Annotated in this window: 49 protein-coding genes (2 of these 49 only partly in view); 33 read left to right on the top strand and 16 right to left on the bottom strand. The window is 64.9% G+C overall.

From position 1 onward, the window contains the following. Positions 1 to 202: the end of a nuclease-related domain-containing protein gene (locus tag T31B1_RS05985; RefSeq protein ID WP_353248529.1), read on the top strand. Its footprint begins 719 nt before the window's first position; only the last 202 of its 921 coding nucleotides appear in the window; its start codon lies beyond the left edge, outside the window; its stop codon occupies positions 200 to 202. A gap of 228 nt (positions 203 to 430) precedes the next feature. Here T31B1_RS05985 and T31B1_RS05980 read toward each other — a convergent pair whose 3' ends face one another. From T31B1_RS05980 to T31B1_RS05965, 4 genes are all read right to left on the bottom strand, one after another. Continuing rightward, positions 431 to 1,969, bottom strand: a complete 1,539-nt coding sequence (locus T31B1_RS05980) for a tetratricopeptide repeat protein (RefSeq protein ID WP_353248528.1) — start codon at positions 1,967 to 1,969, stop codon at positions 431 to 433. 59 nt (positions 1,970 to 2,028) lie between these two features. Then, positions 2,029 to 3,066, bottom strand: a complete 1,038-nt coding sequence (locus T31B1_RS05975) for a protein kinase domain-containing protein (RefSeq protein WP_353248527.1) — start codon at positions 3,064 to 3,066, stop codon at positions 2,029 to 2,031. A gap of 38 nt (positions 3,067 to 3,104) precedes the next feature. After that, positions 3,105 to 4,307 (bottom strand): ribonucleotide-diphosphate reductase subunit beta, encoded by a 1,203-nt coding sequence (locus T31B1_RS05970; RefSeq protein WP_353248526.1) that lies wholly within the window; start codon positions 4,305 to 4,307, stop codon positions 3,105 to 3,107. A gap of 191 nt (positions 4,308 to 4,498) precedes the next feature. Then, positions 4,499 to 7,558: a ribonucleoside-diphosphate reductase subunit alpha gene (locus T31B1_RS05965; RefSeq protein ID WP_353248525.1), complete on the bottom strand. Its 3,060-nt coding sequence runs from the start codon at positions 7,556 to 7,558 to the stop codon at positions 4,499 to 4,501. A gap of 503 nt (positions 7,559 to 8,061) precedes the next feature. Between T31B1_RS05965 and sixA the strand changes: the two genes are divergently transcribed. Both sixA and T31B1_RS05955 read left to right on the top strand, forming a co-directional pair. Next, positions 8,062 to 8,571, top strand: coding sequence for a phosphohistidine phosphatase SixA (gene sixA / locus T31B1_RS05960; RefSeq protein ID WP_353248524.1), 510 nt, complete (start codon positions 8,062 to 8,064; stop codon positions 8,569 to 8,571). A 19-nt stretch (positions 8,572 to 8,590) separates the two neighbouring features. Continuing rightward, positions 8,591 to 9,709 (top strand): FAD/NAD(P)-binding protein, encoded by a 1,119-nt coding sequence (locus T31B1_RS05955; protein WP_353248523.1) that lies wholly within the window; start codon positions 8,591 to 8,593, stop codon positions 9,707 to 9,709. 384 nt (positions 9,710 to 10,093) lie between these two features. Here the strand turns inward: T31B1_RS05955 and T31B1_RS05950 are convergent, their stop codons facing one another. The 3 genes from T31B1_RS05950 to T31B1_RS05940 form a co-directional block, all read right to left on the bottom strand. Further along, positions 10,094 to 11,248, bottom strand: a complete 1,155-nt coding sequence (locus T31B1_RS05950; protein WP_353248522.1) for an NAD(P)/FAD-dependent oxidoreductase — start codon at positions 11,246 to 11,248, stop codon at positions 10,094 to 10,096. Positions 11,249 to 11,311: 63 nt separating this feature from the next. Beyond that, positions 11,312 to 11,479, bottom strand: coding sequence for a rubredoxin (locus T31B1_RS05945; protein WP_037335711.1), 168 nt, complete (start codon positions 11,477 to 11,479; stop codon positions 11,312 to 11,314). A 144-nt stretch (positions 11,480 to 11,623) separates the two neighbouring features. Next, on the bottom strand, positions 11,624 to 12,796 hold the full coding sequence (locus T31B1_RS05940) for an alkane 1-monooxygenase (RefSeq protein ID WP_353248521.1): 1,173 nt from the start codon (positions 12,794 to 12,796) through the stop codon (positions 11,624 to 11,626). Positions 12,797 to 12,937: 141 nt separating this feature from the next. On the opposite strand from T31B1_RS05940, the gene T31B1_RS05935 reads away from it, so the two are divergent. From T31B1_RS05935 to T31B1_RS05925, 3 genes are all read left to right on the top strand, one after another. Then, positions 12,938 to 13,591: a TetR/AcrR family transcriptional regulator gene (locus T31B1_RS05935; protein WP_353248520.1), complete on the top strand. Its 654-nt coding sequence runs from the start codon at positions 12,938 to 12,940 to the stop codon at positions 13,589 to 13,591. 47 nt (positions 13,592 to 13,638) lie between these two features. Then, complete coding sequence (locus T31B1_RS05930; RefSeq protein ID WP_353248519.1) at positions 13,639 to 15,087, top strand: aldehyde dehydrogenase family protein; 1,449 nt, start codon at positions 13,639 to 13,641, stop codon at positions 15,085 to 15,087. Positions 15,088 to 15,276: 189 nt separating this feature from the next. After that, entirely contained in the window at positions 15,277 to 15,969 is a 693-nt protein-coding gene (locus tag T31B1_RS05925; protein ID WP_353248518.1) for a hypothetical protein, read from the top strand. 214 nt (positions 15,970 to 16,183) lie between these two features. Here the strand turns inward: T31B1_RS05925 and T31B1_RS05920 are convergent, their stop codons facing one another. After that, positions 16,184 to 17,068: a phosphoribosylaminoimidazolesuccinocarboxamide synthase gene (locus T31B1_RS05920; protein ID WP_353248517.1), complete on the bottom strand. Its 885-nt coding sequence runs from the start codon at positions 17,066 to 17,068 to the stop codon at positions 16,184 to 16,186. Between the two features lie 81 nt (positions 17,069 to 17,149). Next, the gene (locus T31B1_RS05915) at positions 17,150 to 17,605 is read right to left on the bottom strand and encodes a CopD family protein (RefSeq protein WP_353248516.1); all 456 of its coding nucleotides are present in this window, start codon (positions 17,603 to 17,605) and stop codon (positions 17,150 to 17,152) included. A 70-nt stretch (positions 17,606 to 17,675) separates the two neighbouring features. Here T31B1_RS05915 and rpe point away from each other — a divergent pair, with 70 nt between their 5' ends. The 22 genes from rpe to ggt all read left to right on the top strand — a co-directional run bounded on the left by rpe (position 17,676) and on the right by ggt (position 43,216). Continuing rightward, entirely contained in the window at positions 17,676 to 18,362 is a 687-nt protein-coding gene (gene rpe / locus T31B1_RS05910) for a ribulose-phosphate 3-epimerase (protein ID WP_353248515.1), read from the top strand. Positions 18,363 to 18,728: 366 nt separating this feature from the next. Then, entirely contained in the window at positions 18,729 to 20,255 is a 1,527-nt protein-coding gene (gene trpE, locus T31B1_RS05905) for an anthranilate synthase component I (protein ID WP_353248514.1), read from the top strand. Between the two features lie 2 nt (positions 20,256 to 20,257). Next, the gene (locus T31B1_RS05900) at positions 20,258 to 20,863 is read left to right on the top strand and encodes an anthranilate synthase component II (protein WP_353248513.1); all 606 of its coding nucleotides are present in this window, start codon (positions 20,258 to 20,260) and stop codon (positions 20,861 to 20,863) included. Then, positions 20,860 to 21,906: an anthranilate phosphoribosyltransferase gene (gene trpD, locus T31B1_RS05895; RefSeq protein WP_353248512.1), complete on the top strand. Its 1,047-nt coding sequence runs from the start codon at positions 20,860 to 20,862 to the stop codon at positions 21,904 to 21,906. Before T31B1_RS05900 ends, trpD begins: the two co-directional genes overlap by 4 nt. Before the next feature lie 3 nt (positions 21,907 to 21,909). Next, entirely contained in the window at positions 21,910 to 22,716 is an 807-nt protein-coding gene (gene trpC / locus T31B1_RS05890; protein WP_353248511.1) for an indole-3-glycerol phosphate synthase TrpC, read from the top strand. Positions 22,717 to 23,044: 328 nt separating this feature from the next. Beyond that, positions 23,045 to 25,282, top strand: a complete 2,238-nt coding sequence (locus tag T31B1_RS05885) for a thrombospondin type 3 repeat-containing protein (RefSeq protein ID WP_353248510.1) — start codon at positions 23,045 to 23,047, stop codon at positions 25,280 to 25,282. A 145-nt stretch (positions 25,283 to 25,427) separates the two neighbouring features. After that, positions 25,428 to 25,838: an OsmC family protein gene (locus tag T31B1_RS05880; protein ID WP_353248509.1), complete on the top strand. Its 411-nt coding sequence runs from the start codon at positions 25,428 to 25,430 to the stop codon at positions 25,836 to 25,838. Between the two features lie 81 nt (positions 25,839 to 25,919). After that, positions 25,920 to 26,687: an adenosylmethionine decarboxylase gene (gene speD, locus T31B1_RS05875; RefSeq protein WP_353248508.1), complete on the top strand. Its 768-nt coding sequence runs from the start codon at positions 25,920 to 25,922 to the stop codon at positions 26,685 to 26,687. 147 nt (positions 26,688 to 26,834) lie between these two features. Beyond that, positions 26,835 to 27,875: a DNA polymerase III subunit delta gene (holA, locus tag T31B1_RS05870; protein ID WP_353248507.1), complete on the top strand. Its 1,041-nt coding sequence runs from the start codon at positions 26,835 to 26,837 to the stop codon at positions 27,873 to 27,875. Positions 27,876 to 27,885: 10 nt separating this feature from the next. Further along, on the top strand, positions 27,886 to 29,187 hold the full coding sequence (locus tag T31B1_RS05865; protein ID WP_502950916.1) for a glutamate-5-semialdehyde dehydrogenase: 1,302 nt from the start codon (positions 27,886 to 27,888) through the stop codon (positions 29,185 to 29,187). 25 nt (positions 29,188 to 29,212) lie between these two features. Further along, positions 29,213 to 29,887, top strand: coding sequence for a nicotinate-nucleotide adenylyltransferase (gene nadD / locus T31B1_RS05860; protein ID WP_353248506.1), 675 nt, complete (start codon positions 29,213 to 29,215; stop codon positions 29,885 to 29,887). Beyond that, the gene (gene rsfS, locus T31B1_RS05855) at positions 29,884 to 30,276 is read left to right on the top strand and encodes a ribosome silencing factor (RefSeq protein ID WP_353248505.1); all 393 of its coding nucleotides are present in this window, start codon (positions 29,884 to 29,886) and stop codon (positions 30,274 to 30,276) included. The genes nadD and rsfS overlap by 4 nt, the downstream gene beginning before the upstream one ends. Before the next feature lie 61 nt (positions 30,277 to 30,337). After that, entirely contained in the window at positions 30,338 to 30,805 is a 468-nt protein-coding gene (gene rlmH / locus T31B1_RS05850) for a 23S rRNA (pseudouridine(1915)-N(3))-methyltransferase RlmH (protein WP_353248504.1), read from the top strand. Positions 30,806 to 30,913: 108 nt separating this feature from the next. Next, positions 30,914 to 32,413, top strand: a complete 1,500-nt coding sequence (locus tag T31B1_RS05845; protein ID WP_353248503.1) for an Rne/Rng family ribonuclease — start codon at positions 30,914 to 30,916, stop codon at positions 32,411 to 32,413. 92 nt (positions 32,414 to 32,505) lie between these two features. Then, positions 32,506 to 36,336: a YhdP family phospholipid transporter gene (locus T31B1_RS05840; RefSeq protein ID WP_353248502.1), complete on the top strand. Its 3,831-nt coding sequence runs from the start codon at positions 32,506 to 32,508 to the stop codon at positions 36,334 to 36,336. A gap of 58 nt (positions 36,337 to 36,394) precedes the next feature. Beyond that, positions 36,395 to 37,240 carry a carbon-nitrogen hydrolase family protein gene (locus T31B1_RS05835; RefSeq protein ID WP_353248501.1) on the top strand — a complete coding sequence of 282 codons (846 nt, stop codon included), beginning with the start codon at positions 36,395 to 36,397 and terminating at the stop codon, positions 37,238 to 37,240. 36 nt (positions 37,241 to 37,276) lie between these two features. Beyond that, positions 37,277 to 38,251: a quinone oxidoreductase family protein gene (locus tag T31B1_RS05830; protein WP_353248500.1), complete on the top strand. Its 975-nt coding sequence runs from the start codon at positions 37,277 to 37,279 to the stop codon at positions 38,249 to 38,251. A gap of 27 nt (positions 38,252 to 38,278) precedes the next feature. Further along, positions 38,279 to 38,752, top strand: a complete 474-nt coding sequence (locus tag T31B1_RS05825; RefSeq protein ID WP_353248499.1) for a GNAT family N-acetyltransferase — start codon at positions 38,279 to 38,281, stop codon at positions 38,750 to 38,752. Beyond that, entirely contained in the window at positions 38,749 to 40,206 is a 1,458-nt protein-coding gene (tldD, locus tag T31B1_RS05820; RefSeq protein ID WP_353248498.1) for a metalloprotease TldD, read from the top strand. The genes T31B1_RS05825 and tldD overlap by 4 nt, the downstream gene beginning before the upstream one ends. A gap of 40 nt (positions 40,207 to 40,246) precedes the next feature. Then, positions 40,247 to 40,879, top strand: a complete 633-nt coding sequence (gene rsmD, locus T31B1_RS05815) for a 16S rRNA (guanine(966)-N(2))-methyltransferase RsmD (RefSeq protein ID WP_353248497.1) — start codon at positions 40,247 to 40,249, stop codon at positions 40,877 to 40,879. Then, complete coding sequence (gene coaD / locus T31B1_RS05810) at positions 40,876 to 41,370, top strand: pantetheine-phosphate adenylyltransferase (RefSeq protein ID WP_353248496.1); 495 nt, start codon at positions 40,876 to 40,878, stop codon at positions 41,368 to 41,370. The genes rsmD and coaD overlap by 4 nt, the downstream gene beginning before the upstream one ends. Before the next feature lie 100 nt (positions 41,371 to 41,470). Beyond that, positions 41,471 to 43,216: a gamma-glutamyltransferase gene (gene ggt, locus T31B1_RS05805; protein ID WP_353248495.1), complete on the top strand. Its 1,746-nt coding sequence runs from the start codon at positions 41,471 to 41,473 to the stop codon at positions 43,214 to 43,216. Positions 43,217 to 43,373: 157 nt separating this feature from the next. Here ggt and T31B1_RS05800 read toward each other — a convergent pair whose 3' ends face one another. The 4 genes from T31B1_RS05800 to T31B1_RS05785 form a co-directional block, all read right to left on the bottom strand. Next, the gene (locus tag T31B1_RS05800; RefSeq protein WP_353248494.1) at positions 43,374 to 43,883 is read right to left on the bottom strand and encodes a DUF2489 domain-containing protein; all 510 of its coding nucleotides are present in this window, start codon (positions 43,881 to 43,883) and stop codon (positions 43,374 to 43,376) included. Positions 43,884 to 43,898: 15 nt separating this feature from the next. Then, entirely contained in the window at positions 43,899 to 44,477 is a 579-nt protein-coding gene (locus tag T31B1_RS05795) for a hypothetical protein (RefSeq protein ID WP_353248493.1), read from the bottom strand. An 85-nt stretch (positions 44,478 to 44,562) separates the two neighbouring features. Further along, positions 44,563 to 46,515, bottom strand: coding sequence for a molecular chaperone HtpG (gene htpG, locus T31B1_RS05790; RefSeq protein ID WP_353248492.1), 1,953 nt, complete (start codon positions 46,513 to 46,515; stop codon positions 44,563 to 44,565). A gap of 369 nt (positions 46,516 to 46,884) precedes the next feature. After that, positions 46,885 to 47,901, bottom strand: a complete 1,017-nt coding sequence (locus T31B1_RS05785; RefSeq protein WP_353248491.1) for an alcohol dehydrogenase — start codon at positions 47,899 to 47,901, stop codon at positions 46,885 to 46,887. Positions 47,902 to 48,176: 275 nt separating this feature from the next. Here T31B1_RS05785 and T31B1_RS05780 point away from each other — a divergent pair, with 275 nt between their 5' ends. The 3 genes from T31B1_RS05780 (at position 48,177) to T31B1_RS05770 (ending at position 51,205) form a co-directional block, all read left to right on the top strand. After that, the gene (locus tag T31B1_RS05780) at positions 48,177 to 49,619 is read left to right on the top strand and encodes an NAD-dependent succinate-semialdehyde dehydrogenase (RefSeq protein ID WP_353248490.1); all 1,443 of its coding nucleotides are present in this window, start codon (positions 48,177 to 48,179) and stop codon (positions 49,617 to 49,619) included. 174 nt (positions 49,620 to 49,793) lie between these two features. Then, a complete protein-coding gene (locus T31B1_RS05775) occupies positions 49,794 to 50,486 on the top strand; it encodes a DUF429 domain-containing protein (protein ID WP_353248489.1) in 693 nt (230 codons plus the stop codon). A 20-nt stretch (positions 50,487 to 50,506) separates the two neighbouring features. After that, positions 50,507 to 51,205, top strand: a complete 699-nt coding sequence (locus T31B1_RS05770) for a hypothetical protein (protein ID WP_353248488.1) — start codon at positions 50,507 to 50,509, stop codon at positions 51,203 to 51,205. On the opposite strand, the gene T31B1_RS05765 is transcribed toward T31B1_RS05770, so the two are convergent. The 3 genes from T31B1_RS05765 to T31B1_RS05755 form a co-directional block, all read right to left on the bottom strand. Beyond that, the gene (locus T31B1_RS05765) at positions 51,187 to 52,398 is read right to left on the bottom strand and encodes a TraB/GumN family protein (protein WP_353248487.1); all 1,212 of its coding nucleotides are present in this window, start codon (positions 52,396 to 52,398) and stop codon (positions 51,187 to 51,189) included. The genes T31B1_RS05770 and T31B1_RS05765 overlap by 19 nt on opposite strands. 91 nt (positions 52,399 to 52,489) lie before the next feature. Then, positions 52,490 to 52,957: a hypothetical protein gene (locus T31B1_RS05760; RefSeq protein WP_353248486.1), complete on the bottom strand. Its 468-nt coding sequence runs from the start codon at positions 52,955 to 52,957 to the stop codon at positions 52,490 to 52,492. 220 nt (positions 52,958 to 53,177) lie between these two features. Then, positions 53,178 to 53,528, bottom strand: a complete 351-nt coding sequence (locus T31B1_RS05755; protein WP_353248485.1) for a DUF3147 family protein — start codon at positions 53,526 to 53,528, stop codon at positions 53,178 to 53,180. Between the two features lie 478 nt (positions 53,529 to 54,006). On the opposite strand from T31B1_RS05755, the gene T31B1_RS05750 reads away from it, so the two are divergent. Beyond that, a complete protein-coding gene (locus T31B1_RS05750) occupies positions 54,007 to 56,535 on the top strand; it encodes a PepSY domain-containing protein (RefSeq protein ID WP_353248484.1) in 2,529 nt (842 codons plus the stop codon). A gap of 84 nt (positions 56,536 to 56,619) precedes the next feature. Continuing rightward, positions 56,620 to 57,671 carry the 5' end (the start) of a TonB-dependent siderophore receptor gene (locus T31B1_RS05745; RefSeq protein ID WP_353248483.1) on the top strand. Its footprint extends 1,129 nt past the window's final position, so only the first 1,052 of its 2,181 coding nucleotides appear in the window; the start codon lies at positions 56,620 to 56,622; the stop codon falls past the right edge of the window.

The following is a 57,671-nucleotide window of genomic DNA, read 5'->3' as shown; positions in this document are numbered from 1 at the left end:
CATCGCGATCCCGGGCTGGAAAGTAGATCGGGTCAAAGGCTCAAATCAACAACCAGTCCGCGTATTTACGCCCCGCGAGGCGAAAAGCTTAGTACGTACGCCTACGGCACAGCCTCTCGACCACGCGGCTATAAAACGTATAACGCATCAAATCGAGCAGAAGTGCCGACAAGATCTCGTTGAGAAGACCGGTAAGAAGTAAGGCTTCTGGTACAGAGCTATACCGGCCGCGAGTAATGTGTGGCGATAGTAGCCTGGCTCTACGCTGGACTACATCCACTGATTGAGCTGAGCTGAGCGGGCCGCTTGTGAGCGAGTGTCGCGCATACCAACTCGCGAATTAAATATACTGTCCCCGGATCCTGCTATTGGCCACTGTCGCCGGATCCAAGCCGTACGGGCGGCGTCGACCCGGATCGGCAAGCGTGGTCTATTCAGGCGTCTCCGACGGCGGCAGTAGGATAGAGTTATGATCCCGGAGTTCAACAGTCACAGGGTCCGTAGGGTCCGTAGAGTCCGTAGAGTCCGTAGAAAACTCACCTAAATTGGCGTTCACTAGTCGATTATGCATAGCCAAAATTTCGGGCTCATCTGAGGCTCTAATCTGTTTATCAGCGCCTTCTAGTATCTTCTCGCCCAACCCGGAGCCACAATGCTTCTCCTCTTGAGCAAGATGAACTATAGCCAATGCGACGCCTCGTTTATCATTCCGCGCCCTCAACTGCCGAATTGCAAGCTCGTAATTTTCGCGCCCCGCTGCCAAATTACCTAGCCTGAAATTTATAAGCCCCGTAGTAGCCAGTAATGAGTTTCGATCTTGCGATTTCAGATCTTTAAAATTTATACTTTGGAAAACATCCAAAGCTTCATTTAGCCGACCCTGCTGACATAGGCAAACCGTCAAATTATTTTTTAACGTTATCGATCGCGGATTCGAGCTCAACCCTCGTCTAGAAAACTTTTCGCTAATTAAAGGATCGCCCAACGCGACCGCGGCGATATATGAACCAATCTCGGCCGGCCTGCTTGAGAAAACCTCGTCATTTTGCCAAAGCTCACATTGCTCGAGCGCTTTATCCCACTTGATCTCTTCAGCATATTCCAGCGTTTTAGCCTCGTAAGCGCCTGGTAAGTCTAACAGCCGAAGATCAAAGTCTAAATCCAGACCTTCGGACCGGCCCCATATCGCCTGGGCGACGCTGTTTTCTGTAGGATCAACGAGACTTTTAGCAAAATGTTTTCTGGATTTTTTTCTGGCACCTGACTCCAGCTCAACAGATGCGAGGGCGCTTTCCAGTTCCGATACATGGAAAGACGAATAATTTCCACTCGAAACTATTTTCTTTGCCAAACCAACCAGTTTAGAGGTTCTTTGCATTAGTTGGGACACTGCCAACTCAGGAGCAACCAACCACGGGTCTTTCTTAATCAGACGATGGTTAGCTAAAACATGTTTTGCTCTTCCAAAATCGCCTACGTGAACGAAAAATCGAACTGCCGATCGAGTTATAAACCTATCTTCTGGAGCCAACATCAAAGCCGTTAGGATCTCGCGCTCAGCCTGTTCAGACGCACCGACTGAAATGTGCGCCCGAGCAAGTTCAGCCCAAATAAAGGCATTCCTGGGATAGTTTCGAGTTGCCTTCCTGTAGTTTTTTATTTGTGCCCGCGCATCCCCGATGGTTTTGGATGCTAATGCTTGGCCATTTGTTAATAACGAACCGTCCAAAAAGGCCCGCAGCAAGTTCGAGACGGCTGTATTCGTTTCACGAAGGTCGATTAGCTGGTGAACCACTTCCTCTGGAACGTGAAAATCCCGAGAAAATAACCCGCTACCGACGACATCTATCGCGTGCGATTGGGTCGGCTCATTGCGCCACGCATCTAACTTCGAATTATGCTCAGCAACCGATAATACTACTTGCGGACCCGCGCTTCGAGCTGGAGTGAGCTCTTTCGATAGCTCCATTGCTTCCTTAGATCGCCATCTAGGAAGTAAACGGCGTTCACTGTCGCCTCGATTTATGCTCATTTATTGCGAAGAAACAATTCGGATTTTTTAGCGAGTCGGTCGAAAATACTTATGTAACGCTGAAGTGAAAACTGAACAGCGAGTGGGCGGCCTAAGCCCGGCTTCCCACGCTTTTCTGGCTCCACGTTGCAGAGCTCATCCAAAACTGATTGCAAGTCCCCTCTGATCGTTGGATGCGCATTAGATAAAGCGTCATTCAAAATTGCATCAACCAGATCGCTGATATGCGGCTTGATCGCTTCGTACCCGTATGGCCATTCATTAAATGAATAACCTACGGGTAGGCGACTCAGAATCTGTTGCGTTAGTCCAACGCCGGAGATCAGATGGACTACCAGACTACCTAAAAGATACATATCGCAGCCGATGCGACGCACGAACCATTCGGGATGCACGTACCCATACAAAAGTTCCGGCGGCGCGTATGTTAGATCACCAGCAACAGTTAAGCGTTCATGTTGAAATACCGGTGTCCCTAATCTAGATGACCTGCCGAAATCAGCAATTTTAGACCCGTCCGCAACATAATAAAGTACGTTACTTGGCTTTAAGTCCAGATGGGCAATTTTTTCTTTATGGACTTGCCAAAGACCGCTGGCAACATTATGGGCGACGCGTAAAGCCCAAGCTAGCTCGAAATTTTCATCAAATAAAACCCGATGGTGGAGATTTCCATCAGCTAATTCAAAGATAAGAAATTGGACGACCTCTCCAGTGTCGGGGAGAACCAAGCGACCATCGTCTATAGCAATTGCGACTCTTCTAAGTCGAGCATTACGACACGCGCTCAATATGTCTCTTTCGAAATTAAACGCGGCAGTTAATTCCTGCAATTTTCTCGCAGGGTCAGCTTCATTCGGGTCAACCAAGAAATCGATAGCCTTAAGAAACCCTTTCACGCCATCGTCTTTCTCCACGATATAACCCGTGGAAAAATTTCCGCCTGATTCACCTACCTTTTTCTCAAGTCTCTCAACTACCGTCCAGCATCCATTAACGCGTTCACCTACAAGGCGTTCGGCTGGGCGGCTCATGACATCTCCTAGAAAAACTCTCTAACCCGACCGTCTGATCAATCCCAGCTCAACGCCCCACCCGACTGATACTCAATCACCCGAGTCTCAAAGAAGTTCTTCTCCTTCTTCAGATCCATCATCTCGCTCATCCACGGGAACGGGTTTTCCGCGCCGGGGTAGAGTTCGGCCAGACCGATCTGTGAACAGCGGCGGTTGGCGATGAACTTCATGTATTCGTCGAACATGCTGGCGTTCAGGCCGAGCACGCCGCGGGGCATGGTGTCGTGGGCGTATTCGATTTCCAGGTGCATGGCTTCGTCGATCATGCGACGGGCTTCGGCCTGGAACTCTTCGGTCCAGAGGTTCGGGTTTTCGATCTTGATCTGGTTGATCACGTCGATGCCGAAGTTCAGGTGCATGGACTCGTCGCGCATGATGTATTGCATCTGCTCGGCGGTGCCGGTCATCTTGTTGCGGCGGCCGAAGCTCAGATACTGCACGAAGCCGGCATAGAACCAGATGCCTTCGAAGATCACGTAGAAGGCGATCAAGTCACGCAGGAAAATCTGGTCGTTCTCGTGGGTGCCGGTCTGGAAGTTGGGGTCGTTCAGGCTCTGGGTGTACTGCATGGCCCAGGCGGCCTTGTTGTGCACGCTGGGCAGCTCGCGGTACATGTTGAAGATCTCGCCCTCGTCGAGGTTGAGGCTCTCCACGATGTACTGGAAGGTGTGACCGTGCACGGCTTCCTCGAAGGCTTGGCGCAGCAGGTACTGGCGGCATTCGGGGTTGGTGAGGTGCTTGTACACGCCGAGCACGATGTTGTTGGCGACCAGCGATTCGCTGGAGGCGAAGAAGCCGAAGCCGCGCTTGAGGATGGTGCGCTCGTCTTCGGTCAGCGCCTCCGGGTCCTGCCACATGGCGATGTCGGCGGACATGTTCACTTCCTGCGGCATCCAGTGGTTGGCGCAGGCGTTGAGGTACTTCTCCCAGGCCCAGGTGTACTTGAACGGCACGAGCTGGTTGACGTCGGCACGGCAGTTGATGATGCGCTTGTCGTCCACCGAGACACGGTCGCCGCCGAGCTCGACCTGTTCCAGACCGGTGACCGCTTCGGCCGGTTCGCTGCTGTGGCTGGCCGGCGCTTCGGCCTTGTCGAGCGCGAACGGATCGGGCGTGTCGCCGGCCGGGTTCGGGTTCGACGTCGTGGCGTGGTCGCGGTTGGGAATGCCCTGGCGCGGGGTGTCTTCGAAGTCGAGCATGGTGTCGTTCCTTCCTTGGAATTCTTTATTTGCGGCGCCGGTGATGGATCACGCGGCGGCTTTTGATGATCTGGCGCGTCTTGGCCACGCGGTGCGGCCGGCTCGCCCCCGTTACGGGGCGGGCCGAGCCGTCGTGGGCTGCGCTATCGTTGAAATCGGACATGACGATTCGTGAATAGCCGGCCTGCCGTTTACTGGCAGGCCTCGCAGTCCGGATCATCGATGGCACAGGCCATGGGTGCGGTCGGCTGGCCGGCCGGCGCGGGCGAGGCCGCCGAGGCCGTGGGCCGGGCCGACGGCTTGGGCGCTTCGCTGGCCGCACTCGCACCGTTCGATGCCGCATTGACCGCCTGACCGCCGCCGTTGCTCGCACCACCCGTGACCGAGCCGCCGGCACCGGCACCGCCGCCGGAGCCCTTGCCGCCGTTGCCGACCGCGTTCAGGCGATGATCGGTGATCGTCGACTTCTCGGTATGCGTGGCACTGGTCGAACGCAGGTAGTAGGTGGTCTTCAGGCCTTTCTTCCAGGCGAACTTGTAGAGTTCGTCCAGCTTGCGGCCCGACGGTTCGGCCATGTACAGGTTCAGGCTCTGGGCCTGATCCAGCCATTTCTGGCGACGCGAACCGGCTTCCACCAGCCAGCGCGGGTCGATTTCGAAGGCGCATTTGTAGAGCACTTTCAGGTCGTCCGGAATGCGGTCGATGCCCTGCACGCTGCCGTCGTAGTACTTCAGATCGTTGGCCATGACCTCGTCCCACAGGCCGAGCGCCTTGAGGTCTTCCACGAGGTAGGGGTTGGCCACGGTGAACTCGCCCGACAGGTTCGATTTGACGTACAGGTTCTGATACGTCGGCTCGATGGACTGGCTCACGCCGGTGATGTTGGCGATGGTCGCGGTGGGGGCGATGGCCATGCAGTTGGAGTTGCGCATGCCCACGCTCATGACGCGTTCGCGCAGGGTTTCCCAATCCAGCGTGGCGGTCTCGTCCTGATCGAGATACTCGTCGCCGCGGTTTTCACGCAGGATCTTGATCGAGTCGATCGGCAGGATGCCCTGATCCCACAGACTGCCCTTGAAGGAGCTGTAGGCGCCGCGCTCTTCGGCCAGGTTGGTCGAGGCCTTGATGGCGAGATAGCTGATCTGCTCCATGGAGCGATCGGCAAACTCGACGGCCTCGTCCGATTCGTAGGGCAGCTTCAACTTGTACAGCGCATCCTGGAAGCCCATCAGGCCCATGCCGACCGGACGGTGACGCAGGTTGGAATCCCGCGCGGTCTTCACGCTGTAGTAGTTGTACTCGATGACGTTATCGAGCATGCGCATGGCGGTGTTGATGGTGGCTTCGAGCTTCGCCACGTTCAACTCGCCGTTTTCAATGTGCTGCGGCAGGTTCACCGAACCCAGGTTGCAGACCGCGATTTCCTTGCCCGGCGAGGTGTTGAGCGTGATCTCGGTGCACAGGTTGGACGAATGCACCACGCCCTTGTGCTGCTGCGGGCTGCGCAGGTTGCACGGGTCCTTGAAGGTGAACCACGGGTGGCCCGTTTCGAACAGCAGGCTGAGCATCTTGCGCCACAGGTTCACGGCCGACAGCGTCTTGACGTTCTTGATCTCGCCGCGGGCCGCCTTTTCCTCATAGCCGACATAGGCTTCTTCGAACGCCTTGCCGGTCAGATCGTGCAGGTCCGGCACGTCGTTGGGCGAGAACAGCGTCCACGGCTCGTCGTTGAGCACGCGCTTGACGAACAGATCCGGGATCCAGTTCGCGGTGTTCATGTCATGACACCGTCGACGGTCGTCGCCGGTGTTCTTGCGCAGGTCGAGGAATTCCTCGATGTCCTTGTGCCAGGTTTCCAGATAGGCACAGACCGCGCCCTTGCGCTTGCCGCCCTGGTTCACGGCCACGGCCGTATCGTTGACCACTTTCAGGAACGGGACCACGCCCTGGCTCTTGCCGTTGGTGCCCTTGATATGGGCACCCATGGCACGCACCGGCGTCCAGTCGTTGCCGAGGCCGCCGGCGAATTTCGACAGCAGCGCGTTGTCCTGGACCGCTTCGTAGATGCCGTGCAGGTCGTCGGCCACGGTGGTCAGGTAGCAGCTCGACAGCTGCGGGCGCAGCGTGCCGGAGTTGAACAGCGTCGGCGTGGACGACATGAAGTCGAAGCTCGACAGCAGCTTGTAGAACTCGATGGCCTTTTCTTCGCGCTCGATCTCGTTGATCGCCAGGCCCATCGCCACGCGCATGTAGAACGCCTGCGGCAGTTCGAAGCGCTTGGATTCGTGATGGATGAAGTAGCGGTCGTAGAGCGTCTGCAGGCCCAGATAGGTGAACTGCAGGTCGCGATCGGCGATCAGCGCCTGGCCGAGACGGTCCAGGTCGTATTCCATCAGGTCCGGGGCGAGCAGTTCATGGTGCACGCCGCGGGCGATGAAGTCCTTGAAATACGACGGATAGCGTTCGCGCATCTCGGCGTGGGTCGCGTATTCGACCTGGCCGTCGGCGAGGAAGGTCAGCGCTTCATGGCGCAGCTTGTCCATGAGCAGACGCGCGGCCACGGTGCCGTAGTTGGGCTCGGCTTCCAGGCGCTGACGCGCGGAGAGCACCAGCGCGGTGGACAGCTCGTCTTCGGAGATGCCGTCGAAGGCGTTCTTGAGCGTGTCCTTGAGGACCTGCTCGGCGGTCACACCGTCGACGCCGGCACAGGCTTCGTCGATGACGCGCGACAGCCGGTCGCGATCGAGCGCGCGCGTGGTGCCGTCCTTGAAGGCGACATTGATATCGGCCATGCCGGCGGTCTCGGCGCCGCCCTTTTCGGCCTGCTTGGCCGCGCGCTCGTGGGCCCGCTCTTCACGATAGAGTACGTAGGAACGCGCGACCTTGTGCTCGCCCGAGCGCATGAGCGCGAGCTCGACGTAGTCCTGGATATCCTCGATATGCACCGCGCCGCCGCCGGGCAGGCTGCGGGTGACGCCCTGGACGACCTGGCGGGTGATGTCCTTGACCGTCTCGCGGATACGGCTGGAGGCCGCGCCCTGCTGGCCTTCGACATCGATGAAGGCCTTGGTGACCGCCAGCTCGATCTTGGAGCCGTCGAACGGCGTGACCTTGCCGTTGCGGCGGATGACCTTGTAGCCGCCCGGCGCGGTGGCTTCGATGCTCGCGCCGTAGCCGCCCGACTGTTCGGACGACTGGCCGCGCACCGAATCGCTCGCCTGGGCGCGCTCGGATACCTGTGACTGTTGCATGTGCTCTCCGCGCTGAACGGCCCGTTGAAGCAACGAACGAACCGGAAATTGTGACCCCTGAACCCGCGACACGAGGGTGTGTCCCAGCGGGTTGCCCACAAACTCTACCCCACTAGATGCTGTGGTCAAGCGCCATTTTAACCCCCTATCGGGACTATATGTTGTGGTCGCGCGTGGACAAGCAGTGCACAACACTGTGGATAAACTCGGGCTTGAACCGCCCAAACCCGCATGGGGCAAAGGTTGGCCGGTCTGGTCAGTCTTTCACCGCCGCGGTGGACACTTGTCTATGAGGCCGGCGCAGCGCGCGTCGGCCTCGTGCGCGGCTCAAACCCAGATTGGTCTACCGCCTGCCGATTTAAACGTTGCTACACAGCCGTTTGGGCCAGGCCGAGCCGTGCGGCCGGATCACGATTGTTTTTTTCGTCATACGGCCGCGTTTTCATAGTCCCGAACCTCGCAGGGCGCTGGCCGGCGAGCCGTATCCAAGCGACAATCGGCTCATGGACATCATCGTTATACGTCACGGCATCGCGCTGGAAGCAGAAGACGCCGAGCGCCTGGGGCTGTCCGACGCCGAACGCCCGCTGACGCCCAAGGGCCAGCGACGCACGCGTGCCGCCGGTATCGGCCTGCGGGCCACCCTGGCCGGCGCCCGTATCGACGACCTGGTCGTCAGCCCGCTTCTGCGCGCTCGCCAGACCGCCGACATCCTCGCCGGCTATCTGGACGACCCCACCATCGAGGAAGCGGACGTCCTGGCTCCGCCTGTGGATATGCAGGCGCTGGATGAATTCCTGCACACCCACTTCGGCGACCGACGGCTGGTGCTCATCGGCCACGAACCGGACCTGGCCACGTGGGTCTCCTGGAGCCTGACCCGGCGCCGCGACCGGCTCATGGCGTTCAAAAAGGCCGGTGCGGCCATGCTGGAATTCCCCGGCCCGCCCGAGGGCGGTACCGGCACGCTGCGCTGGCTGCTCACCGCCGAGCAACTGCGCGCCCTCGGCTGACTCCCCGCCGGACGTTTCCATGCTGGACTGGCTGATCGTCGGCGGCGGCCTGCACGGCCGCTTCGTCGGCGCCGCATTGACCGACGCCGCGCCGGGCGCCGAGATTGCCGTGCTCGACGACCAGCCGCCCCTGGCGGCCTGGCGCCGCCGCGCCGATGCCTGTGGCATGGCGTTCCTGCGCTCATCCGGCGCGCATCATCTGGGCCAGCGCGCCGACAGCCTGCGCCGCTTCGCCGCCCACCGCGGCTTCGATGCCGGCCATCGTCTGGGCTACTACCGGCGGCCTTCCCGTGCGCTGTTCGAAGCCCATGCCGAACAGGCCACGACCGAGCCGCCCACGCTCGTCGGCCGCGCCGTTGCAGTCGAGCCCGCAGGCGGCAACTGGCGGATCGCCACCGCCGCAGGGACGACATTGACCGCCCGCCGCGTGGTACTCGCGCTGGGGCCCAACGCCCCCTACCGACCGCCCTGGGGCGGGCCGGCCGAACATGTCTTCGACGCCGGCTTCGATGCCGGTCGCGGCGCCAGCGATGCCCGCGTGGCCGTGATCGGCGGCGGGATCACCGGAGCCCAGCTCGCCCTGTCGCTGAGCGAAGCCGGCCGCACGGTGTGCTGGGTGACCCGTACCGCCCCCAGGGCCGCCGATTTCGACAGCGACCCCTGCTATGCCGGCGCCAAATGCCTGGCACCGTTCGCCCGCCAGTCCACCGCCGCCCGCAGCGACTCGCTCGCCCGCGCGCGACTGCCCGGCACCCTGCCGCCGGATATCATGGCCCGGATCGCCGCCGCACTGGCCGCCGGCACGATCGCCTGGCGACGCGGCGAGATCGCCACGCTCGACGACGCCGGCCTGCGGCTGGTCGACGGCCGCCGTATCGAGGCCGATCGCGTGATCCTGGCCACCGGGTTCGAACAGCACGCCCGCGCCGACAGTCTGCTGGGCGCGACGATCGCGCGCCTGGATCTGACCACCGACAAGGCCGGCCATGTCCGGCTGAAAGACACCCTGGAAAGTGCGCCCGGTCTGCATATGACCGGGCGCCCGGCGAGTCTTCAACTCGGGCCCATGGCCGGCAATATTCGCGGCGCGCGACTGGCCGGGCAGCGGTTGCTCCAAGTGATACTGCCCCGCGTTTGAGTGTGGCTGCCTGGCCGACCGGGCAGGATTGGCAACGGCCGCAAGGCGAAAACCGTGCCGGTGGCGCTACCGCGTGGAAGCAGAGCCTGAATCGACTCGTGGGTGCCTGAGGGTTTTCCGATCGCGCTCCAAAGCCTTCACTCGAGCAGGCGGGCGGACTTGAACCTGGGCTTTCGCACGGCTGTACGGGTGATGTTCTTCGCTTGTCCAGACGAAACGGCGTGGCATGGCGCACGAAACCAAAGCGCCCTCGAACTCGCGGGTGCCGAAAAACTTGCGGCTCGACCCGGCCGATTTCTGGACCGGCGAACGCGCCGACGCGCGCTCAGGCGTGGCCCACCCGGCCACCGGCCGGCCGGGCATGAGCCCTTGCCCGCAACCGCATCACGCCATTAACGGCGGGGCGTCCTTGAGATAGTCACGACGCTTGTTGGTCGCCTCGCCGACCAGACAGAAGCCGAGCAGCTCGCCGTCTTCGCCGACAAATCGTGCTTCCAGATTGGGCGCCTTGCCCTCGATCTGCCATTCGCCGTGGGTCGAAGACGGCGGATAGACGATCACCGGGCAGATATGCGTCTTCACCATGATCGGCAGGGTCGGATACTTGACCTGTCCGGGCGTGTCGCCCTCGCTGCCGGCCAGGGTCTTGCCGAGCGTGCGGGCGCACTGCATGAGCGGGCCCACATACGGCCGCCAGTGGCCATCGACTTCGGCACAATCGCCCAACGCGAAGATATGTGGGTCGGAGGTACGCAGGCTGCGATCGACCTGGATACCGCGATCGGTCGCCAGACCGGCCTTTTCGGCGATATCGGTGCCCGCACGCAGGCCCACGGCCGAAAGCACGACATCGGCCCGGATGGTGTCGTCGTTGTCGAGCACGACCTCCAGCTGTTTGCCGGACTCGTGCACGCCGGTGGCGGCATGGCCGAGATACCACTCGACGCCGGCCCGGTGCATCTCCCGCGCCAGCGCCTTGCCGCAGTCTTCGGGCACCAGTTGCGACAACGGCCACTCGGCCGGATCGGCGACCGAGACCTGATAGCCGGCCTCGATCAGGTCGTTGGCGAATTCACAGCCGATCAGACCGGCGCCGAGAATCGCAATATGCCGAGCGTCGCCCAGATTGCTCCGGAAGGTGCGGTAGTCGGCCAGGTTGTTGATCTTGTGGATCGACTGGGTGGCATCCCCCGACAGCTTGAGCACGATCGGGTCGGCGCCGAAGGCCAGTACCAGCTTCGAGTACTTGAGCGTTTCGCCGTTGAGCTGAACCTCGCGGGCCTCGCGGTCGATCGATTCGACCTGTCGATGGGTATGGATGGTCGCATCCAGCTCGGCGGCCATCTCGTCGACATCCTTCTTGATCAGATCGTCGGGCGCCTGGTTCTTCGCATGCGCTTCGGACAGATCCGGCTTGTAGTAGCTGGCCCCGTCGTCACGGGTGACGAACACGATCGGCGTGTCCTTATCGTGCTTGCGCAGTTCGCGGGCGGTGCCATAACCGGCCAGGCCGGTGCCGATGATGAGGATCGGGTCCATACGTTGCCTATGCTTGACGGCGACAGGTCGACCGGAGGCCGACACGATTCGCTCGAATCAGATTCAATCGACTTCCATCATTTCGAAGTCGTCCTTCGGAGCGCCGCAGTCCGGGCAGGTCCAGTCGTCGGGGATGTCTTCCCACTTCGTCCCGGGCTCGATGCCTTCATCGGGCATGCCTTCGGCTTCGTCGTATTCGAAACCGCAGACGATGCATTGCCACTTCTTCATGAACAGTCCCTTGATTGCGCTGATTCGTTGGTGCCAAAAAACGGGCGCTGCCGAAACAGCGCCCTGGGTCGGCCTAAGGCTACCAAAAGCCGGCCATGGCAGCGATGAATACGCGCGCCGACCGGGTTTCGATGCCGGGGCCTATCACCTGCTGTGCGGCGGCGGATACCGGCGCAGCAGGCGCTCGCGATGGGCAGGCGCCAGATTGGCCTGACGCAGATCGCCGTCGTAGTGGGCGAGCACCCGCTTGTCCATCACCCGCCGCCATAGCGGCGGGAAATAGGCCAGCACGATCATGCCGGCATAGCCGGTGGGCAGTTCCGGCGCCTCGTCGAAATGCCGCAACGACTGGTAGCGCCGGGTCGGATGGGCGTGGTGATCCGAATGACGCTGCAGATGGAACAGCATGATGTTGGTCACGATATGGTCGTTGTTCCACGAGTGTTCGGGGCTGCAGCGCTCGTAGCGCCCGTCGTCGCGCTTTTTGCGCAACAGCCCGTAATGCTCGGCGTAGTTGACTGCCTCGAGCAGCGAGGCCCCGAGCACGGCCTGGACGATCAGGAACCCCAGCAGCCCCAGGCCGAAGATTGCCAGCAGCGCGCCCCAGAGTACGAGTGTCATGGCCCAGGCCTGGAGCACTTCATTATGGACGCTCCACACGCTGCGCCCTTTGCGGGCCAGCGTCGCCTTTTCGATATGCCAGGCCGAACGCACGCTGCCGACGACCGTACGCGGCAGAAACGACCAGAACGTCTCGCCCATGCGGGCGCTGGCCGGATCCTCGGGCGTGGCCACCTTGGAATGGTGGCCACGATTGTGTTCCACATAGAAATGGCCGTAGGCCACCGGCGCCAGGGCGATCTTGGCCAGCCAGCCTTCGAGCCGGGTGCGCTTGTGGCCCAGTTCGTGTGCGGTGTTGATCGAAATCCCCGACAGCATGCCGATGGTGGTCGTGAACCCCAGCCACTCGGCCACGCTCAGGGGCTGGGTGCCCACGATCGCGGCCGCGCCGATGAACAGCCCCATCTGCACCACGACATAGATATACGTGGAATAGCGGTAGAACGGATCGTGTTCGAGGATATCGAGCACACGCTCCGGCGGGTTGCTGCTGTCCTTGCCGATCAGCAGATCCAGCGCCGGGACGATCACATAGACCATCAGCGGGCCGGCAAAGATCATCCACGTCACGCCCAGCGCCCAGCCACCGAGCGCGACCGTGGCCACGATCAGAATGATGCCGAAGCCCATGGGCCACAGCCAGCGTTTGCGATCGTGGGCGCGGGCCTGGGCCAGCGTCATGGTGTCGGTCGTCATCGTCCACCTCCTTGCACGAGATTGCCGGCCGGGCCGACGTCTTTTGTTACATTGACGAATGACATAATATTCATTGACCGACCGGTCAGTCAATTACGCTGTGGTATTTTGCATGCTCTCGATCTCCTGCCGAACTGCTACATGGCACAACGTGCGCACTCCGTTCGCCCCGGCACCCGTGAACGCGTCCGGGAGACCGCCTTCAAGCTGTTCGGCCGTTTCGGCTACGACGGCGTGTCGATGATCACGGTGGCCCGGGGCGCACGCCTGACCAAGCCGGCGCTGTACTGGCACTACGACAGCAAGGAGACGCTGTATGCCGATTGCATGCGCGAGCTGGTGGGGGTGTTCGAAGAGCACGTGTTCGCCGCGGCCGCCGAAGAGACGGACGCGGTGGAAGCGATCTTCGCCCTGTTCGCCGGGCTGGAACGGCTCGTGGACGACCCGCGGCTGGCCGAGGGTCTGGCCGGGTACTGGCTCAAGCCCAGTACCGCGCAGGTCACTCAGGCTCAGGCGGTACAGGACGAATTCGAGGCAGGCGCCGAGCAGGTGATCGAATCCGTGCTCGAACGTGCCCGCGCCGACGGCGCGCTGACCGTGGAAGGCTCGACCCGTGACATCGCGCGCGCGTTCATCTCGCTGATGGAAGCGATCGTGTTGCCGCTGGGCAAGCGCAGCAGCTCAGACCACCGCCGCATGGTCGCGGTGCTGGCACATATCTTCTTTCAGGCGCACGCACGTACACCGGCACTGGCCAGGCGTGCGGCGGGTCTGATTGAAACCGTGGACGACTAGCGTCGGCCGCTCGCAAGAAAAGCAATCATGCAATCGGAGGATCGACCATGAGCACCGCCGCCCAGGATATTGCCCCTGCCGAGGCTGACAGCGCCGAAACCCGGCGTCTGTTCGACGCCCAGCGCGTCCGCGCACTGAGCTTGCGCAACACCACGGCCGCCGAACGTATCGACAAGCTCAAGCGTTTGCGCCAGCTGATGTACGACCGGGCCCAGGATATCTACGACGCCTGCCATGCGGATTTCGCCAAGCCGGCCCCGGAGGTCGACATTACGGAAATCCTGCCGGTCGTGATGGAGGCCAATCATGCCATCCGGCATCTGAAATCCTGGATGAAGCCCGATCGGAAGCGGCCAACCCTGTTGATGTTCGGCACCTCTGCCGAAGTGCGCTACGAACCCCGCGGCGTGTGTCTGATCATCTCGCCCTGGAACTACCCGATCAATCTCTCGCTGGGGCCGCTGGTCTCGGCGATCGCCGCCGGCAACACGGTGATCCTCAAACCGTCGGAGATGACGCCGCACTGTGCCGACCTCATGGCCGGGCTGCTGGCCGAAGTGTTTTCCGAAGACGAAGTCGCCGTGGTCCAGGGCGCGGTGGCCACGTCGCAGCATCTGCTGGAACTGCCCTTCGACCATATCTTCTTTACCGGCTCGCCCGCGGTCGGCCGGATCGTCATGCGCGCGGCCGCTGAGCATCTGGCCTCGGTGACCCTCGAGCTCGGCGGCAAATCGCCGGTGATCGTCGACAAGACGGCCGATATCAAGCATGCCGCGACCAACCTGGCCTGGGGCAAGTTCGCCAACAATGGCCAGACCTGTATCGCGCCCGACTACATGTATGTGCACGCCGATATCGTCGATGCCTTCGTCGAGGCCACCCGTGCCGCGCTGGACAAGCTCTACGGCAAGCGCGAACAGCTCACCGACAACCGCGACTACTGTCGTATCGTCAACGAACGCCATCATGCCCGTATCCAGGCGCTGATCGACGACGCCACCGATCGCGGTGCCCATCTGGCCATCGGCGGCGGCACACCGACGGTCGCCGCCGACAACTATATCGGCCCGACCGTACTCACCCACGTGGATGCCGAGTCGCGCGTGCTCGAAGAAGAGATCTTCGGGCCGGTGCTGCCGATCGTGCCTTATACCGATCTCGACCGGGTGATCGCGGCGATCAACGCCAAGCCCAAGCCGTTGGCGCTGTACGTGTTCGCGCGCGACAAGGGCGTCATCGATCGCGTGCTGGACAACACCTCGGCCGGCGGCTCCTGCGTGAACCACTCGATGGTGCAGTTTCTGCACGCGAACCTGCCCTTTGGCGGAGTGAACAATTCCGGCATCGGCAACTCACACGGCCACTACGGCTTCAAGGCGTTCTCGCACGAGCGGGCGGTCGTACGCGAGCGCTTTTCGCTGGCCTGGATGTTTCTGCCGCCGTACAAGGGTTTTACCCGCTGGTTCATTCGTTTTGCAGTGCGCTGGCTCAACTGAACAGGGCCCGACAGGCCATGTCGGCTAAAGCGAGCCGTTGTCAGGGACCTGCATCGAACCGGACCCGTGCGGCATCGATCCGCCGCGCGAGTTAAGCTGAGCCGCGCCCTGCCCGCGACAACACCATAGCGCCGGCGCAACGCCACTCTCGGGCTTCGCGGCTCGACCATCAACACCAGGCCATTCGTGATGAAAAAAGGGCTCGTACTCGCAATCGTCGTTCTGCTGATCGCCGGTGCCGGCTACTGGCTGATGGCATCGCCGCCGGCGAGCGCGCCCGAACCCAACGCCGTACCTGCAACCCAAGCGCCGGATACGAACACTGCAACACCGCCCGCCGAGGCGGGCCAAAGCGCGCCCGAACCCAATGCCGCGGCCACCGATCGGACTTCGCCGGACGAAGGCGAACGCAGCGCGGACAACGCCAAGGCACCGCCACCCGCGCCCAAGGATTTCTGTGCACGCGACTTCGCCGATATCCAGGCGCGCGAAGACGATGCTCAGGCGCTGGCGGCCGCCGGCGGCTTGGTGCATATCTTCGAACGCGAAGCCCAGCTGGCCGATCCGTACGGCTGTGCCGATTTCTATCTCGAACACGGTCTGGATATCGATGCCGTCGACCCGCGGCCCGATCATGACCGGCTCACCGGGTTGTTTTTCGCAATCAAGCGCAACGACCCGAAGATGGTCCATTTCATGATCGATCACGGCGCGGATCTGGATAAACGCGCCGGCAGGAAAGACACCAAGGCGCTGGGCTATGCGTATTACCTGGCGCTTCAGGACCAGCGCATCAACCGCAACGAAGTGATCGGCATCCTGGACAGCACGCTGACCGAGCAGAGCGCGGCCGCGACGGCCGGGGACACATCCCGGCCCTAATCCATACCGGAGGCCGAAACGCCTTGCGCCGGCGCGCGGGCGACACCGGTCACGCGCCGCGGCTGTCGCATGACCGTACGCCGCGGGCGTGCTGGCGCCCGGTGTCGAGCCGCGCCGATGACCCGCGGCGAGTCGAGCCGCCGATCAGGCCATAGGGCGATGCAGGCGCCCATCGAGGCAACGCCGCCGATCGGCGACGCACTGCGGGCTGCGCTCACCCCCCGGTCAGGCGCTCGGCGGCTTCACGGTACTTGGCCGCGGTGTTGTCGATGATCGGCTGCGGCAACCGCGGCGCCGGCGCGGTCTTGTCCCAGTCCAGTGTTTCCAGATAGTCGCGTACGTACTGCTTGTCGAAACTGGGCGGGCTCATGCCGGTGGCATATTCGTCGGCCGGCCAGAAACGCGACGAATCCGGGGTGAGCGCCTCGTCGATGAGCACCAGTTCGCCGGCGCTGTCGATACCGAACTCGAACTTGGTGTCGGCGATGATGATGCCGCGTTCGCGTGCATATGCCGCAGCCCGCTTGTAGATCGACAACGTGGCATGGCGGATCTGGATCGCGCGCGACTCGCCGACCAATTCGATCACGCGATCGAAATCGATCGCCTCGTCGTGCTCGCCGGCCGCGGCCTTGGTCGAGGGGGTGAAGATCGGGTCGTCCAGTGCGTCGGCCTGTGCCAGCCCGGCCGGCAGTTCAATGCCCGAGACTCGGCCCGTCGCCTGATAGTCCTTCCAGCCCGAACCGATGATATAGCCGCGCGCGACCGCCTCGACCGGCAACGCCTCGAGCCGGCGGACCACCATCGAACGGGTGCCGACCTGGTCGATCTCGGCGGCGGTGAGGATATCGTTGAGCGGGATATCGGCCCGGTGGTTGGCAATATCGTTGGTGAAATAGTCGAACCAGAAGTTCGACAGGGCGGTGAGCACCACCCCCTTGCCGGGGATCGGATCCGACAGGATCACGTCGAACGCCGACAGGCGATCGGTGGTGACGATCAGCAGATGGTCGTCGCCGATGGCGTAGACGTCGCGCACCTTGCCGCGCATCACCAGATCCAGGCTGGACAGATCGGATTCGAACAGGGTGTCGGGCATGTCGCGGGCTCGGCCGGAGAATGAATCGAGACGCTCGATTCTAGCAGCCGCAAGCCCGGCCGCGCGCTCGTCTCCGCCCGCTCAGAACAGCCCGTACGGCCCCGATACGCCCACCACGATCACCACCAGCCCGATGGCCAGATTGACGCTGGCAAAAAACCGCAGCTTGTTCATGGCCCGGCCGGCATCGGCCAGCGCACCGGCGGCCAGGGCCGTACGCACACGCCGCCAGGGCGAGAAGAACATATGCCCGAACAGCAGAAACATGATCCAGCCCAGGCCCTGCATGATGTGCACATACAGCGGCACCGCCCCCATACCGCCCAGGGCGAAGATCATGGTGTTGCCGGTGACCAGCAGCGTGATGATCGCGATCCAGACCCAGAGAAAGAATCGGCCCATGGCCACCGACAGCAGCGGCAGCCGTTCGCCCAGGGGCACGCTCGACGCAGCCGGCCGCAGGATGCCCACCAGAAAGAACAATCCGCCGACCCAGATGACGGCCGCCAGGGTATGCAGTGCAACAAGAACCGCCATGAAACGCTTCGCTGACAAGGGTAATCGGCAAAGCGTAAACTAGCCGCGCCACCCGATCCACGGTTTTGTCATGCCACGTTCATCCTTGTCCCCGCTGATCGCGCCGTCTGTGCTCGCCTCCGATCTGTCTGCCCTGGGCGATGAGTGCGAGGCAGTCATCGAAGCCGGCGCCGACTGGATTCACTTCGACGTGATGGACAACCACTACGTGCCGAATCTGACCTTCGGTCCGCCGGTGTGCGCCTCGCTGGCCAAGCGGCTCAAGCGCAGTCATCCGAATGTGCCGATCGACGTGCACATGATGGTCAAACCCGTGGACGCACTCATCAGCGCCTTCGCCGACGCGGGGGCGGCCTCGATCACCTTTCATCCGGAGGCCAGCGAGCATATCGACCGCAGCCTGCAGCTGGCACGCGATGCCGGCTGCCAGACCGGGCTGGTGTTCAATCCGGCCACGCCGCTGGAATGGCTGAAGTACGTGCTCGACAAGATCGATATCGTGCTGATCATGTCGGTCAACCCGGGCTTCGGCGGCCAGAGCTTCATCAACGAATCCCTGGGCAAGATCGCCGAGGCGCGCGAGATCATCGATGCGTCGGGCCGCGATATCCGTCTGGAGGTCGACGGCGGCATCAAGACCGACAACATCCGGCGCGTGGCCGAGGCCGGTGCCGATACCTTCGTCGCCGGATCGGCGATTTTCGGTCAGCCGGATTATGCGAAGGTCATCGCCGACATGCGCAACGAACTGGCCTGAGTCGACAGCCGTCGCGCCCGCTGCACCGCCAACGTTCGCGGCGCGGCCGGGCGTCCGGGCGGGTGACGGACTCGCAGCCGGGCGTACACGCAAGGCGAGCCGCAGACACGACTTGGCAAGCCGATCGAGATACGTCAGCATTGACGGCCCTAGGCGCCTTGCCGGCGCCAAGACGGCAATGACGACAGACATGGCAACGAACCGATCGAAAAACACCGTCAACCGCGCCTTCGATGCGGCCTGGCGATGGCAAGAGAACGACTGGCGGGACTGATTCCCCTGTTCCGGTCGCCTGTCGTGTTGCCCAGCGCGGGCATCGACATGCGCGCCGGCATCTCTTGCTGAAATCTTCGATCGAGTATTTGCATGAACAACGCGTCTTTTTCCTCGGGCTCGACAGCCCACACGCCGCACGCCCAACGCTGCCCGCTGGTCGTGGAGGCGCTGGCCGATCTCGACACGCCGCTGTCGACTTATCTCAAGCTCGCCGACGGGCCGTATTCCTTTTTGCTGGAGTCGGTTCAGGGCGGCGAGCGCTGGGGTCGGTATTCGATCATCGGCCTGCCCTGTGACGAGCGTATCCGGGTGCGCGGCACCACGCTCATCCACGAACGGGGCGATACCATCGTCGAACAGGTCGAAACCACCGACCCGCTGGCCTGGATTCAGGCGTTCAACGACGCGCGACCGTTGCCGCGCCTGCCGGAGCTGCCGCGCCTGACCGGCGGGCTGGTCGGCTATTTCGGCTACGACACCATCCGCTACATCGAACCGCGACTGGCCGCGGGCGCCGCGGGCAAGGACGACCCGCTCGACCTGCCCGATATCCTGCTGCTGGTGGCCGAAACGCTGGTGATCTTCGACAACGTGTCCGCCAAGCTCTACTGCGTTGGGCACTATGCGCAGGGCGATGAGGCCGAGCGCGATGCGCTGGCCCGACGCCTGGATGGGCTGCTCGACGCCCTCGATCAGCCGCTGCCCGCCCGCGCCAGCCGTACCGGTGCCGATGCCCCGGCAATGGCCGAGCCGCTCGACGACAGCCGCTTCGTCTCCGGCATGTCGCAGGCCGGCTACGAAGACGCCGTGCGCCGGATCCGCGAGTACACCCAGGCCGGCGACGTGATGCAGGTGGTGCCCAGCCAGCGGCTGTCGGCGCCGTTCGCCGCCGAGCCGATGTCGCTGTACCGGGCGCTGCGCAGCCTCAACCCGTCGCCCTACATGTACTACTTCAATTTCGGCGATCACCATGTCGTGGGTGCCTCACCGGAGATTCTGGTGCGTGCGATGGACGGCGAGGTCACGGTCCGGCCGATCGCCGGCACCCGCAAGCGCGGCACCACGCCCGAAGCCGATGAAGCATTGGCCGAGGAACTGCTGGCCGATCCCAAGGAGGTTGCCGAGCATCTGATGCTCATCGATCTCGGCCGCAACGACGTTGGCCGGGTGTCGGCGCCGGGCAGCGTGAAGCTGACCGAGCGCATGGCCATCGAACGCTATTCCCACGTCATGCATATCGTGTCCAACGTCACCGGACGACTCAAACCCGGGCTTACCCCGATGGATGCCCTGCGCGCAGCGTTTCCGGCCGGCACCCTGTCCGGCGCACCCAAGATTCGCGCCATGGAAATCATCGACGAAATCGAGACCGTCAAGCGCGGCGTCTACGGCGGCGCGGTGGGCTATCTGGCCGGCAACGGCAGCATGGACCTGGCGATCGCGATTCGTACCGCGGTACTCAAGGCCGGCGAAATCCATGTCCAGGCGGGCGGCGGCATCGTGGCCGATTCGCAGCCGACGGCCGAATGGGAAGAGACCATGAACAAGGCCAAGGCGGTAATGAAGGCCGCGGCCATCGCCGAGCGCGGGCTGTCGACGCGCCGCCACGGAGGCTGACCATGATTCTCATGCTCGACAACTACGATTCGTTCACCTACAACCTCGTGCAGTATCTCGGCGAACTCGAGGCCGAGGTGCACGTGGTGCGCAACGACGAAATCAGCGTCGCGGAGATCGAAGCCCTCGCCCCGTCCGGCATCGTGGTTTCGCCCGGCCCCTGCAGCCCGGCCGAAGCCGGGGTCTCGGTCGAACTGATCGCCAAGCTCGCACACCGCCTGCCCATTCTGGGCGTGTGTCTCGGCCATCAGGCGCTGGGCCAGGCGTTCGGCGCCCGCGTGATCCGCGCGCGTGAAGTCATGCACGGCAAGACTTCGGCCATCCGGCACAACGGCCACGGCGTATTCAACCAGCTGGCCGACCCGCTGACCGCCACGCGCTATCACTCCCTGATCGTCGCGCGCGAGGATTTGCCGCCGGAGTTCGAGATCACCGCCTGGACCGAAACCGATAACGGCGAACTCGACGAGATCATGGGCCTGATCCATACCCCGACCGGCGCCGAAGGCGTGCAGTTCCATCCCGAATCGATTCTGTCGCAACACGGTCACGACATGCTGCGCACATTCCTCGCCCGTTGCGGCGAGCCGACCGGGGCCGCGGCATGAGCATCGATGCGGCATTGATGAACGATCTGGTCAACGGTCGCGACCTGTCGCCCGAACGCATGACCGATGCGATGCGCACGATCATGACCGGCGGCGCCACCGAAGCCCAGATCGGCGGCTTCCTCATCGCCCTGCGCATGAAGGGCGAATCGGTCGACGAGATCGCGGCCGCCGCCCGCGTCATGCGCGAGCTGGCCACCGACGTACCGGTCGCCGAAGGATTGGCGGATCGTCTGGTGGATACCTGCGGCACCGGCGGCGACGCCTCCGGGCTGTTTAATGTCTCCACCGCCTGTGCGTTCGTGGTCGCCGCGGCCGGTGGCCACGTGGCCAAGCACGGCAACCGGTCGGTCTCCAGCAAGTCCGGCAGCGCCGACCTGCTCGAAGCAGCGGGCATCACGCTGGAGACCAGCCCCGAACAGGTCGCCGAGTGCATTCGCGCACTCGGTGTGGGATTCATGTTCGCCCCGGCCCATCACGGCGCCATGCGCCACGCGGTAGGCGTGCGGCGGGAATTGGGCATCCGCACGCTGTTCAACATCATCGGCCCGCTGACCAATCCGGCCGGCGCCCGCAATCAGGTGATGGGCGTGTTCAACGGCCATCTCTGCGACCCGCTCGCGCGCGTGCTGCACAAGCTCGGCAGCCGCCATGTCATGGTGGTGCACGGCGAGGATGGCCTCGACGAACTGTCGATCAACGCGCCCTCGCGGGTGGCCGAACTCAAGGACGGCGAGATCCGTACCTACAAGATCGCCCCGGAGGATGTCGGCCTGGAACGCGGCTCGCTCGACGGGTTGCGCGTGGCCGACGCCGGCGAAAGCCTCGCGCTGGTCCGTAACGTGCTCGACGGACATGCCAGCCTGGCCGCGGACATGGTCGCACTCAACGCGGGCGCCGCTCTGTACGTGGGCGGTCAGGCAAGCGATCTGGCCGGCGGCGTGGCCCTGGCCCGCGAGGTGCTGGCCAGCGGCGCGGCCGGTGAACGCATGGCCGCAGTGGCCGAACTCACCCAGCAGATGACGGCCGGCAAGGATCATTGAACCATGCGCATTCAGACCACCGACACCGTTCTGGACCGGATTCTGGCCCGCAAGCGCGAAGAAGTTGCGGCCTTCGTCGACGCCACCGATCCGGCGGCCCTGGCCGATGACGTGGCGGCGGCGCCTGCGCCACGGGGTTTTGCCGCCGCCCTGTCCGCTCGTGCACCCACCGCCGTGATCGCCGAGATCAAGAAGGCCTCACCCAGCAAGGGGCTGATCCGCGAAGATTTCGATATCGCCTGGTTGGCCGAGCGCTATGCAGCCGGGGGCGCGGCCTGTCTGTCGGTGCTCACCGATCGCGACTTCTTTTCCGGCGATAACGATTTCCTGGCGATCGCCCGAAACGCCTGTGATCTGCCAGTCCTGCGCAAGGACTTCATGATCGATCCGATCCAGATCGATCAGTCGCGAGCCCTCGGTGCCGATTGTATTCTGCTGATCGCCGCCGCCCTGTCGACGGATCTGATGGCCGAACTGGCCGATCGCGCCTTCGGCCTGGGCATGGACGTGCTTGCCGAAGTGCACGACGCCGCCGAACTCGAACGCGTGCTCACCCTGCCCGAAGCCACCATTCTCGGTATCAACAACCGCGATCTGAAGACCTTCGACACCACGCTGGAAACCAGCCTGGCACTACGCGCCCGTGTGACCGGCGACCGGTTGCTGGTCAGTGAAAGCGGTATTCATACCCCGGCCGATCTGGCGCGACTCTCTGACGCGGATTTCGGTGCGTTCCTGATCGGCGAGTCGTTCATGCGTGCCGCCGATCCGGGCCATGCACTGGCTGCGCTGATCGCCCCGAAGGACTGACGCCCAGCCGCCTTTCAAGGTGACGCATTGCGTCACCCGCCCTTCGATAAACCACACGACAGTCGCCATCCGCCAGTCCGCGGCTGCCGACGGTATCCCGAATTCCTCTTTACCGCTCAGTCGCTTGGCGAAGGATTTCTTTTCCAATTCATTAAAATACTGTTTCCTTTGAGTTTTGTCCTGCAACTTTTGCACGTGCAAAGCTCCAACAGACGATCGAATCGTTTGCAACGGGCAAGTGACAGTAAACGTCACTTGGTGCTCTGATCGGCGCATGGCCGGGCGGGTCCACGGCGTCGGCCATCACTACACCTAGGGAGACACGATCATGAGGGGACAGAGTATTTGGGCGGTCTGCCTGCTCAGCCTTGTGCTGATGCTGGGCGGCTGCAGCGGTGACAAGGACGTCACGCTTCCGGGCGGCGACAACGGCAACGGCGGCAACGACGATACGCCCGGCATGCAGGACGATCAGGACAACGACGACGTGCCGGACGACGAGGACAACTGTCCGACCACTGCCAATACGGACCAGGCGGATGCGGACGGCGACGGCATCGGCGATGTCTGCGACAACGACCAGGACGATGACGATATCGCCGACGACGTCGACAACTGCCCGATGGTCGCCAACCCCGATCAGGCCGACAGTGACGGCGACGGAATCGGCGATGCCTGTGACGACGACATGGGCAACGGCGACGACGACGCCGACAACGACGGCGTGCCCGACGACGACGACAACTGCCCGACCACGCCGAACCCGGACCAGATGGATACCGACGGCGACGGTGTGGGCGATGTGTGTGATCCCGACGACGACGTACCGGCGACCGCGTGCAGCTTCGGCGACGATTCGCCCTACATGCCGCTGGCCAATGCCGATGGCGGCAGCGACGTCAACATCGAGAGTGGTTCGTCGGGCGTGTGTGTGCTCTGTGGCGTGCAGAACGACGACAACGTCATCGACGACAACCTCGACAACGCCGCACGCATGAACACGACCGTGGGCGCACTCGGCGGTGCCAGCTTCATCACCGTCACCAGCGGCTCACAGAGCTTCAGCGGCAACCGCCGCGTGGGCTTCGTGGTCTCGCAGCCGGACGCGCTGCTCAGCCTCGACGTCGTGCGCAACCTCGACGTCACGCTGTTCAACGACGGCGAAGAAGTCGCCAACTCCGGTGACACGGGCGTGCTCAGCCTCGACCTGCTCGGGCTGCTGGGCGACAACAGCCGCCAGCTGCTGCTGGTCACCGCACCCGACGAGTTCGACTCGATCCGTCTGCGGCTCAACGGCGCGGTCAATGCCCTGTCGAATCTCGACGTGTACTCCGCCTGTGTACAGAACGGTACGGTTCCGGACATGGGTGATGGCGGCGACGACGGCATGAACGGTGCGGCCGATGCGGTCACCGACGGCCTGACCCAGCTGACCGACCTGCTGACCGGTCTGGGTAACGACAACCCGGTTTCGGATGCGGTCAACACCACCGTGGAACAGCTGATCGACGCGCTCGAGCAGCTCGACCCGAGTGGCGGCAACACCGACCTGTCGGCCAACGTCAACATGCTGCTGACCAATCTGCAGATGGCGTTGACCGGGTTCGTGCCGGATGACGGCGGTGAAACGCCCTCGCCCGACCAGCTCGTTACCGCGCTCCAGGACGCTCTGGCGGGCCTGACGCCCGGTGAGCTGGACGACAACCCGCTGAGCATGGCGCTGACCCAGCTCCAGGGCACGCTGACCGGACTGCTCGACGGCAGCACCGATCCGCAGACAGCGGTGACCAACGCGCTGACCCAGCTGCAGGATTCGCTGTCGGGCCTGTCCGAGGGCGATGGCAGCGATGCGCTGCAGTCGGCGGTCAGCCAGCTGACCGGCGCGCTGGCCCAGCTCGACCCGAGCGAGGACGACATGCTGTCCGCGCCGCTGAGCATGGCGCTCGACCAGCTCCAGGGCACGCTCAAGGGCCTGGATCTGGGCAGCGGTGACGGCGATCCGGCGGCTGCGCTGCAGAACGTCGTCCAGCAGCTGACCAATGCGCTGAGCGATTTCGACCCGGGTGATGCCGGCGACAACCCGCTCACCGACGGTCTGGCCCAGCTGCAGACGACGCTGGAAAGCACGTTGAGCGGCCTCCTGGGCGGCGGTGAAGCCGATCCGACGGCGGCCTTGACCAGTGCCGTCATGCAGGTCACCGATGCGCTGAACGTGGGCAGCGGTGACAGTGTCGACCCGGACGTGCTCAAGAGTGCGGTGATGAGCCTCAACAGCACGCTGACGGATCTGGCGAGCAACGGCACGGCCGAGCTGCCGGCACCGTTGGGCGACACGGTCGATCAGCTGACCGCAGCGCTGGAAGGCGTCAACCTCGACGGCGACAGCGGCACGGCTCAGATCAACGACGCGATCGACCAGCTGACCGGCGCCCTGAGCGGGCTGAGTCTGGACGGCGACAGCGACATGCCGCTGGAAAGCGCTCTGGCCACACTGCAGGGTCGGCTCGACGGCCTGCTGGGCGGCCTGCTGGGCGGCGGTGGTCTGCTGGGCGGGCTGAGCGGCTAGCCCCGGAACGGCCGGCATCTCCGGATGCCGGCCGACTCCAGCCACCAAACGAACGAGGCGCGGGCAACCGCGCCTCTTTTTTTATCGCTCGCCTGCCCCATCTATCGACACAACCATTCGAGCGAGCAAGTACAAGGAAGCACGCATGAAAGCGACCATCGACTGGCAGGGCCAGCTGCAGTTCTCCGGCACCGCCGACAGCGGCCACCAGATCACGATCGACGGCCCGCCCGACATCGGCGGCGAGAACGCCGGCTTCCGCCCCATGGAGATGATCCTGCTCGGCGTGGGTGGCTGTAGCGCCATGGACGTCATGCATATCCTGAAAAAATCGCGCCAGGACGTGACCCACTGCCGGATCGAGGTCGACGGCACGCGTGCGACCACCGATCCCAAGGTGTTTACCGACATCCACTTGCGATTCGTGGTATCCGGACGCGAACTCAACGACAAACACGTCGCGCGGGCGGTACAGCTGTCGGCCGAGAAGTATTGCTCGGCCTCGATCATGCTGGCCGCGAGCGTGAACATAACCCACGACTACATCATCGAGTGAACGCGCCGCGCGCGCGTGCTTGACGTGAACGTCGTGGCGCGGATACTGCGCGCTTTGACCGGCCGCTGAGCGGACAAGACCATGGATAAACTGCGCCTGCACGGCTTCAACAACCTGACCAAGTCGTTGTCGTTCAATATCTACGACATCTGCTATGCCCGAACCCAGGCGCAGAAGAAAGCCTATGTGGCCTATCTCGACGAGGTCTTCAACGCCGATCGTCTGACCCAGATCCTCACCGAGGTCTCCGACATAATCGGTGCACACATTCTCAACGTCGCCCGCCAGGACTACGAGCCCGAGGGCGCGAGCGTGACCATTCTGATCGCCGAGGAAGCCGCCTACGACGGGCCGACGCCGGATGCCGTGGTCGGCCATCTGGACAAGAGCCATATCACCGTCCACACCTATCCGGAGTTTCACCCGGATAACGGCATCTCGACCTTTCGGGCCGATATCGATGTCTCGACCTGCGGGCTGATTTCGCCACTCAAGGCACTGGACCATCTGATCCGCAGCTTCGAATCGGACGTGGTCTCGATGGATTACCGCGTGCGGGGGTTCACCCGTGACGTCGACGGGGTCAAGCACTTCATCGATCACGAGATCAACTCGATTCAGGACTACATTCCCGAAGACATCTGCAACCGCTATCAGATGGTCGACGTGAACGTGCTCTCCGAGCGCATCTTCCATACCAAGATGCGCTTGACCGAGCTTTCGCTGGATGACTATCTGTTTGCCGAGCGTGCGGCCGATCTATCCGATGACGAGGCCGCCGAGCTGACCGAGCGTATCGAAGGCGAGGTCATGGAGATCTTCTACGGCCGGAACTTCCCTGCCGAATAGCCAGCCCCGACCGACCGCACGCGAATTTGCAGGCGGGCGCCTGCCCGACGATGATGGCCGGTCGCTACTACGAGCGCGCCTGCATGGCGCGCCCGACCGGAATCCGCCCCGCGCTGCAAGCGCCACGATCGATTCGAGGTTTTCGCGATGGATGTCCGTGCCGACCAGTTCCCGCGCCAGCTCGAAACACAGCCGCTGGCCCGGTGCTATCTGCTGGCCGGAGACGAGCCGCTGCAGGTGCTCGAAGCGGCCGATGCACTGCGTGCAGCCGCACGCAGCCAGGGCTACGACGAGCGTGAAGTGCTGCATGCCGAAGCCGGCTTCGACTGGGGCCAACTGGCCAGTGCCGGGGCCAGCCTGTCGTTGTTTTCGGACAAGCGCATCCTCGAGCTGCATCTCACCGACAAGGGCCCCGGCAAGCCCGGCAGCGCCGCACTCATCGAGTACGCGAAGAACGCCCCCGACAGCACCCTGCTGATCGTCATCGCCACCCCGCTGGCCGCCAGTGCCCGCAAAAGCGCCTGGTACAAGGCCATCGCCAAGGCCGGCGTGGTCATGTACGCCTGGCCGCTGCCGGCCGCGCGCATGGCGCAGTGGATCGAAAAACGAGCGGCCGGGCATGGCCTGCGCATGGACGCCGATGCCGTGGCCCTGCTGGCCGAACATACCGAAGGCAATCTGCTGGCCGCCGCCCAGGAGATCGACCGGCTCGCACTGCTGCATGCCGATACGCCCATCGGCAGCGCCGAGATCGCGGCGGCCGCCAGCGACCATGCCCGGTTCGATATCTTCGACCTGCCGGCCAAGGCGCTGGCCGGCGACCGGGCCGGCGCGCTGCACAGCTTGTCTCGCCTGCGCGCCGAGGGCGTGGACGCGGTTCCCATCACCTGGGCGCTGGTACGCGAGGTCCGCCTGGTCTATCAGGCCGCACTCGCCGCGCGCGCCAACCGGCTCGATGCGATGCTCGGCAAGGTCTTCATGCCGCCGGCACGCAAACGCCAGATCGCTCAGGCAGCCGCCCAGGCCGACCCGGCCCGTCTGGCCGTTCTCCTGCGCGATGCCTCGCGTCTGGATCAGGCCAACAAGGGCGCCCGGCCCGGCCGGCCCTGGGACGAACTGGTAAGATTGACGCTCGGACTGGCCGGCGTCGATCTGCCGGTCTCCTCGATCACCACCCATCGCCCGTAATCAACGACCCATGAGCGCCAATCTAAGCGACCAGACCAGCCAGGACACCCGTATCGATCGCCAGCTGCAGACACGCATGCAGGCGATGGGCAAGCGCGCCCGCGCCGCCGCCCGGCTGATGGCCGCCGCCGAGCCGGGCGACAAGAACGCCGCGCTGTTCGCCATCGCCGAGGCCTTGACCGCCAGCGTCGAGTCGATCCTGTCGGCCAACGCCCGTGATCTGCGCGAAGGCCGTGATCGGCTCGATCGGGCCCTGCTGGAGCGCCTGGAACTTAACGAGCAGCGGATCGAGCAGATGGCCGAGGGCCTGCGCCAGGTCGCGGCCCTGGCCGACCCGATCGGCGGCATCACCGATCTGAACTACCGCCCATCGGGTATTCAGGTCGGGCGCATGCGCGTACCGCTGGGCGTGATCGGCATCATCTACGAGTCACGCCCGAACGTGACCGCGGACGCAGCCGCACTCTGCCTGAAGTCGGGCAATGCGGCCCTGCTGCGCGGCGGCTCGGAGGCCGCACATTCCAACCAGGCCATCGCGGCCTGTATCAGTCGCGGCCTGACCGATGCCGGCCTGCCGGCCGATGCCGTGCAAGTCGTCGAAACCACCGATCGGGCCGCGGTCGGGGCGATGCTGCGCATGCCTGAATACGTGGACGTCATCGTGCCGCGGGGCGGCAAGGGCTTGATCGAGTTCGTGTCCGAGCAGGCGCAGATGCCCGTGATAAAGCATCTGGACGGCGTCTGTCATGTGTATGTCCACGACGATGCCGATATCGAAAAGGCCGTAGCGATCGCGGTCAACGCCAAGACCCAGCGCTATGGCACCTGCAACACCATGGAAACGCTGCTGGTCGCCCGCTCGATCGCCGAAAAGGTGCTCGGGCCGCTGTCGCAGGATTTCGCCCAGGCCGGCGTGGAGTTACGCGGCTGCGAAGCCACCCGCAAACTGCTGGGGCCGAAGGTCAAGCCGGCCAGCGACGCGGATTGGGCCGAGGAATATCTGGGCCCGATCCTGGCGGTGCGTATCGTCGACGACATGAATCAGGCCATTGAACACATCGAGACCTGGGGCTCGCACCATACCGATGCGATCGTGACCGAAAGCGTGACCGCAGCGCGCGCGTTCATGCGCGCGGTGGATTCGTCGTCGGTGATGGTCAATGCCTCGACCCGCTTTGCCGACGGCTTCGAATACGGCCTGGGCGCCGAGATCGGTATCTCGACCGACAAGCTGCACGCGCGTGGGCCAGTCGGCCTGGAAGGGCTGACCTCACTCAAGTACGTTGTCTTCGGCGACGGCCACGTACGCTAGCCGCAAGACGACCAACGAGGGATTTATGAACAAGGCACCGGTCGGTGTTCTGGGCGGCACGTTCGACCCGGTCCACAACGGTCATTTGCGGCTTGCCATGGAAATGGCGATCGCGCTGGGCATGGATCATGTCCGGCTCGTGCCCTGCGCCCGGCCGCCGCATCGTAATGCGCCGACCGCTTCGCCGGGCCAGCGCGCGAAGTGGATTCGGGTCGCGGTGAGCATCGAACCGCGGTTGCGGCTGGACGACCGCGAACTGCTGCGTTCCGGGCCGTCCTATACCGTCGATACGCTGGCCTCGATGCGCACCGAGATGCCGGACACGCCGCTTTGCCTGATCATGGGGCGCGACGTGTTCGCACATCTGCCCAAGTGGCATCAGTGGGAACGGCTGTTCGACAGCGCGCATATCGTGCTCATCGACCGTCCGGACATCCAGACCGAGCTGCATCCAGAAGCCGAGAAAACGCTGGCCTCGCGCGCAGTTGACGATGTCCGTCATCTGCACGACGAGCTGTCCGGGCATATCTACAGCTATGCCCCGCCGCCCCTGGCGATCTCGGCCAGCCGGATCCGCGACCTGCTGGGCGCCGGAGAATCGCCGCGCTACCTCTTGCCCACGGCGGTTCTCGACGACATCATGGACGCAGGCGTCTACATGCCCTCCAAGCCCCAACCGGCCACGGCCGCGAATCAATGACTGTTCAAGACACTGCCGAGACCGTTCCTGCCCACGAATATGGCGACCATCCGCTGCTTGCGCTGGCCATCGACGCGGTCGAGGAGCTCAAGGGTGAATCGGTCAAGGTGCTCGATGTCTCTGCCCTGACCACGATCGCCGATCACATGGTGATCTGCAGCGGCCGCTCGGCCCGTCATGTCAAGCGTCTGGGCGAGACCGTGATCGAACACGCGAAAAAGGCCGGTATCAAGCCGCGCGTCGAAGGCCTGGTCCAGTCGGAGTGGGTGCTGATCGACCTCAACGGGGTCATGGTGCACATCATGCAGCCGGTCACCCGTGCCTATTTCCAGCTGGAAAAACTCTGGGACATGGACGTCGCCACCGGCGACAGCGCCACCTCCCACTAGCCGGATGTACGCCGACCGGGCTGGCTGCGGCCTGCCGGATGCCGGCGAGCCACGGCCCTAGATGCGTATCCGTCTGCTGGCCGTCGGTCGACGCATGCCCGGCTGGGTGACCACGGGCTTCGACGATTATGCCCGACGCATGCCGCGCGAATGCCGGCTCGAACTGGTCGAGATCGCCCCGGGCGGGCGCCGCTCCGGAGACACCGCGCGTGCGATCGCCGATGAAGACAAGCGCATGGTCTCGGCCATTCCCGGTGACAGCCAGGTGATCGCATTGAGTGTGGACGGCAAGCCGTGGTCGACCGAGCAGTTGGCTGGCGACATGCGCACCTGGCTGGCCGACGGCCGCGACCGTGTGCTGTTGGTCGGCGGGCCCGATGGCCTGGGGCCGGACAGCCTGGCACGTGCCGAACGACGCTGGTCGCTGTCGGCGCTGACCCTGCCACATCCGCTGGTGCGCGTGGTGCTCGCCGAACAACTCTATCGTGCCCACACCATTCTCACCGGCCACCCCTATCATCGCGGCTGAGGGGCCGGCCGGGCGAAGGCGGCGCTTGCAGGCATGCGCGCGGCTACGGACAATCGGAATCATGATCTCCTATCCGTCCACGCGCTCCACGCCCGGGAGCACTCACCCATGAGTGCCACGCACGAGGCCGTGGCAGCACCGCAAGATCAGCGCGTGGAGATCCTGGTCAATGTATCGGTCGGTGAGACCCGCGCCGCGCAGCTGGAAAACGGCGTGCTGCAGGAAATCCACATGCAGCGCGATGCCACCGGCAGCACGGTCGGCAATATCTATCTGGGCGAGGTTCAGCGTGTACTGGCGGGCATGCAGGCAGCATTTATCGAGATCGGTCTGGAACGCGCCGCGTTTCTGCAGATATCGGACATGGTCAAGCGCCCGGCCGAGACCGAGGAAGTCACCCCCCGCATACAGAACCGCCTGTCCCAGGGCGATCGAGTACTCGTGCAGGTGGCCAAGGACGCCATGGGTACCAAGGGCGCGCGGCTGACCACCGACCTGGCCATCCCTTCCCGTTTTCTGGTCTATATGCCCTACACGCCGCGGATCGGGGTGTCGGCGCGTATCGAAAACGAGGACGAACGTCATCGGCTGTCCGAATGCGTCTCGGGGTTGCGCGCCGAACTCGGTCTGACCGGCGGCTTCATCGTGCGCACGGTCGGCGACGGCGCGCCGCATCATGCGCTGGCCGCCGACATGCGGTTTCTTGCCACGGTCTGGCACGACATCCAGGCCCAGAGCCGGACGGTGGCGCCGCGCACGCTGCTCTATGGTGATCTGCCGTTGCCGATTCGCATGCTGCGCGACCTGCTGACCCCCGACGTGGCCTCGATCGCCATCGACGACGCCGATGCCTGGCGCGAGATGCAGCACTTCACGCGGCGTTTCGCGCCGGAATTCACCGATCGCGCCGTGCACTACACCAAGGACGTGCCGCTGTTCTCCCAGTACGGGGTCGAGGACGCCATCGAGCGTGCCCTGCAGCCCAAGGTGCCGTTGCGCTCGGGCGGATTCCTCATCATCGAACAGACCGAGGCCATGGTCACGGTCGACGTGAATACCGGCGGCTATGTCGGCACGCGCAGCCTCGAACAGACCGTACTGCGCACCAATATCGAAGCCGCGCATACGGTGGCCCGCCAGCTGCGGCTGCGCAACCTCGGCGGCATCATCGTCATCGACTTCATCGACATGGTCGATGCCGATCACAAGCAGCAGGTGCTCGCCGCCCTCACCGCCGCGCTCGATGCCGACCCGGCCAAGACCACCGTCGGCGCGATCTCGCCGCTGGGCCTGGTCGAGGTCACTCGAAAACGCACCCGGGATTCGCTACAGCACCTGATGTGTGCCGATTGCGAGGCCTGTGCCGGGCGCGGCTTCATCAAGACCGGCGAAACCGTCTGCTTTGCCATGTTCCGCGAAATGACCCGGCTGGCGCGCAGCAACGGCACCACCGAGCTGCTGATACTGGCGGCTCCCGACATCATCGGCCTGCTGCTCGACGAGCTGGCCGAGGCCTTTCACGCGGTCTGCCGCGACACGGGCCTGGGCGTGCGTCTACAGGCCGAATCCCTCTATACGCCCGAGCAGTTCGATCTGGTGGTGCTGTAAGCTGTGAGCTCATCGCGCGGGACAAGCGCGGCGCGCGCGATGGGGCGCCCGGCCGGTTCCGCTATGCCGCCGCCACGCCGTAAGCCCCTGTCATGCCGCGCCTTCTGATCAAACGCATACTGGTGATCACGCTCGCCGGCGTGGTCATTCTGGCCGGCCTGCTGGTCGGTGGCGTACGCCTGATCGATCATTTCGTGCCCGCTTATCGCAACGCGCTGGCCGAGCGCATCGGCAACCGTATCGATGCCGATATCGAAATCGGCGCGATCGAATTGCGCTGGCGCTGGCGTGGCCCGGTACTACAGCTGCGCGACGTCAGCGTGACCCGTCACGGCCAGCAACAGCCGGCCGTGGTGGCCGAACACCTGGGCCTGGAGTTCGGCTATCGCGCGCTGATCGCCGGCCGCCGCCTGCCCGAAGGCCTGGCCATCGACAGCCCGAAGCTTGCCGTACGGCTGGACGACAACGGCCGGCCGCGGCTGGTTCACTGGTCGCGCCCTGGCGACCCACCACTGGACTGGGACGCCGTCGCCCAATTGCGCGATGTGCTTTCCCGGGCAAGAATCGACGATGCCGATATCGATGTCCGCTCGCCGCGGCTGCCCGGGGGCCGGGCCCACCTGAACCCGGCCTCGCTGAGCTGGCGGGATCGGGACGGCCGGCTTCGCTGGCAGGCCGCCGCCACCGGCCCGGACTGGTTCGGCGACGCACGGACGAGCGGCGAATTCACTGGCCGTCTGCCCGATCCACAGCGCGGCAGGCTGCATCTGACCGTCGATGGGCTGGGCCTGGCCGCGCTGGCCCGAGCCGACGAGCGGCTGGACGAACGCCTGACCTCACGCCTGCGCGGCGGTCGGCTGACCGCCCGCATCGATCTACGGCTGGCCGACGGCGATATTCGCCGCGGCGATGCGCGCCTCGCACTCACCGCGGTAGACGACACCAAAGACGACCGCCCGCTTTTGCCCGCACTCAAGGCCAATATCGAGGCCGTTGGACCGTCGGCCGATCAGCCGACCTCCGAACGTGTCGAGGGGCTGCGGTTTGTCGTGCGCGATCTGCAGGGCGAGCTACCCGGCTTGGCACAAACACGTATTTCCGGGCGTATCGACCCTGACCGGAGCGCGCTGCGAATGGATGTCCGTCATCCGCCGGTCGAGGCCGTGTTCGCGCGGGCCCGACGTCTGTTCCCGCGTCTGGCCGATACGCACTTGAGTGCGGAAGTGGACAACCTGCATCTGGTCGCAGCCCGTGCCCGGCCGCTGCAGCTCGGCTTCGATTTCGCCGGCCTGACGATCGATGACGCGCGCGTGTCGGCCGGGCCGGTCGACGGCACCTACTACCAGCGCGACGGTCATCACGAACTGGCCTTACACAATGGGCACGGCCCATTGGCGGTGGCCCGATACCTGCGCGGCGAACTGGCCGTGGACGATTTCGACGGGGCATTGTCTTGGCACCGCGACGACGAGGATCGCTGGCGTATCGATGCACGCCGTCTGGCGCTGACCACCGGCGAAGCCAGTGTGGAGGCAGCCGGGTCGGTGATCCTGCCGGCAACGGGCGCGCCGATCGTGGATATCACTGGCCATGCCAGCGCGCCAGATGTCGTACGCCTGCTCAAACGGATTCCCCAGGCCGATGATCTGCCCAACGACCGTCTGCGCGACTGGCTGGGCAAGGCCATCACCGCCGGGCGTCTGACATCGGCCGATCTGGCCGTCAGCGGATCGCTGGAGCGCTTCCCATTCGCCCAGCCCGCCGAGGGCGAGCGCTTCCATCTGGCCCTGGCCGGCGACGGGGTCGACGTGGACTACAAGCCCGGCTGGCCCGCGCTCGAGGACGCCCGCGGCACGCTCACGCTCGACGGCGACGATCTGCGCGTCGACGTGGCCGAAGCGCGCATGCTGGATACGGCCATTGGCCCGGCGACCGGTCGCATCGCCAACGTTCGCGAACCCGTGCTCATGCTCGACGGCGGCGCTCGCCGCGCCCCGGCCGACCGGATGCTGTCGTTCCTGGTCGCCTCTCCGCTGCGTGACAAGTTCGCCCGCCTTGTCGAAGCGGTGAAGATCACCGGCCCGGCGGACCTGGCCCTCGACCTGCGTATTCCACTCAAACCGGGCCTCGGAGAGGTCGACGTCAAGGGGCAGATCACAGCCCACGGCAATACGCTGCGCCAGGCCGTGCTGCCCGGCCCGATCGAAGACATCACGGGCCGGTTGTCGTTCGACGGCCGCGGTCTCAACGCGAGCGGGCTCAAGGGCCGCCTGCTCGGCGTCGAGCTGAACACCCACATCCAGGCACTGGCCAACGGCCGTCAGCGCATCGTCTCGGAAGGCACGATATCGCTGCCCGACGACGCCGAGGCCCTGGCCCATTATCTGCCGCGGCCCTGGCTGCGCTACGGCCGCGGCCGCACCCGGGCCCGCGTGGCGTTCGATATTGCCCGCAGCGGTGAGCTCTCGCCGGTGGTCATGACCAGCGACCTGACCGGTCTGGCGTTGTCGCTGCCCGACCCGTTGACCAAGCCCGCGGCCACCCCCGCGCCGTTGAAGATCACGGTTGCTCCGGACGCCCGCCGTATCGATGTCGACTACGACCAACGCCTGGACGTCGATCTGCGGCTGGCCGACGGTCAGCCGCAGCGTATCCAGGCGCGGGTCGGCGATCGGGCGGTGACGCCGCCAGACGTGGATGGCATCTGGATCGGCGGGCATGCGCGCTCGCTGGACGGCATCGGCTGGTTCAACGTCGTTCGTACCCAGCTCGACGAGGCCGACGCCGCGGCCGGCGCGACCGGCAGCACCTCGTCGCTGGCCTTCATTGGCGGCGATCTGACCACCGATCGGCTGACGCTGGACAATCGTTATTTCGAGTCCGTCCAGGTCCGGGCCCAGCCCACCAGCGCCGCACCCGGCTGGCGGGTCGACTTCGAAGGGCCGAACACTCAGGGCCAGATCATCTGGGCGCAACCGGCCCACGGGCGGGTCGGTATCAGCGGCAGCCTGGCCCGACTGGCGCTCAAGACCCGCGCGCCGGACGCGGCACCGCCGGTGGTCGATGATTCGACCGTGATCTGGCAGGGGGTCTCGCCCGACGAACTGCCGCGCCTGGATATCCGGGTCGCCCAGGTGGTAGTCGATGACACCGATTTCGGCCATGCCGACATACAGGCCAGTGCCCTGCCCGGCGGCTGGCAGCTGGATGGCTTCGAACTGAGCGACGGTGCACTGACCGGCCGGACCACCGGTCGCTGGCTGGTCGACAACGGCCTGACCCGGGCCAACGCCGAGACTCGGCTTCAGGGCCACGGGCTGGCTCGGCTGATGCGAACGCTCGGCTATGTGCCGACCCTGCGGGCGCGTACGGCCGACGTGCATGCCCGGCTGGCCATCGCCCCGAATCGGGCCGGCCTGGATCTGCGCGCACTCGACGGCGAGGTCTCGCTGGCCTTGGATGATGGCACGCTGCTGTCAGTCGAACCGGGTGCGGCGCGCGTGCTCGGCCTGATGAACCTGTATGTGTTGCCGCGCCGGCTGCGGCTGGATTTTCGCGATGTCGTCGACGAAGGCATGGCCTTCGACAGCATCCGGGCCCGCTTCGATCTTGCCCACGGCAACGCATACAGCGACGGTGTGACCATCGAGACCCCGTCGTCCAAGATTCGCATGAGTGGCCGTATCGGTCTGGCCGCCCGCGACTACGACGAGCGCGTGACGATCATGCCCAAACTGGGCAGCGGCGTGGCGATCGCCTCCGGTGTGATCGGCGGGCCGCTGGTCGGTGCCGCCGTTTTTGCCTTCCAGGAACTGTTCAAGAAACCCATACAGAAATTTTCCAGCATCGCGTATACCCTGAAGGGCAGCTGGGACGACCCGACGATCAGCGAGCCGAGCGCCGAACCCAGCCCCGAGCCATGAACCATGTGCTGGCCCGGTCGAGATTTCGTCGACCGGGCATGCCGCCGAGAGATCGAACATGCCTGCTCATGACACCCCGCGCATCGCCGCCATTCAGATGAACTCGCTCGGCGAGGTTGCGCCCAATCTGGCGCGCGCCGCCGACCTGTTGCGACACGCGGCCGACCAGGGCGCAACGCTCGCGGTGCTGCCCGAGAACTTCGCGCTGATGGGCGCGCATGAAACCGACAAGCTCGGTGTGGCCGAACCCGACGGGGCCGGCAACGGCGCCACGCCGATCCAGGATTTTCTGGCTGAAACCGCGGCCGAGCTGGGGTTGTGGATCGTTGCCGGTACGATCCCGCTGGCCAGCCCCGAGCCGGACCGGGTCTATGCCGCCTGTCTGGTCTACGACGATCGCGGTCAGCGCGTGGCCCGCTACGACAAGATTCACCTGTTCGATGTCGGCCTGCCCGACTCGCGCGAGGCCTATCGGGAGTCGGCGACCTTCGTGGCCGGCGAGATCGCACCGGTAGTGCTCGACAGCCCGTTCGGGCGTATCGGACTGACGGTCTGCTACGACCTGCGTTTTCCCGAGCTCTATCGCGCGCTGTCGGCCGCCGGCGCCGAAATCATCGTGGCGCCGTCGGCGTTCACCCATACCACCGGTCGAGCGCACTGGCATGTGCTGGCCCGTGCCCGCGCGATCGAGAATCTGGTCACGCTGGTCGCGCCCAACCAGGCCGGCCACCATGCCAGCGGTCGCCGTACCTATGGCCACAGCCTGGTCGTCGATGCGTGGGGACAGGTCATCGCCGAAGCCCGCTCCGAGGCCAACGAGGTAGTCATCGCCGAGATCGATCGCAATCGTCAGACCGAGGTGCGCGGCGGTTTCCCCTGCCTGTCACATCGGCGCCTGGCCTGAACACACACCCTTCGAGTACGAACCCAAGGAGCCGACATGGCCCGACAGATTCAATTCCGCCGCACGGGCGGCCCCGAGGTGCTGGAACTGACCGACGTCAAACCGGCTGCCCCGGGCCGCGGTGAAGTCCGTATCGCCAACCGCGCGGTCGGCCTGAATTTCATCGATATCTATTTCCGTACCGGCTTGTATCCGAGCGAGCTGCCCAGTGGGCTGGGCACCGAGGGCGCCGGGGTGATCGAGGCCGTCGGCGAAGGCGTCGAGGATTTCGCCGAAGGCGATCGCGTGGCCTATGCCCAGGGCCCGCGGGCCGCCTATGCCGATTTCGTGGTCATGCCGGCCGCGAACGTCATCGCCCTGCCGCACGCGATCGATTTCGAGACCGCGGCCGCGGCCATGCTCAAGGGCCTGACCGTCCAGTATCTGATCCGCCAGACCTATAGCGTGGGCGAAGACGACACGATCCTGTTCCATGCGGCCGCCGGCGGGGTCGGATCGATCGCCTGTCAGTGGGCGCACGCGCTGGGCGCGCACGTCATCGGCACGGTCTCGTCGGACGAAAAGGCCGATATCGCCAAGCGCAACGGTGCCTGGATGACCATCGACTACACGCGTGAATCGGTGCCCGAGCGGGTACGCGAGCTGACCGACGGCGCCATGGTCCCGGTCGTCTACGATTCGGTCGGACGCGATACCTGGACCGACTCGCTGGCCTGTCTGTCGCCGCGGGGACTGATGGTGTCGTTCGGCAACGCGTCGGGCCCGGTCGAGGGCGTGAATCTGGTCGAGCTCAACAAGGGCGGTTCGCTGTTCGTAACCCGGCCGAGCCTGGGCGGCTATGCCGATACACGCGAGCGCTTCGAGATGATGTGCGACGACCTGTTTGGCGTGATCGAATCCGGCGACGTCAAGATTCGTATCGGCCAGCGCTTCCCTCTGGAAGACGCGGGCGCGGCCCAGCAGGCGCTGGCCGACCGTCAGACCACCGGTTCCACGATTCTCACGCTCTAACCGTCCCGCGTCCGCGATCGGCCCGGTATGCGTATCCGCCCGGCAATCATCGACGACAGCACGTCGATCGGTCAGGTCGTGCGGGCCGCCTACCGGCCCTATCTCGCGCGCCTGCCGCAGCCACCGGCCCCGCTGGCGGTGGACTATCGTTGCGCGGTGGCGAACGGCGGCATATTCGTGGCCGTTATCGAGGATACGATCCGCGGCCTGGTCGCGGTCCGTGCGAGCGGGCCCTGCTTCTGGCTCGACAACGTCGCGGTCGACCCCGTGGCCCAGGGCTGCGGCATCGGTCGCGCACTGATCGGATACGCCGAAACCCTTGCACGTCGGGCCGGCCATGACCATATCCATCTGTACACCCATGCCCTGATGACCGAAAACCAGGCCCTGTACGCCAGCCTCGGCTTCATCGAGACCGAGCGAGGCCGCGAGCACGGCCGTGATCGGGTCTTCATGCACAAGCCACTGGCCGCCCGCAGCGGTGATAACCTGAGCCCATGAACAACGCAATCGATATCGCAAGCGATACCCTGCTCGGCGCGGCCGGCATCGACGCCCATCAGCTGGAGGCGACCCTGGCCGCGCTGATGGTCCCGGGCGTGGATTACGCCGACCTGTATTTCCAGATTCTGAAAAACGAAACCTGGTTGCTCGAAGACGGGGTAGTCCGAAACGCCGGCGCCTCCACCGCCCAGGGCGTGGGCGTGCGCGCGCTGGCCGGCGAGCAGACCGGCTTCGCCTATGCCGACGAACTGGCATTCCCGGCGCTCACCCAGGCCTCGAAGGCGGCCGCGGCCATTGCCCGCTCCGGCCGTAGCGGCGTCGCACACGCGCTGACGCCTGCCCACGGCGGGGCGATCGCCCGCTACCGGCCGATCGATCCGGCCGCCACGCTGGATGCCGATGCCAAGGTCGCGCTGTTGCATCATGCCGACAGGATCGCGCGCGACGCCGACCCGCGCGTGGTGCGTGTAACCGTCTCCCTGGCCGGCTCGTCGGACACCATGCTGGTGGCCGCGAGCGACGGCACACTCGCCGGTGACGTACGTCCGCTGGTCCGCGTGAACGTATCCGTTCAGGTCGAGGAGAACGGCGTGCGCGAATCGGCCTCCGCCGGCGGCGGCGCCCGTATGGGCTACGACTATTTCAGCCTCGACGGCGATCGCGTGGCCGGCTATGCGACCGAGGCGGTCCGCCGTGCCCTGGTACGCCTGCAGGCCGAGGCCGCGCCGGCCGGCAGCCTGCCGGTGGTGCTGGGCAACGGCTGGCCCGGTGTGTTGCTCCATGAAGCGGTCGGCCACGGATTGGAGGGCGACTTCAACCGACGCGGTTCGTCCAACTATGCCGGGCGCATCGGCCAGAAGGTGGCATCGGATCTGTGCACGGTGGTCGATGACGGCACGCTCGACAACCTGCGCGGGTCGCTGGCGATCGACGATGAAGGCACGCCGGCCGCGGCCAACACGCTGATCGAGGACGGCGTGCTGACCGGTTACATGCAGGACAAGCACAACGCCCGCCTCATGGGCATGGCCGCCACCGGCAATGCCCGTCGCGAGTCGTATGCGCATACGGTCATGCCGCGCATGACCAATACCTATCTGCGCCCGGGTGACTCGGCGCCGGCGGACATCATCGCCTCGGTGGATGACGGCATCTATGCCGTGAACTTCTCCGGCGGTTCGGTCGATATCACCTCCGGCAACTTCGTGTTCTCTGCCGACGAGGCCTATCGAATCGAAAACGGCAAGGTCGGCGCGCCGATCAAGGGCGCTACGCTCATCGGCAACGGCCCGGACGTGCTCGAGCGCATCTCGATGGTCGGCAACGACTGGGCGCTGGACTCGGGCATCGGTGTCTGCGGCAAAAACGGCCAGAGCGTGCCGGTCGGCGTCGGTCAACCCACGCTCAAGGTCGACGCGATCACCGTCGGCGGCACCCAGCAGAGCCAGTAGTCGGCATGCACGCGCGTTTGCCGGTCCTGCGCGCCTGCGCATGAGGGGCCGGGCGACACCGGCCGGGCCGCGCCGACGTACCGGCCCGGGCCCGGCCTCGACGCTGCGCATCATCGGCGGCCAGTGGCGCGGCCGCCGGCTGCCGGTCGCCCGGCTCGACGGGCTGCGTCCGACCGGCGATCGGATCCGCGAGACCCTGTTCAACTGGCTCGCTGCGCGTATCGAGGGCGCCGATTGTATCGATCTGTTCGCCGGCAGCGGCGCGCTCGGCTTGGAAGCACTCTCGCGTGGGGCGCGGCGCGTAGTGTTCGTCGAGCACAACGCCGAGGCGGCCGGCGCGATCCGGGACGCACTGCGCGTGCTGGGGGCCGAGCCACGCGCCGAGGTCCGGCAAACGGATGCCCTGGCCTGGCATCCGAACGCCGGTCGCGCGCCCGATATCGTGTTCATCGACCCACCGTTCGCAGCACAACTGCACGCGGCAATCCTGAGCCGGCTGCGGCCGTATCTGGGCGCTCATACGCAGCTCTATGTCGAATATCCGCGCGCCGAGCGCGAGCGCGTGCAGGCCTGTCTAGCCAATGGATTCGAGATTCTGCGCGACAAGCAGACCGGCGCGGTCGGCTATTGTCTTGCACGTATTCGCCCAGATAGCGAAGATACCGCCCCATGAATGATCCCAAACACATCCGTGCCGCCTATACCGGCACATTCGATCCGATCACCAATGGCCATGCCGACGTCATTCGCCGGGCGGCGGGCATGTTCGCCGAGCTGATCGTGGCGGTGGCCAGCAACGCCTCGAAGAAATCGATATTCGACCACGAGGAACGGGTCGAGCTGGCCAAGCGCGTGCTCGCCGACGTCGACAACGTGGTCGTCATGCCGGTCTCGGGCCTGATCGTGGATTTCGCCCGCCAGCACGATGTACGCGTACTGGTACGCGGCGTGCGAGGGGTCGGTGACTACGAGTACGAAAAACAGATGGCGGTGATGAACCGGCATCTGGCCCCGCAGGTCGATACCATCTTCCTTGCGCCGTCACCGGAGTTCGCCCATATATCGTCGACGCTGGTGCGCGAAATCGCCTTCCTCGACGGTCGTATCAGCGGGCTGGTCCCGAGTCTGGTGGCCGACAAGCTGCACGAGAAGACCGGCGGCTGACGCCTTTGTCGGCGATCGTTGCCGCGAAGCCGATCGAGCGTTGGCCGCAGACGATCGACGCGGTATCGTTGCGCGCATCCGCTTCGTCGTTGGCACAACCATGCGTCGCCCTGCCCGTCTGATCGTGTTTTCGTTGCTGGTCGCCGTGTCTGCGGCCAGCCAGGCCGCCCCTCCGACCGAGGCCGGCATTTCCAGCGCCCACCCGGCGGCCACGGCCGCCGGCATGGAGATTCTGGCCAAGGGCGGCAACGCCTTCGACGCGGCGGTCGCCGTATCGGCTGCCCTGGCGGTGGTCGAGCCGCAGAGCTCCGGGCTCGGCGGCGGCGGATTCTGGCTGCTTCACAGCGCCTCGGACCAGCGCGACATCATGGTCGACGGTCGCGAAAAAGCCCCCGCAGCGGCCGACCATGACATGTATCTGGACGACGACGGCCGCTTCATCGAACACGCCTCGCGCGATGGCGCGCTCGCGGCCGGTATTCCCGGCGAGCCCGCCGCGCTCGTGCATATCGCCGAGACCTACGGTGCACTGGATCTCGCCACCGATCTGGCACCCGCGATCCGACTGGCACGCGAGGGTTTCCCGATCAATGCGCATATGCGCAAACTCGCCGGCTATCGTGCCGAGGTTCTCGCCCGGCATCCGGCCAGTGCGGCACTGATTCTCGACGACGCCGGCCAGCCGCTGGCCGAAGGCACGATCCTCAGACAGCCCGATCTCGCGGCTACACTTAAAGCGCTGGCCGACCATGGGCACGATGGCTTCTACGCGGGCCGCGTGGCCCGGCAACTGGTCGAGGCCGTGCGGTCGGCCGGCGGCATCTGGACACGTCAGGACCTGTCCGACTATCGCGCGGTCGAACGCGAGCCTGTCGTCGGCCATTACCGAGCCAACGAGCGGGATTTTACGATCGTCTCCGCGGCGCCGCCGTCCTCCGGGGGGCCGGTGCTCGTCGAAGCACTCAACATCCTGGAAGGTTTCGACTGGGCCCAGCTGGATGATGTCCAGCGGCGACACGTAACCATCGAGGCCATGCGCCGCGCTTATCGGGACCGCGCCCAGTATCTGGGCGATCCCGATTTCGTGGACATGCCGCTGGCTCGGCTGGCCGACAAAAGCTATGCCGCGGGGCTGCGCACGGGCATCCGCATGGATCGAGCCACCCATAGCGACGAACTCGCCCCGGTGACCGCCGGCTATACCAGCGCCGGCACCGATACCACCCATTTTTCCATCATCGACGGCCAGGGCAATCGCGTGGCCGCGACCCTGTCGGTCAATTTTCCTTTCGGCTCGGGCATGGTGGCCGCCGGCACCGGCGTGTTTCTCAACGACGAGATGGACGACTTCGCCGCGAAACCGCTGACCCCAAACGGCTACGGCCTGGTTGGCACCGAAGCCAACTCGATCGCGCCCGGCAAGCGGCCGTTGTCGAGCATGACGCCGACCTTCGTGATCGGGCCCGAGCGTGAGATCGCCCTTGGTACGCCCGGTGGCAGCCGGATCATATCCATGGTGTTGCTGGGCGTACTCGACTTCGCCCACGGCGGCGATGCCGCAAGCGTGGTCGGCCACAAGCGCTATCACCACCAGTATCTGCCCGATCAGGTCGAGTACGAACCCGGGGCACTGTCGCCGGCGACGATCAGCAGCCTACAGGCGCTGGGCCACCGGCTCAAGGATGTGGGGCGTCATTACGGGGATATGCATGCCGTGATTCGCAACCGGCAGACCGGCGCCGTGGACGCCGCCGCCGACCCGCGCGGTATCGGCTGTGCCGAAGTCGGCGTGGATAACAGTCATTGCGACACGCTCGAAACCAGCGGCTCCGGCGTCATGTACTGATCGCTCGGCCGGCGCGGGTCTTCAGCGTCATATGCGGGTTACACCGGCCGTGCCAACCGCCCTGCGTACCGCGCGCGCTGGCGGCAGCCAGGCGATCGGCATCGGGATGGCGAGAACCGGATCGGACCGCCGTGGTCGATGGCCTGTAACCCGAGGCCTACGCCGGACCCGCGGCGCCGAATCGATGCAGGCCGATACGGCCTTCCGGGACCCCGAAACGAGCCTGCAGGCGCCCGGCTTCGGCCAGCACCTCGTCGCGTGCAGCGACTTCCAGCACTTCGCGTTCCCGATCGAGCCGGCGAATTTCGCGTTTGGGGTAGGCATCGCGCTGCTCGCCGCGCGGCATGGTCGCCGTACCCAGATACAGCCGATAGATCGCGGGATAATCGGCCTGGCCGCTGGCCGGCGCATGCCAGTGGTCCAGCAGCACCTTGAGGCGAATCGCTCCCTCGGACAGATTCAACTCGCCGGTGAGCAGACTGTCGGCGATGATGCAAATGCTGGCTGCAAGATCGGCTTCGGTTTCGGCAAGCACCCCGGCATTGTGGGCTTCGCGCTCACGCCTCTGAGCGCCCACGCGCCACCATAGCCAGCCGGCATAGGCGGCCAGCGCGATCACGATGACGATCGCGCCGGCGCCGAGCCAGACCCATGGGCCGTTCGACAAGGCCGTCACCCGCGGTTAGCGCGTGCCCGGCACGGGCTGACCGGAACCACTGAGCGCATACTGCTCGGTGATATCCACGGTGGCCATATCACGCTGATCGGCCGGCCGATAGATCACCACCTGGATCGCGCGATCCGGGTAGGAGAAATATACCCGCGACGTGCTCGCATCGCCCGACAGTCCGCTGTCGGTATGCACCGCTGGCGTACGGCCGGCGTTGGGCGCATCGGCGAACGCGGCGATCAGGTTCTCGATGGCCGCTTCGCCTTCGACGCTGCGGAACGAGCCAAGATTGCGCGTTACTCGAACCAGTCGGTCGTTCTGAATGGTCAGCGTGCCGATGGCCGTCGGATAGTCGCCCTGATCCATCGAGCCCGGTTGGCGCTTGGGATAGATGGTGTACTGGTCGCGTACTGCCGTCGGAGCGAGTTCGAACTGGGCGTTGGCCACGGCCAGCGTATCGGCGCGCGACGCGCCCAATTCAAGGCTGGTGCCACCGATATCCACACTCTGGGCCAGGGCCGCCTGGGTGGCCAGTGCGATCGTCAACGCCAGCGCCCACGGGGCACTTTTCCTCAGTCGATCGAGATTCATCCATCCTCTCCTGTACTCGTTGCTACTCACACTCTGGCCACTATGCGCCCACCGCTGCCGCGTCGACAACGCGACACGCGAAGGTTCAGGCCGCGCCGCGCGATACCGCGAGCAGCATCTGGTTCATACGGCGCACGAATGTCGCCGGATCGTCCAGCTCGCCGCCTTCGGCAAGGATGGCCTGTTCGAACAACAGCTGCGAGAAGGCTTCGAATTCGTCCTCGCCCTGTTCATCGGCCAGACGCTCGACCAGCGGATGGGTCGGGTTGATCTCCAGATGCGGTGCCGTGTTCGGCATGGCCTGCCCGGCTTCCTTGAGGATGCGCTCCAGGTGGGCCGACATGCCGTGCTCGTCGGCAACCAGACACGCCGGCGAGTCGGTCAGCCGATGGGTGACCCGCACTTCGTTGACGCGTTCGCCCAGCGCCTCCTTGATGCGTTCGACCAGATCCTTGGACTCTTCCTCAAGCTTCTTCTGCTCGGCCTTTTCCTCTTCGGATTCGGCTTCGCCCAGATCGAGGGCGCCCTTGGCCACCGACGACAGGGGTTTGTCTTCGTATTCGGTCAAATGCGCCATGACCCATTCGTCCACCCGGTCGGTCAGCAGCAGCACCTCGATATTCTTCTTCTTGAAGATCTCCAGATGCGGGCTGTGCTTGGCCTCGGCCAGCGTGTCCGCGGTGATGTAGTAGATCTTGTCCTGGCCCGGCTGCATGCGCGCGATGTAGTCGTCCAGGGATACGCCCGGATCGGCCGATTCGTCGGTGGTGGTCCGGAAACGCAGCAGCTTCGCGATCTTGTCGCGATTTTCGGCGTCCTCGACGATGCCTTCCTTGAACACCTGACCGAACTCGTTCCAAAAGGTCTTGAACTTCTCGGGCTCCTCGGTATCGCGAGCCAGCGACTCGATCAGCCCCAGCACCTTCTTGACCGAGCCGGCCCGGATCTTGTCGAGGATACGATTGGACTGCAGGATCTCGCGCGAGACGTTCAGCGGCAGATCGTTGGAATCGATCACGCCCTTGACGAAGCGCAGATAGCGCGGCATGAGCTTTTCGGCGTCGTCCATGATGAACACGCGCTGTACATAGAGCTTCACGCCGTGCTGCTTGCCGTTCGGGTCGAACAGATCGTAGGGCGCGCGCTTGGGTACATACAGCAGCGATGTGTATTCCTGGCTGCCCTCGACCTTGTTGTGAGTCCAGGCGAGCGGGTCTTCGTAGTCGTGACAGGCATGCTTGTAGAACTCGGCGTAATCTGCGTCCGAGATATCCGATTTGGCCTGCGTCCACAGCGGAGCGCCGCGGTTGACCTGTTCCCAGGCGGGCGTCTTGCCTTCCTTTTCATCCTCTTCCGAAAGCTCTTCCTTCATCTTGATCGGGAAGGCGATATGGTCGGAGTAGGTACGTACCAGATGCCGTAGGCGATACGCGTCGAGAAATTCATCCTCGTCTTCGCGCAGGTGCAGGGTCACCGACGTCCCGTGGTTGGGCTTTTCGATTTCCTCGATCGTGTATTCGCCGCCGCCGTCGGAAATCCAGCGAACGCCGGTGGGCTCGCCGCCGCGACGGGTTTCGACCACAACCTTGTCGGCCACGATGAACGCCGAATAGAAACCGACGCCGAACTGTCCGATCAGATGCGCATCGGCCTTTTCATCACCCGACAGCGAATCCAGAAAGGCGCGCGTGCCGGATTTGGCGATGGTGCCGATGCGATCGATGACCTGTTCGCGGGTCATGCCGATACCGTTATCGGCGATGGTCACGGTACGGGCCTGCTTGTCGAAGTCGAGCCAGATCTGCAGCTCCGAATCGCCTTCGAACAGGGCATCGTTCTTGAGGCCTTCGAAACGAAGCGTATCGAGGGCATCCGAGGCGTTCGAGATCAGCTCGCGCGCGAACACCTCCTTGTTCGAGTACATCGAGTGGATCATCAGCTGCAACAGCTGCTTGACCTCGGCCTGGAAACCGCGGGTCTCGGTGTGCTGGCCGGTGGCCTGCCCCTGTTCAGTCTCGTTCGTCTGGTTTTCGCTCATGACGGTATTCGGTTTGATGGAAGATGACCGTGGCGCCCTCGCCACCCTTGGCTGCGTAATGCGGCCGGGCGCCGGTGTTTTCAAGCGGTCTGGCAGGCCGGGTGACCACCCGGCGAGGATCCGCTCCGACGGATAGCCGTACCGGAATGTCCGTCTTCCAGCGATCAATCGGCGCCGCGCGCCCGCTCTACGGTGATCTAGATCCTGGCGCCAAAACGCGACGACCGCCGTGCAGGACCGAGACGCCCGGGGGCACCGTCTGGCAAAGGGTTGGCTGAGGCGATCGGGCAGCCTGGCCGCCGCGGCGGCGCGCCGGCTGGCGGCCCCTGGCCACGCCCGGCTCGTCGTCATCCGGGTGGACGGCCGCTCTCAGCTCATGGTGAGCACCACGCGAAAACGCGCCTTGTTGCTGATCATCCGCTCATAGGCCGTGTTGACGTCAGCCAGGTCGAACGTCTCGATACGAGTGGCGATGTCACGCAGCGCCGAGAAATCCAGGGTGTCCTCGGAGTCCTTGGGCGTGCCGCTGGGATGCCCGGCAATGCTGCGACGGGCCATGAGCAGCTGCAGCGGCGAAACCTCGATCGGCTCCGGCGACGCTCCGACCACCAGTAGCCGCCCATTGACCGCCAGGCCGTCGATCACCGAGCTCATCAGCTTCGGATTGGGCGCAGTCGCCAGGATCACGCGCGCGCCGCCCAGCTTTTGCAACGCCTGGGCGGCGTCTTCGGCCTCGGTATCGATATAGGTATCAGCGCCGAGTTCGAGCGCCAGCGTTTGCTTGTCGTTACCGCGCGACAGCGCCACGGTATGAAACCCCATCGCATGTGCGTACTGGACGCCCAGGTGGCCGAGCCCACCCACGCCGAGCACGGCGACCACGTCGCCGGCCTGCGCGCCCGAATTGCGCAGGCTGTTATAGGTCGTCACTCCGGCACAAAGCAGGGGCGCGGCCGCCACCGACGACAGCGTATCGGGAATCGCCACCAGCGCCTCGACCGGGGCGAGCATGTACTCGCCGTAGCCGCCGTCGTAGCTGATGCCGCAGATCTGCTGACGCGCGCAGGTGACGAAGTCGCCACGGCGGCAGGATGCACAATCGTGACAATGGCCACCGTGCCAGCCGACCCCGACCCGCTGTCCGAGCTGCCAGTGGTCGACGTCGTCGCCGACCGCATCGATGACACCGGCCACCTCGTGGCCCGGCACGCGCGGATACTCCAGCCCCGGAAAGCCGCCGTCCTTGACGAAGGCATCGGAATGACAGATCCCGCACGCTTGGACACGCACACGCACCTGTTCCGGCCCTGGATCGGGCACATGCCGATCCACGAGCTCGAAATCGGCGCCGGCGCGGCTGATCTGGGCAACTTTCATCTGCGACATGACACACTCCGTCGAACAGGCTCGAGTCCAGCTTAGAGGGTATCGGACGTTCATGCGAAACCGGAACGCATTGGCCGCACGCGGCGCCCCGGCGCGTCACCGCCAGCCGTTTCTTCAGCCACCCTGAGTCATGTGATGGCGCCGATCTCACCGGCCCGTCAGCTGCGAAGCGGTTCGACAGCGCCGGCCGGGCGGCCACGTTCCGGAGTATTACGGATTGTGTGTATAGCGCATATTGTTAGCGTCGCCGCCTCACTCGTCAGACAGGCGACGACATGACACTGTTTCGAGAACAGGCCTATATCGGCGGCGAATGGATCGATCCGGGCCCGGACAGCCATGCAGCGATCGACAATCCCGCGACCGGCGAAACCATCGGCCACGTGCCTCAACTCGACGCCGACCGAATGGACCGGGCGATTGAAGCCGCGGTGGTTCGTTTTGCCGATTGGCGCGACACGGCCGTTGCCGAGCGTGCCGACCGGCTGCTGGCCTGGTACCGGCAGATGCTGGATAACCGCGAGGCGCTCGCCCGGCTGATGACGGCCGAACAGGGCAAGCCGATCGACGAAGCACGCGGTGAAGTCGACTACGCCGCCAGCTTTCTGCGCTGGTTCGCCGAGGAGGCTCGGCGAACGACCGGCGCCACGATCCCGCCCGAGGACCCGAGCGTGTCGATCGGCACCCTCCGCGAACCGGTCGGCGTGGCCGCAGTGATCACGCCCTGGAATTTTCCGCTGGCGATGATCACCCGCAAGGCGGCCGCAGCACTGGCCGCCGGCTGCACCACGCTTGTCAATCCGGCCCGCCAGACACCGTTCTGCGCGCTTGCACTGGCGGTGCTGGCCGAACAAGCCGGGCTCGATCGCGGCGAATTCAATGTGGTGACCGGGTCTGGCCGGCAATTCGCCGAGCGGGTCTGTGCCGACGATCGCGTACGCGCCCTGTCCTTCACCGGTTCCACCGAGGTCGGCCGCTCACTGCTGCGCCAGGCGGCCGATACGGTCAAGTGCACGTCCATGGAACTGGGCGGCAACGCGCCGTTCATCGTCTGTGACGATGTCGAGATCGATGCCGCCGTCGATGGCGCGATCGCGGCGAAATTCCAGACCTCGGGTCAGGACTGTGTGGCGGCCAACCGGATTTATGTGCACCGACGCCTGTACGACAAATTCGTCGATCGATTCACGACTCGAATGAACGCCATGACCGTGGGCAACGGTTTGGACGAGGACACCGCGATCGGCCCGCTCATCAACACCGATGCGGTCGACAAGGCCCGTTCGCTGGTCGCCGACGCCGCCGAGCGAGGCGCGCGCGTGCTCGGGCGCGATCAGGGCGACGCGCCCGGTCCCAACTACTTCATGCCAACAGTCGTTGCCGACTTTACACCGGCCATGCGCGTGTCCAGCGAGGAATCGTTCGCGCCGGTGGCGCCCATCACGGCGTTCGACGACGACGACGCGGTGATCGCGGCCGCCAACGACACCATCTACGGGCTGGCCGCCTATGTATATACCCATCGCGATGCGCGAATCCGCAAGTTCCTGCGCGGGCTCGAGTACGGCATGGTGGGCATCAATACCATGGACATCACCGGTCCGCATGTGCCGTTTGGCGGCGTCAAGCAGTCCGGGCTCGGCCGTGAAGGCGCCCATATCGGTATCGAGGAATACCTGGAGACCAAGTATTACTGTATCGGCGGGCTGGACGGCTGAGCGACCAGGCCGGTCTCGCCGACCGCGGCGGCCACACCCCGGCCAGCCTGCGCCGATCGCTTGCCGTTTGCGACACGCAGACAATAGCCCGGTCGCCGGCCGTGCGGACGCGGATGATTGGCGCGCCGTCCCTGCTGCCTGATTGGCCCATGGCCGTTCGGCTACCCTGAGCACATGAACATACGGCAGGTCACAGGCGTGGACGGTTGCCCCGCGGGGTGGGTGGCCGTATCGCGCCATGGTGTGTGGGTTGGTTCCGAGCTCGGCGTGCTGCTGGATCGGCTGGCGCCCGGGATCGTCGCTCTCGACATGCCGATCGGCCTGGGCTGTGACCCGTCGCGTGGCTGCGATACCGCGGCCCGTCGCCTGCTCGGTCGACCGCGGGGATCGAGTGTCTTTCCGACGCCCACACGGGCAGCCCTGGCCGGGCGCTCGCATGCTCGGGCCGGCGATCTCAATGCAGCGGTGTGCGGCAAGCGCATTTCTGTCCAGGCCTTCAATCTGCTACCCAAGATCCGCGAGGTCGATCGCCTGCTCGCCGAATCGGCACGCTGGCGGGATGCTGTCTTCGAGACTCATCCGGAAGTCAGTTTCGCGTGCATGAACAACGATACGCCGGTGGTCGCGTCCAAGAAGACGCCGGCCGGACGAGCGCAACGGCAGGCGCTGATCGCGGCGGTTTTCGGCCCGCACGCATTCCCAGCCGCCCGCGCGTCGATTGCCCGTGCCGATGCCGCTGATGACGACCTCGCCGATGCCTTTGCCTGTCTGTTCACCGCCGAACGGATCGCAGCCCGCCGACATGTGACGCTGCCCGACCCGCCACCGCTGGACGTCTGCGGCTTGCCGATGCGAATCTGCTACTGAGCCATACCGGTTGCCGCGCGATGAACGACGACGCCGACACCTGTCTGCACCGTACCCTGAGACGTCGTGCCCACGGCGTGACGCGCGCAGAGCTGGCCCGCCGCATGGGCTATCGTCGGGTCGATGAGAGACTGCTCGCCCGCATCGAGCATGTCCTGGGCGATACGTGGCTCGGCCTGGACAGCAGCGCCTTCGATTTCCGTTATTCGCGCGACGAATTCCTGGTCGCGATGTGCGACGCGCTGGCGATCGACCCGGCGCTACGCGAGCCGGTACATCAGCGTATTCGTGCACGGGTGCACCACCGCAATACCGCATTTCGGCCGTGCTTGTTCGTCGATACCGGCTTCAAGCGTCGTCACGAACCGATCTTCGCCCTGGGGCTGATGGAGCCCCGTCGATGGCTCGGTTTCGAGCGCGACTTCGTCGAACACGACCTTGCCATGCAGTTCGAGATCGCCCGCGAACGTGTCATCGCGCACTATCGACACAGCGGCGGTCACCTGCCGCCATGGGGCGTCATCCAGCGCTACCTGTTCCAGTATGCATCGGACGCCGTGCCGATCTTCGACACCGATGGCCGCGCCATCGGCGAAACGGATGCCATACGCGCCGACCGGGCGAGTGCGAGAATCGGGGCACGCGACGCGCGGGCGTTGTTGAAGTCGTCCGGAGTCGCGGTGCCCAACGACGATACGGATCAGCCGCCGAACAGCTGACCGAAGATTCGGAAACCGGCGATATAGGTGCCCGCCGCAGAGCCGGCGGTCGACAGCACGAACACCAGCAGCGTGCGCGACACCCGGTTCTTCCACCAGCCACTGACCCGGGTGACATCGGACTTGAGCGTCGAGAAATCCCCGACCCGCGGCTTGCGTAGCCAGAGCTCCGCGGCCGCGGTGACCATGCCCGCCCCGATGGTCGGATTAAGCGAGGTGATCGGCGCGGCGACGAACGCGGTAAGTACGGTCAATGGGTGGCCCAGCGCGATCAGCGCGCCGAGTGCGGACAGTGCACCGTTGATGACCACCCATTCGACCACCATCTGCTGGCCAAGCCCGGTGCTGCGGGAAAAACCGAGCGCGAAACCGGCGAACACCAGCACCACGATCGCCCACGGCAGCCATTTCACCCAGCGTGCGCCGGGCGGGACATGGTCGAGGCGCTCAATGGTCTCGCGCGGTGCGTCCATACCGGCTTCGAGATAGCCCGCCAGCCCCTTGAGATGGCCGGCGCCGACCACGACGAGCGTATGCCGCGCGCCCGGAGCTGCGAGCAGCTTGGCGGCCATGTAGCGATCGCGCTCGTCGATGAGCGCTTCATGCATGGCTGCGGATTCGCTGGCGAACTCGTTGAAGGTCGACTCAAGCATGTCGCCCTCCTTGAGTTTTTCGATATCCGATTCTTCGATCTTGTCGCTGGACAACAGGCTGGCGAACAGCGCGCCCATCGTGCTGATTCGCTGCCACCAGGGAATCCGCCGATAGACACGTTTCAATGTGATGCCGATATTGCGATCGATCAGCGCCAGTGGCAGACCCGCCGCCGCGGTGGATTCGATCGCGGCCCGCATTTCGGCTCCCGGCTCGATGCCGAACTGATCGGCCAAGCGTTGCTGGTAAGCGCCCAGCGCCAGATTGGCGGCAACCATGCCGGCCTTGCCCTGCCGAAGCACCTGGAACAGATCCATCTGCGCCAGCTCGCCGGCGTTGGTCAGCGCGGCATGCCGGGCGTCGCACAACTCGATGGCCACGGCGTCGTAGGCGCCGGATTCGATCTCGCGCCGAACCTCTTCGGCGCTGGCTCGCGAGACATGGGCGGTGCCCAGCAACAGATAGCGATGATCGCCGACCACGACTTCGCGCCGGGGGCCGGCTGTCTGGGCGCCCTGGCGCGGATCCGGTTCATTCATCAGGCTGTTCCAGCAGATCGGGACAAATCACGAGCGCCGGATTGTCCCACAGCCGCGCGCAAAACCCATCCCGCCCTCGAGCCGGATGAGTTCAGAAATCGTGCGGGTTACCCTCGACGATCGTGCCCTTGCCCTGGATCTCGTTGCCACGGTGCCATTCCACGGCGTCCGCCTGGATACGCACGCTGTAACAGTCGGCGGTCGGCGCTTCGTCGTAGTCGAAACACATCCGGTCGCCTTCGATGCGCCAGTCCGCGGTATAGCCGGCACCATGAATCGTGCCGTCGGGCGCGTAGTACTCGGTATAACGGCTGTCCGGCGACATGGTACCGGCCACCGTATTGCCGATGATCCGCGCGCGAATCGTGGCCTCGGTCGCCATGCCATCGGCCGTCGTGGCCGACGGCTGTTCGGCGTCGGAAGCCGGTGATTCGGCATTGTCGTTGCTATCGCAGCCGGAAAGCGCGAGCGCCAGTACGCCGACGATAAGGCACTGGATCGGCCAGCGCGGCGGCGGCACCGTCTGCCGCGTCTTCGAACCGCGGGTGAAGTCTGTCATCGCGCCATGCTCCTGTTGTATCTGTAGCTGCGGCGTCTCGCTCCGGCGGGCCGGTGGCACGCCGCGGGGCGGGTCAGGCTTGCCGTCAGCCTACACGAGCCCGCCAAGGCAACGGGCACGCATACGCGCTCGACCCGATCCATCGCCGCCGCGACTGCGCTTGCAATACCGACCGGTGATGCCGGCGGCCGGTCTTCGAGGTTCTGGCGCGCGGCCGGGGCTAGAGACGAATCCCGAAGGTGCGGCCGGATAACACGAGGCCGGAGTACATCAGCACGGTGAGCAGACAGCCTGAGACCAGTGCAAGCCAGAACGGTACGCCGCACAGCATCCGCCAGGGCATGAACAGGAACATAAGAAGCGACGGCAGCACGAACCAGAATGTCGCCCAGATAGGTTCCGCCGTGCGCAGCGCGTCATGCGTGTCGTGCCATAACCAGATCATGCCGAGAATCGAGTTCAGCGGCAGCCAGGCCACAAGCGGGCCCAACGCCGGGTTGCGTCTCGCCCGCGTCGAAACGGCCGCGACGATGACGCCCGAACGCCGTGCCTTGACCAGAAAATAGAGCATAGCGACCGCTGTCTTTCGTCGCGCGAATACGGGTGGTGCGTCGGCCCTGCCGGCGTGGCGGGCTTGTCGACGCGATCGCGAGCGCGCGCGTCGGGCCGTGGCCGACTGGGGCAGGCAATACGCCATGGCTGTCGAATCCATATCGATAACTACCACCGATACCGCGACCACGCGGGACACCGCACCCGCGGTCTAAGACCTTGCGGCGTCTGCTCATTTGAATATAATACGAATCATTCTCATTTGTATTCGTTTCCAAATGAGAGAGATTGTATCGATCGGTGGATCGGTGGAATTGCGCGCCCGACCGGGCGCGCTTTTTTGAGTCGCGGCAACGCCGCTTAGGGGCTGGGGAAATGACCATCAATCAGACGGATACCGTGCCACGCGTGCCCGGTCCGGGCCTGGACGCGGCCATGCCCTCGACAGTGGCGCGCCGGGCAGGTGATGTAATCGGCGCTTCGCGGACGGCGCACATATGGGCCTGATCCGACGACTGCGACAGCTCGACCTGCTGTTCCAGTTGCATTGGTTCGTGGGGATCACGGCCGGCGCAGTACTGGCCGTGGTCGGCGTGACTGGGGGCCTGATGTCCTTCGAGCAGGACATTCTCGAATGGATCAATACCGAGACCACCCAGCGGCTGGAGCGCGACACGCCGCGCCTGACGCCGCCCGAACTACTGGCCCGCTATCGGCGCGCCCATCCCGAGCGCGAGATCGACTGGGTGTTCTGGCGGGGCGACCGGCCCTACCCGATGCTCATCGCCTATCGGACGCCGGACAGCGCCGGGCAGCGCGCGACACGCGATGTCGTCGATCCCTTTACCGCGGAGCCCCTGCCCCCGGCACATGGCCAGACCACGTTTGGCCTGATCCGCTCGATTCATCGGCGTCTGGCGGCCGGCGCCGTCGGTCAGTTCATCGTGGGCGTGGCCACAATCGCGCTGGTCGGGCTGTCGATCACCGGACTCTGGATCCGCTGGCAACGACGCCCCCGCCAGGGATGGCGCTGGGTCTGGCCACGCGCGCTCGGCGGCAAACGAGCCGGCGAATGGCATGCCGTACTCGGCCTGTGGGCGCTGGCGGCCTATCTGATCGCCGCCCTGACCGGGTTGTGGTGGTCGTTCGACTGGTATCGCGACGGCGCCCGCGCGCTGTTTGCATCGCACGACGATGCCGCCCCCATCCTCGCGGCCCCCGCGCCCGGCCTCGACCTGGACAGCCTATGGCGATCGCTGGCGCCGCGGGTCGCAGACGCCCGTTCGGTATTCATCCGGTTTCCCGACCAACCGACCGACGCGGTCGCAGTGCGCTCCGTGCCGGCCGATGCGGCCCATGTCTATGCCGCCGACGAACTGTTTCTGCACCCAAGCACCGGCGCCGTGCTCGGGTTCCACCCGTTCGCGGACCTGGCCGCGGGCGACCAGCTGCTGGCCAGCGTCTACGCGCTGCATATGGGCGCTTTCTTCGGCCTGCCGGGCATCGTGTTGATGATGCTGGCCAGCCTGTCCATGCCGGTATTCTTCGTGACCGGCCTGTTGCTCTATCTACGGCGGCGCCGCATGAAACGCCGGGTCACACCGGTGCCCTTACCCCGAGCACGACACCGCGCCGAGCCGGGCACGGCGGCCGTTCTCATCGCCTATGCCTCCCAGAGCGGCCTCGCCCAGCGCGTGGCCGCACAGACAGCGGATGCCCTGCATGGTACGGGCCGGCCGGTGCGCATGGCCGGGCTGGGAGAACTCACGCCCGCCTGTCTGAGCGCCCACCGGCAGGCAATGTTCGTGGTCAGCACCCACGGCGACGGCGATGCGCCGGTGGCTGCACGCCGCTTCGACCGACACCTGTGCGCCACGCACACGCCGAGCCTGGAGCAGCTCGACTATGCGCTGCTCGCACTCGGCGATACCGACTACGGCGACAGCTACTGTGCGTTCGGTCGCCGGCTCGACCGAGCGCTGCGCGAACGCGGCGCACGCACCCTGCTGGCCCCGATCGAAGTCGACAAGGGCGATCAGCAGGCGCTGGCCGAGTGGCACGGCGCACTGACCGCGCTGTTCGGCGCGGCAGTGGTCAGCGCTGAACCCGTTTTCGAGCGCTGGCGTCTGGTCGAACGGCGCATTCTCAACCCCGACAGCCTCGGCGCACCCACGGCCTGGCTGCGCCTCGTGGCGACCGAAAGCCGCACATCCACATGGCTGCCAGGCGATATCGCTGAAATCCGGCCACGCCAGCCGGCCACGCGAATCCGCCGCTGGCTGGGCCGGCACGGCTTGGTCGGGGCAGCGGCCGCAAGTGAAACGGCCGCGACGCCGCTCATCGAGGCGCTGAGCGACCGGCAGTTGCCGGACTCGCCGGACCCTAACGCCGCGGACATGGATTGGAACAGTCTGCCGCCGCTTGCGCCACGGGACTATTCGATCGCGAACCACGATACCGGGCACGGCATCGAACTGCTCGTGCGGCTGGCGCGCCACGACGGTGGCCTCGGCCTGGCCTCCGGGTGGCTCGTCGAGCGGGCGCCCGTCGGCGGCACGATCGATCTGCGGCTGCGGGCCAATCCCGGCTTTCGCGCCCCGCCGGCCAGCCGGTCCGCGCCTGCGATCTTCATCGGCAACGGCACCGGCCTCGCGGGGCTGCGCGCCCACCTGCAGCAGCGTATCGCCGCCGGCCAGCGCACCAACTGGCTGGTGTTCGGCGAACGCCAACGCCAAGCGGATTTCTATTTTGCCGACGAAATCAACGCCTGGCACGCGGCCGGGCAACTCACCCATCTCGATCTGGCGTTCTCGCGCGACAAAGACGACGGCCGCTATGTACAGACCGTACTCGCAGAGCACGCCGAGCGCGTGCGCGACTGGGTAGAACACGGCGCGCAGCTGTTCGTCTGCGGCAGCCACGACGGCATGGCGCCGGGCGTGACCGCAGCGCTCGTCGATGCGCTGGGCGCGGCGGCCCTGTCCGAGCTCGACGAGACCGGCCGACTCCATATCGACGTCTACTGATCTTCATCGCGGCGGGCGTCAGGGAGCGCACTCGCCGCAGTACCGAACCGCCGATTACGGCATACATCACGCAAGGGGAAATCCATGATCTTTCACAATACGCCCACACGCCACCAATGGGCGCTGGGTCTCGCGCTGAGCACGGGCGCCCTGCTGCCCGTATTCGCCCAAACCAACCATCCGACGACGTCCGAGCTGGCCCCGATCGATATCCGGGGCGTAGGCGTGACGCGCGGCGATGCGCCGGTAGACGGCTACGTGGCCGAGCGCAGCCTGACAGCGACCAAGACCGATATCCCGCTGATCGAATCGCCGCAGTCCATCAGCGTGATCGGACGCAAACAGATGGAAGATCGGGGCGCCGATGCGCTCACCGAGGCCGTGGAATACAGCCCGGGCGTAGCCGTACTCAATCGCAACAACAACGAGGTGATCGACGATATCGGCATCGTCGTGCGTGGCTTCCAGGCGCGCGATTCGGTCTACCGTGATGGCAGCCGCAGTTATTCCGGCCTGCCCTACGATGCGCCCACCGAAACCTATGGCCTGGAGCGCGTCGAGGTGCTGCGCGGGCCGTCGTCGGTGCTCTATGGCCAGGGTGACCCCGGCGGCATCATCAACCTTGTGACCAAGCGCCCGACAGCCACGCCGCTGCGTGAATTCGGCGCCGAGTTCGGCAGCTATCACCATAAACAGCTCACCGGTGACATCAGCGATCGGATCGACGACGCCGGCCACTGGCGCTATCGCCTGACCGGGCTGATTCAGGATTCGGAAACCGACTACGACTACGGCTTCAACGATCGCATCTACGTCGCCCCGGCCCTGTCCTGGACGCCCAGCGAGCGTACGAGCTTGACGTTGCTCTCGCACTACCAGAAAAACGAGGCCACCTATCGCTGGACCGGTTTTCCGCTCGAAGGCACGAAGCGCGACAGCGACTACGGGCGCATCCCGTCAGACCGATATATCGGCATTCCCGGCGAGGACGGCTACAACTCGGAGGTCTACAGCGTTGGCTATCTGTTCGAGCAGCTCATCGGCGATCGGCTGACTTTCCGGCAGAACGTGCGCTACCGCGAGATCGAGTACGACGTCACCGATATCTTTCGCGACTACGCCGTGGCCGACCCGGT

The sequence above is a fragment of the Salinisphaera sp. T31B1 genome (assembly GCF_040361275.1).
In the GTDB taxonomy this organism is placed as follows: Bacteria; Pseudomonadota; Gammaproteobacteria; order Nevskiales; family Salinisphaeraceae; genus Salinisphaera.
This window is presented reverse-complemented; position numbering and strand designations above follow the sequence as displayed.

What these genes read in the sequence shown, in the direction of transcription:
- T31B1_RS05775 (WP_353248489.1), top strand. Translation starts at nt 49,794, where the DNA reads ATGAACATACGGCAGGTCACAGGCGTGGACGGTTGCCCCGCGGGGTGG.
- T31B1_RS05880 (WP_353248509.1), top strand. Translation starts at nt 25,428, where the DNA reads ATGAAAGCGACCATCGACTGGCAGGGCCAGCTGCAGTTCTCCGGCACC.
- T31B1_RS05760 (WP_353248486.1), bottom strand. Translation starts at nt 52,957, where the DNA reads ATGACAGACTTCACCCGCGGTTCGAAGACGCGGCAGACGGTGCCGCCG.
- ggt (WP_353248495.1), top strand. Translation starts at nt 41,471, where the DNA reads ATGCGTCGCCCTGCCCGTCTGATCGTGTTTTCGTTGCTGGTCGCCGTG.
- T31B1_RS05915 (WP_353248516.1), bottom strand. Translation starts at nt 17,605, where the DNA reads ATGGCGGTTCTTGTTGCACTGCATACCCTGGCGGCCGTCATCTGGGTC.
- T31B1_RS05785 (WP_353248491.1), bottom strand. Translation starts at nt 47,901, where the DNA reads ATGTCGCAGATGAAAGTTGCCCAGATCAGCCGCGCCGGCGCCGATTTC.
- T31B1_RS05755 (WP_353248485.1), bottom strand. Translation starts at nt 53,528, where the DNA reads ATGCTCTATTTTCTGGTCAAGGCACGGCGTTCGGGCGTCATCGTCGCG.
- T31B1_RS05770 (WP_353248488.1), top strand. Translation starts at nt 50,507, where the DNA reads ATGAACGACGACGCCGACACCTGTCTGCACCGTACCCTGAGACGTCGT.
- T31B1_RS05925 (WP_353248518.1), top strand. Translation starts at nt 15,277, where the DNA reads ATGAAAAAAGGGCTCGTACTCGCAATCGTCGTTCTGCTGATCGCCGGT.
- T31B1_RS05840 (WP_353248502.1), top strand. Translation starts at nt 32,506, where the DNA reads ATGCCGCGCCTTCTGATCAAACGCATACTGGTGATCACGCTCGCCGGC.
- T31B1_RS05830 (WP_353248500.1), top strand. Translation starts at nt 37,277, where the DNA reads ATGGCCCGACAGATTCAATTCCGCCGCACGGGCGGCCCCGAGGTGCTG.
- speD (WP_353248508.1), top strand. Translation starts at nt 25,920, where the DNA reads ATGGATAAACTGCGCCTGCACGGCTTCAACAACCTGACCAAGTCGTTG.
- T31B1_RS05940 (WP_353248521.1), bottom strand. Translation starts at nt 12,796, where the DNA reads ATGACGACCGACACCATGACGCTGGCCCAGGCCCGCGCCCACGATCGC.
- T31B1_RS05765 (WP_353248487.1), bottom strand. Translation starts at nt 52,398, where the DNA reads ATGAATGAACCGGATCCGCGCCAGGGCGCCCAGACAGCCGGCCCCCGG.
- trpD (WP_353248512.1), top strand. Translation starts at nt 20,860, where the DNA reads ATGAGCATCGATGCGGCATTGATGAACGATCTGGTCAACGGTCGCGAC.
- rpe (WP_353248515.1), top strand. Translation starts at nt 17,676, where the DNA reads ATGCCACGTTCATCCTTGTCCCCGCTGATCGCGCCGTCTGTGCTCGCC.
- T31B1_RS05780 (WP_353248490.1), top strand. Translation starts at nt 48,177, where the DNA reads ATGACACTGTTTCGAGAACAGGCCTATATCGGCGGCGAATGGATCGAT.
- nadD (WP_353248506.1), top strand. Translation starts at nt 29,213, where the DNA reads ATGAACAAGGCACCGGTCGGTGTTCTGGGCGGCACGTTCGACCCGGTC.
- trpC (WP_353248511.1), top strand. Translation starts at nt 21,910, where the DNA reads ATGCGCATTCAGACCACCGACACCGTTCTGGACCGGATTCTGGCCCGC.
- T31B1_RS05950 (WP_353248522.1), bottom strand. Translation starts at nt 11,248, where the DNA reads ATGGACCCGATCCTCATCATCGGCACCGGCCTGGCCGGTTATGGCACC.
- T31B1_RS05835 (WP_353248501.1), top strand. Translation starts at nt 36,395, where the DNA reads ATGCCTGCTCATGACACCCCGCGCATCGCCGCCATTCAGATGAACTCG.
- coaD (WP_353248496.1), top strand. Translation starts at nt 40,876, where the DNA reads ATGAATGATCCCAAACACATCCGTGCCGCCTATACCGGCACATTCGAT.
- tldD (WP_353248498.1), top strand. Translation starts at nt 38,749, where the DNA reads ATGAACAACGCAATCGATATCGCAAGCGATACCCTGCTCGGCGCGGCC.
- rlmH (WP_353248504.1), top strand. Translation starts at nt 30,338, where the DNA reads ATGCGTATCCGTCTGCTGGCCGTCGGTCGACGCATGCCCGGCTGGGTG.
- T31B1_RS05935 (WP_353248520.1), top strand. Translation starts at nt 12,938, where the DNA reads ATGGCACAACGTGCGCACTCCGTTCGCCCCGGCACCCGTGAACGCGTC.
- T31B1_RS05865 (WP_502950916.1), top strand. Translation starts at nt 27,886, where the DNA reads ATGAGCGCCAATCTAAGCGACCAGACCAGCCAGGACACCCGTATCGAT.
- T31B1_RS05930 (WP_353248519.1), top strand. Translation starts at nt 13,639, where the DNA reads ATGAGCACCGCCGCCCAGGATATTGCCCCTGCCGAGGCTGACAGCGCC.
- rsfS (WP_353248505.1), top strand. Translation starts at nt 29,884, where the DNA reads ATGACTGTTCAAGACACTGCCGAGACCGTTCCTGCCCACGAATATGGC.
- rsmD (WP_353248497.1), top strand. Translation starts at nt 40,247, where the DNA reads ATGAGGGGCCGGGCGACACCGGCCGGGCCGCGCCGACGTACCGGCCCG.
- holA (WP_353248507.1), top strand. Translation starts at nt 26,835, where the DNA reads ATGGATGTCCGTGCCGACCAGTTCCCGCGCCAGCTCGAAACACAGCCG.
- T31B1_RS05955 (WP_353248523.1), top strand. Translation starts at nt 8,591, where the DNA reads ATGCTGGACTGGCTGATCGTCGGCGGCGGCCTGCACGGCCGCTTCGTC.
- T31B1_RS05845 (WP_353248503.1), top strand. Translation starts at nt 30,914, where the DNA reads ATGAGTGCCACGCACGAGGCCGTGGCAGCACCGCAAGATCAGCGCGTG.
- T31B1_RS05885 (WP_353248510.1), top strand. Translation starts at nt 23,045, where the DNA reads ATGAGGGGACAGAGTATTTGGGCGGTCTGCCTGCTCAGCCTTGTGCTG.
- T31B1_RS05920 (WP_353248517.1), bottom strand. Translation starts at nt 17,068, where the DNA reads ATGCCCGACACCCTGTTCGAATCCGATCTGTCCAGCCTGGATCTGGTG.
- T31B1_RS05795 (WP_353248493.1), bottom strand. Translation starts at nt 44,477, where the DNA reads ATGAATCTCGATCGACTGAGGAAAAGTGCCCCGTGGGCGCTGGCGTTG.
- T31B1_RS05980 (WP_353248528.1), bottom strand. Translation starts at nt 1,969, where the DNA reads ATGGAGCTATCGAAAGAGCTCACTCCAGCTCGAAGCGCGGGTCCGCAA.
- T31B1_RS05970 (WP_353248526.1), bottom strand. Translation starts at nt 4,307, where the DNA reads ATGCTCGACTTCGAAGACACCCCGCGCCAGGGCATTCCCAACCGCGAC.
- T31B1_RS05900 (WP_353248513.1), top strand. Translation starts at nt 20,258, where the DNA reads ATGATTCTCATGCTCGACAACTACGATTCGTTCACCTACAACCTCGTG.
- htpG (WP_353248492.1), bottom strand. Translation starts at nt 46,515, where the DNA reads ATGAGCGAAAACCAGACGAACGAGACTGAACAGGGGCAGGCCACCGGC.
- T31B1_RS05945 (WP_037335711.1), bottom strand. Translation starts at nt 11,479, where the DNA reads ATGAAGAAGTGGCAATGCATCGTCTGCGGTTTCGAATACGACGAAGCC.
- trpE (WP_353248514.1), top strand. Translation starts at nt 18,729, where the DNA reads ATGAACAACGCGTCTTTTTCCTCGGGCTCGACAGCCCACACGCCGCAC.
- T31B1_RS05975 (WP_353248527.1), bottom strand. Translation starts at nt 3,066, where the DNA reads ATGAGCCGCCCAGCCGAACGCCTTGTAGGTGAACGCGTTAATGGATGC.
- T31B1_RS05750 (WP_353248484.1), top strand. Translation starts at nt 54,007, where the DNA reads ATGGGCCTGATCCGACGACTGCGACAGCTCGACCTGCTGTTCCAGTTG.
- T31B1_RS05825 (WP_353248499.1), top strand. Translation starts at nt 38,279, where the DNA reads ATGCGTATCCGCCCGGCAATCATCGACGACAGCACGTCGATCGGTCAG.
- T31B1_RS05965 (WP_353248525.1), bottom strand. Translation starts at nt 7,558, where the DNA reads ATGCAACAGTCACAGGTATCCGAGCGCGCCCAGGCGAGCGATTCGGTG.
- sixA (WP_353248524.1), top strand. Translation starts at nt 8,062, where the DNA reads ATGGACATCATCGTTATACGTCACGGCATCGCGCTGGAAGCAGAAGAC.